The organism is Shewanella sp. GXUN23E (assembly GCF_050865035.1).
Classification (GTDB): domain Bacteria; phylum Pseudomonadota; class Gammaproteobacteria; order Enterobacterales; family Shewanellaceae; genus Shewanella.
The window spans coordinates 57,672-115,342 of the sequence record NZ_JBOZWP010000011.1 but is presented as its reverse complement, the minus strand read 5'-3'; the positions used below and the strand labels follow the sequence as shown (position 1 = coordinate 115,342).

General features: G+C 53.9%; 45 protein-coding genes (1 of these 45 only partly in view). 18 read left to right on the top strand and 27 right to left on the bottom strand.

Going from position 1 to position 57,671, the window contains the following annotated elements; genetic code table 11:
• The first annotated feature begins 323 nt into the window (after positions 1-323).
• Positions 324-2,189 carry a DEAD/DEAH box helicase gene (locus ACRRUX_RS11570; protein ID WP_432530402.1) on the top strand — a complete coding sequence of 622 codons (1,866 nt, stop codon included), beginning with the start codon at positions 324-326 and terminating at the stop codon, positions 2,187-2,189.
• A gap of 60 nt (positions 2,190-2,249) precedes the next feature.
• On the opposite strand, the gene ACRRUX_RS11565 is transcribed toward ACRRUX_RS11570, so the two are convergent.
• From ACRRUX_RS11565 to metB, 6 genes are all read right to left on the bottom strand, one after another.
• Positions 2,250-2,882 carry an HAD family hydrolase gene (locus ACRRUX_RS11565; protein WP_432530400.1) on the bottom strand — a complete coding sequence of 211 codons (633 nt, stop codon included), beginning with the start codon at positions 2,880-2,882 and terminating at the stop codon, positions 2,250-2,252.
• Between the two features lie 56 nt (positions 2,883-2,938).
• Complete coding sequence (locus tag ACRRUX_RS11560; protein ID WP_432530398.1) at positions 2,939-4,348, bottom strand: basic amino acid/polyamine antiporter; 1,410 nt, start codon at positions 4,346-4,348, stop codon at positions 2,939-2,941.
• 304 nt (positions 4,349-4,652) lie between these two features.
• Positions 4,653-5,237, bottom strand: a complete 585-nt coding sequence (locus ACRRUX_RS11555; RefSeq protein WP_432530396.1) for an HdeD family acid-resistance protein — start codon at positions 5,235-5,237, stop codon at positions 4,653-4,655.
• A 195-nt stretch (positions 5,238-5,432) separates the two neighbouring features.
• Positions 5,433-6,332, bottom strand: coding sequence for a methylenetetrahydrofolate reductase (gene metF, locus ACRRUX_RS11550; protein ID WP_432530393.1), 900 nt, complete (start codon positions 6,330-6,332; stop codon positions 5,433-5,435).
• A gap of 333 nt (positions 6,333-6,665) precedes the next feature.
• Positions 6,666-9,062 (bottom strand): bifunctional aspartate kinase/homoserine dehydrogenase II, encoded by a 2,397-nt coding sequence (locus ACRRUX_RS11545; protein ID WP_432530391.1) that lies wholly within the window; start codon positions 9,060-9,062, stop codon positions 6,666-6,668.
• A 2-nt stretch (positions 9,063-9,064) separates the two neighbouring features.
• Positions 9,065-10,225 (bottom strand): cystathionine gamma-synthase, encoded by a 1,161-nt coding sequence (metB, locus tag ACRRUX_RS11540; protein ID WP_432530389.1) that lies wholly within the window; start codon positions 10,223-10,225, stop codon positions 9,065-9,067.
• 198 nt (positions 10,226-10,423) lie between these two features.
• Here metB and metJ point away from each other — a divergent pair, with 198 nt between their 5' ends.
• Positions 10,424-10,738: a met regulon transcriptional regulator MetJ gene (gene metJ, locus ACRRUX_RS11535; protein ID WP_432530387.1), complete on the top strand. Its 315-nt coding sequence runs from the start codon at positions 10,424-10,426 to the stop codon at positions 10,736-10,738.
• A 73-nt stretch (positions 10,739-10,811) separates the two neighbouring features.
• Here the strand turns inward: metJ and ACRRUX_RS11530 are convergent, their stop codons facing one another.
• Positions 10,812-11,348, bottom strand: coding sequence for a response regulator transcription factor (locus ACRRUX_RS11530; protein ID WP_432530385.1), 537 nt, complete (start codon positions 11,346-11,348; stop codon positions 10,812-10,814).
• Positions 11,345-12,601, bottom strand: a complete 1,257-nt coding sequence (locus ACRRUX_RS11525; RefSeq protein WP_432530383.1) for a sensor histidine kinase — start codon at positions 12,599-12,601, stop codon at positions 11,345-11,347. Before ACRRUX_RS11525 ends, ACRRUX_RS11530 begins: the two co-directional genes overlap by 4 nt.
• A gap of 156 nt (positions 12,602-12,757) precedes the next feature.
• Between ACRRUX_RS11525 and ACRRUX_RS11520 the strand changes: the two genes are divergently transcribed.
• Positions 12,758-14,698 (top strand): alkaline phosphatase family protein, encoded by a 1,941-nt coding sequence (locus tag ACRRUX_RS11520; RefSeq protein WP_432530381.1) that lies wholly within the window; start codon positions 12,758-12,760, stop codon positions 14,696-14,698.
• Between the two features lie 35 nt (positions 14,699-14,733).
• Here ACRRUX_RS11520 and ACRRUX_RS11515 read toward each other — a convergent pair whose 3' ends face one another.
• The 3 genes from ACRRUX_RS11515 to ACRRUX_RS11505 form a co-directional block, all read right to left on the bottom strand.
• Positions 14,734-15,657 (bottom strand): pseudouridine synthase, encoded by a 924-nt coding sequence (locus ACRRUX_RS11515; RefSeq protein WP_432530379.1) that lies wholly within the window; start codon positions 15,655-15,657, stop codon positions 14,734-14,736.
• Between the two features lie 51 nt (positions 15,658-15,708).
• A complete protein-coding gene (locus ACRRUX_RS11510; protein WP_432530377.1) occupies positions 15,709-16,308 on the bottom strand; it encodes an LON peptidase substrate-binding domain-containing protein in 600 nt (199 codons plus the stop codon).
• Positions 16,309-16,453: 145 nt separating this feature from the next.
• Positions 16,454-17,512, bottom strand: a complete 1,059-nt coding sequence (locus tag ACRRUX_RS11505) for an alpha/beta hydrolase (protein ID WP_432530375.1) — start codon at positions 17,510-17,512, stop codon at positions 16,454-16,456.
• Positions 17,513-17,653: 141 nt separating this feature from the next.
• Between ACRRUX_RS11505 and ACRRUX_RS11500 the strand changes: the two genes are divergently transcribed.
• The 6 genes from ACRRUX_RS11500 (at position 17,654) to ACRRUX_RS11475 (ending at position 26,238) form a co-directional block, all read left to right on the top strand.
• Complete coding sequence (locus ACRRUX_RS11500; protein ID WP_432530373.1) at positions 17,654-18,115, top strand: YhcH/YjgK/YiaL family protein; 462 nt, start codon at positions 17,654-17,656, stop codon at positions 18,113-18,115.
• Between the two features lie 111 nt (positions 18,116-18,226).
• Positions 18,227-20,041 (top strand): DUF3413 domain-containing protein, encoded by a 1,815-nt coding sequence (locus tag ACRRUX_RS11495; protein ID WP_432530371.1) that lies wholly within the window; start codon positions 18,227-18,229, stop codon positions 20,039-20,041.
• Between the two features lie 205 nt (positions 20,042-20,246).
• On the top strand, positions 20,247-20,864 hold the full coding sequence (locus ACRRUX_RS11490; protein WP_432530369.1) for a DedA family protein: 618 nt from the start codon (positions 20,247-20,249) through the stop codon (positions 20,862-20,864).
• Between the two features lie 353 nt (positions 20,865-21,217).
• Positions 21,218-22,828 carry a glucan biosynthesis protein G gene (locus ACRRUX_RS11485; protein WP_432530367.1) on the top strand — a complete coding sequence of 537 codons (1,611 nt, stop codon included), beginning with the start codon at positions 21,218-21,220 and terminating at the stop codon, positions 22,826-22,828.
• Positions 22,825-24,993 carry a glucans biosynthesis glucosyltransferase MdoH gene (mdoH, locus tag ACRRUX_RS11480; protein ID WP_432530364.1) on the top strand — a complete coding sequence of 723 codons (2,169 nt, stop codon included), beginning with the start codon at positions 22,825-22,827 and terminating at the stop codon, positions 24,991-24,993. Before ACRRUX_RS11485 ends, mdoH begins: the two co-directional genes overlap by 4 nt.
• 195 nt (positions 24,994-25,188) lie before the next feature.
• Complete coding sequence (locus ACRRUX_RS11475) at positions 25,189-26,238, top strand: acyltransferase family protein (protein ID WP_432530362.1); 1,050 nt, start codon at positions 25,189-25,191, stop codon at positions 26,236-26,238.
• An 82-nt stretch (positions 26,239-26,320) separates the two neighbouring features.
• Here ACRRUX_RS11475 and ACRRUX_RS11470 read toward each other — a convergent pair whose 3' ends face one another.
• The 4 genes from ACRRUX_RS11470 to speFL all read right to left on the bottom strand — a co-directional run bounded on the left by ACRRUX_RS11470 (position 26,321) and on the right by speFL (position 31,714).
• Complete coding sequence (locus ACRRUX_RS11470) at positions 26,321-27,472, bottom strand: hypothetical protein (RefSeq protein WP_432530360.1); 1,152 nt, start codon at positions 27,470-27,472, stop codon at positions 26,321-26,323.
• Positions 27,473-27,817: 345 nt separating this feature from the next.
• Positions 27,818-29,152 (bottom strand): putrescine-ornithine antiporter, encoded by a 1,335-nt coding sequence (potE, locus tag ACRRUX_RS11465; protein WP_432530358.1) that lies wholly within the window; start codon positions 29,150-29,152, stop codon positions 27,818-27,820.
• Between the two features lie 65 nt (positions 29,153-29,217).
• Complete coding sequence (gene speF, locus ACRRUX_RS11460) at positions 29,218-31,380, bottom strand: ornithine decarboxylase SpeF (RefSeq protein ID WP_432530356.1); 2,163 nt, start codon at positions 31,378-31,380, stop codon at positions 29,218-29,220.
• A 238-nt stretch (positions 31,381-31,618) separates the two neighbouring features.
• Complete coding sequence (gene speFL / locus ACRRUX_RS11455) at positions 31,619-31,714, bottom strand: leader peptide SpeFL (RefSeq protein ID WP_432530354.1); 96 nt, start codon at positions 31,712-31,714, stop codon at positions 31,619-31,621.
• Between the two features lie 1,187 nt (positions 31,715-32,901).
• Between speFL and ACRRUX_RS11450 the strand changes: the two genes are divergently transcribed.
• The 6 genes from ACRRUX_RS11450 (at position 32,902) to ACRRUX_RS11425 (ending at position 38,605) form a co-directional block, all read left to right on the top strand.
• Positions 32,902-34,353, top strand: a complete 1,452-nt coding sequence (locus ACRRUX_RS11450) for a diguanylate cyclase domain-containing protein (protein ID WP_432530352.1) — start codon at positions 32,902-32,904, stop codon at positions 34,351-34,353.
• A 373-nt stretch (positions 34,354-34,726) separates the two neighbouring features.
• The gene (locus tag ACRRUX_RS11445; RefSeq protein WP_432530350.1) at positions 34,727-35,665 is read left to right on the top strand and encodes a porin; all 939 of its coding nucleotides are present in this window, start codon (positions 34,727-34,729) and stop codon (positions 35,663-35,665) included.
• A 308-nt stretch (positions 35,666-35,973) separates the two neighbouring features.
• Positions 35,974-36,174: a hypothetical protein gene (locus ACRRUX_RS11440; RefSeq protein ID WP_432530348.1), complete on the top strand. Its 201-nt coding sequence runs from the start codon at positions 35,974-35,976 to the stop codon at positions 36,172-36,174.
• 623 nt (positions 36,175-36,797) lie between these two features.
• The gene (locus ACRRUX_RS11435; RefSeq protein WP_432530346.1) at positions 36,798-37,235 is read left to right on the top strand and encodes a sulfatase-like hydrolase/transferase; all 438 of its coding nucleotides are present in this window, start codon (positions 36,798-36,800) and stop codon (positions 37,233-37,235) included.
• 183 nt (positions 37,236-37,418) lie between these two features.
• Entirely contained in the window at positions 37,419-38,033 is a 615-nt protein-coding gene (locus tag ACRRUX_RS11430; RefSeq protein ID WP_432530343.1) for a DedA family protein, read from the top strand.
• 128 nt (positions 38,034-38,161) lie between these two features.
• Complete coding sequence (locus ACRRUX_RS11425; protein ID WP_432530341.1) at positions 38,162-38,605, top strand: SMI1/KNR4 family protein; 444 nt, start codon at positions 38,162-38,164, stop codon at positions 38,603-38,605.
• Between the two features lie 53 nt (positions 38,606-38,658).
• Here ACRRUX_RS11425 and ACRRUX_RS11420 read toward each other — a convergent pair whose 3' ends face one another.
• From ACRRUX_RS11420 to ACRRUX_RS11375, 10 genes are all read right to left on the bottom strand, one after another.
• Positions 38,659-40,545: an ABC transporter ATP-binding protein gene (locus ACRRUX_RS11420; RefSeq protein ID WP_432530339.1), complete on the bottom strand. Its 1,887-nt coding sequence runs from the start codon at positions 40,543-40,545 to the stop codon at positions 38,659-38,661.
• The gene (locus tag ACRRUX_RS11415) at positions 40,532-41,731 is read right to left on the bottom strand and encodes a cytochrome P450 (protein WP_432530337.1); all 1,200 of its coding nucleotides are present in this window, start codon (positions 41,729-41,731) and stop codon (positions 40,532-40,534) included. Before ACRRUX_RS11415 ends, ACRRUX_RS11420 begins: the two co-directional genes overlap by 14 nt.
• Positions 41,728-43,047, bottom strand: coding sequence for a cytochrome P450 (locus tag ACRRUX_RS11410; protein ID WP_432530335.1), 1,320 nt, complete (start codon positions 43,045-43,047; stop codon positions 41,728-41,730). The genes ACRRUX_RS11415 and ACRRUX_RS11410 overlap by 4 nt, the downstream gene beginning before the upstream one ends.
• A 1,474-nt stretch (positions 43,048-44,521) precedes the next feature.
• A complete protein-coding gene (locus ACRRUX_RS11405) occupies positions 44,522-45,577 on the bottom strand; it encodes a hypothetical protein (protein ID WP_432530333.1) in 1,056 nt (351 codons plus the stop codon).
• Between the two features lie 1,144 nt (positions 45,578-46,721).
• A complete protein-coding gene (locus ACRRUX_RS11400; protein WP_432530331.1) occupies positions 46,722-49,862 on the bottom strand; it encodes an efflux RND transporter permease subunit in 3,141 nt (1,046 codons plus the stop codon).
• Between the two features lie 24 nt (positions 49,863-49,886).
• Complete coding sequence (locus ACRRUX_RS11395) at positions 49,887-51,074, bottom strand: efflux RND transporter periplasmic adaptor subunit (protein WP_432530329.1); 1,188 nt, start codon at positions 51,072-51,074, stop codon at positions 49,887-49,889.
• 11 nt (positions 51,075-51,085) lie between these two features.
• Positions 51,086-52,423: a TolC family protein gene (locus ACRRUX_RS11390; RefSeq protein WP_432530327.1), complete on the bottom strand. Its 1,338-nt coding sequence runs from the start codon at positions 52,421-52,423 to the stop codon at positions 51,086-51,088.
• Positions 52,424-52,542: 119 nt separating this feature from the next.
• On the bottom strand, positions 52,543-52,977 hold the full coding sequence (locus ACRRUX_RS11385) for a hypothetical protein (RefSeq protein ID WP_432530325.1): 435 nt from the start codon (positions 52,975-52,977) through the stop codon (positions 52,543-52,545).
• Positions 52,978-53,200: 223 nt separating this feature from the next.
• Positions 53,201-53,371: a DUF3012 domain-containing protein gene (locus ACRRUX_RS11380; protein WP_432530323.1), complete on the bottom strand. Its 171-nt coding sequence runs from the start codon at positions 53,369-53,371 to the stop codon at positions 53,201-53,203.
• 28 nt (positions 53,372-53,399) lie between these two features.
• Positions 53,400-53,768, bottom strand: coding sequence for an STAS/SEC14 domain-containing protein (locus tag ACRRUX_RS11375; RefSeq protein WP_432530321.1), 369 nt, complete (start codon positions 53,766-53,768; stop codon positions 53,400-53,402).
• Between the two features lie 82 nt (positions 53,769-53,850).
• On the opposite strand from ACRRUX_RS11375, the gene arfB reads away from it, so the two are divergent.
• Together arfB and aroQ are read left to right on the top strand one after the other, a co-directional pair.
• A complete protein-coding gene (gene arfB / locus ACRRUX_RS11370; protein ID WP_432530319.1) occupies positions 53,851-54,267 on the top strand; it encodes an alternative ribosome rescue aminoacyl-tRNA hydrolase ArfB in 417 nt (138 codons plus the stop codon).
• A gap of 496 nt (positions 54,268-54,763) precedes the next feature.
• Entirely contained in the window at positions 54,764-55,204 is a 441-nt protein-coding gene (gene aroQ, locus ACRRUX_RS11365; protein WP_432530317.1) for a type II 3-dehydroquinate dehydratase, read from the top strand.
• A 93-nt stretch (positions 55,205-55,297) separates the two neighbouring features.
• Here aroQ and glk read toward each other — a convergent pair whose 3' ends face one another.
• Entirely contained in the window at positions 55,298-56,269 is a 972-nt protein-coding gene (glk, locus tag ACRRUX_RS11360; RefSeq protein WP_432530315.1) for a glucokinase, read from the bottom strand.
• Between the two features lie 261 nt (positions 56,270-56,530).
• On the opposite strand from glk, the gene ACRRUX_RS11355 reads away from it, so the two are divergent.
• Positions 56,531-57,556, top strand: a complete 1,026-nt coding sequence (locus tag ACRRUX_RS11355) for a LacI family DNA-binding transcriptional regulator (RefSeq protein WP_432530313.1) — start codon at positions 56,531-56,533, stop codon at positions 57,554-57,556.
• A gap of 45 nt (positions 57,557-57,601) precedes the next feature.
• Here ACRRUX_RS11355 and ACRRUX_RS11350 read toward each other — a convergent pair whose 3' ends face one another.
• Positions 57,602-57,671: the 3' portion of an alpha-amylase family glycosyl hydrolase gene (locus ACRRUX_RS11350; RefSeq protein ID WP_432530311.1), read on the bottom strand. Its footprint extends 1,700 nt past the window's final position; only the last 70 of its 1,770 coding nucleotides appear in the window; the start codon falls outside the window, past its right edge; it ends in the stop codon at positions 57,602-57,604.

The window sequence follows — 57,671 nt, the reverse complement described above, 5'->3', positions numbered from 1 at the left end:
GGTATTGATAATCAGCCCATTTCCGGGGACAGGAAAAGCTCCCGGAACATCCCCCAAAGATAGCTGAAATGCCCGGTAAAACGGGCTTTTCAGACATTTCCTGTCACCACCTGAAAAATCGCGAATCCCCGGAAAACAACAGGGCTGCCGGTATTCACTGATGGGCGGAATTCACTGCCGGCAGGGGATTGGCATTGCCGACAGTTAGTCAATCCTGATATAATCCTTCGTTTTCGGTGCGGGAAATCGACACGGGGGTTGATTTTCTGTCTATGAAGTAACTCTAACGTGTTGCAATAACACGTCCATACAGGCAACAACCCATGTCATCCAATGAAAAAACTTTCCGCGAACTCGGTCTGTCCGAGCCGCTTCTGCGCGCGCTCGACGAGCTCGGCTATGAGAATCCAACCCCTATTCAGGCGGCCAGTATTGACCCTCTGATGGAAGGTCGCGATATTCTCGGCCAGGCGCAGACAGGTACCGGTAAAACCGGTGCGTTTGCATTGCCACTGCTCAATGCAATCGACCACTCCCAGAATACGCCACAAATCCTGGTGCTTGCGCCAACCCGTGAACTGGCCGTTCAGGTGGCAGAAGCATTCAGCAGTTATGCCAAATTTATGAAAGGTTTCCATGTTCTGCCTATCTATGGTGGTCAGAGCATGTATCAGCAACTTCAAGCGCTGCGCCGCGGTCCTCAGGTGATTGTTGGAACCCCGGGTCGTGTAATGGACCATATGCGTCGCGGCACTCTGAAACTGGACACCCTGCGCGCCCTGGTACTGGACGAAGCTGACGAAATGCTGAAGATGGGCTTCATCGATGATATCGAATGGATCCTGGAACACACCCCTGCAGAGCGCCAGCTGGCACTGTTCTCTGCCACCATGCCTGAGCAGATCAAGCGCGTTGCCAACAAGCACCTGCGTGACCCAGCCCAGATCAGCATCGCAGCCAGCCACACCACTGTGGACTCTATCGAGCAGCGCTTTGTGCAGGTGTCTCAGCACAACAAGCTGGAAGCCCTGGTGCGTGTACTGGAAGTGGAAAACACTGAAGGTATCATCATCTTCGTGCGTACCCGTAACTCCTGTGTGGAACTGGCTGAAAAGCTGGAAGCCCGTGGTTACGCGGCATCTCCACTGCACGGTGATATGAACCAGCAGGCCCGTGAGCGTGCTGTTGATCAGCTGAAATGTGGCAAGCTGGATATCCTGATCGCCACCGACGTTGCCGCCCGTGGTCTGGACGTTGAGCGTATCGGTCACGTAGTTAACTACGATATCCCTTACGACACTGAAGCTTACGTACACCGTATCGGTCGTACCGGTCGTGCCGGTCGTACCGGTATGGCAATCCTGTTTGTGACTCACCGTGAAATGCGCATGCTGCGCACCATCGAGCGCGCCACCAACAGCCGTATCTCTCCAATGAAGGTACCAAGCCCTGAGACTGTAGCAGAGCGTCGTCTGTCCCGTCTGGGTGAGCAGGTTGCTGAAGTGGTTGCCAACGAGTCACTGGACTTTATGGAAGCCGCCGTGGCTCAGCTGTGTCAGCAGCTGGAAGTGGATACCGACAAACTGGCGGCAGCCCTGCTGCAACTGGTTCAGAAAGAGCGTCCGCTGCAACTGCCTCCTATGCAGGAACGTGCCCGTGATAGCCGTGATGAGCGCGCCCCTCGTGAAGGCCGTGAGCCACGTGAGCGCCGTCCACGCCCAACCGCCGATATGCTGGGCAGCGCCGAAGCACTGAAGGACAATCCTGATGTGAAAATGTGCCGCTATGTGATTGATGTGGGTCGTGAGAATGGCGTAGGTGTAGGTAACATCGTGGGTGCTATCGCCAACGAAGCCAACATCGACAGCCGTTACATTGGTCAAATCCAGCTGTTCGACTCTGTCACCACAGTTGATCTGCCAGATGGCATGCCAAAAGACGTACTGCAGCACCTGAAGAAGGTTCGCGTATGTGGTCGTCCACTGAACATCCGTGAAGTGACCGAGAACATGACCTTTGAAGATTCAGGTTCTGGTGCACCACGCCGTCGTCGTCCTCAGGGCGGTGATCGTCGCGGTTTCGGTGGTGAGCGCGGCGAGCGTCGTTCTCACGGTGGTGACCGTGGTGATCGCGGTGACCGTCAGCACAAGAAGCCGCACCGCAAAGGTGGTTTCCAGCAGCGCGACTGATCGCACTGACTGAACAAGCTGACTAAAGGCGCCTCTGGGCGCCTTTTTGCTGTCTGATATTCAGCGGCAGCCAGGACCTTCCTGCTGCAGCAGCGACACCAGATCCAGATAGTTATCTGTCACCAGATCCGCCAGATGAGCATACTCAGGCATAGGATCAAGCTCGCAGTAAAGCAGGCTCATGGCACCGGCATTGCGGGCCGTTTGCAGATCAAACAGATAGTCTCCCACATACAGGCAGCGCGATGGCGCTATCCCCCACTGACGGCAGATACGCTCAAGCCCAACGGGTGAGGGTTTGGCGGGTGCATCCTCCCGGGTCATCACCAGCTGAATATCACATTGCAACCGAGTTAAGGTAAGCCGGGCCGCCTGACGAATATTGCGAGTCAGTATTGCGGTCGGCAGCCCCTGACGGTGCAGAAAGTTCAGCAACTCACGGGCGCCGGGGATCCACTCTGCGGTGGCGGAGCTTTGCAGTTCATGGCGGCGAATGATCATGCTGGCCTGAGCCTGCGCCTGCGTACAGGTGAGTGCACCATGCCACTGCAATATGTCCGTGCCCCTGGTGATGCCAAGCTCATGGCACAGGGCGTCGAAGTCTGGATTGGAGCTGGCGAGCGTACCATCGAGGTCAAATACCACCCCCTGCACACCCGCCAGATTGATATCGGATTGTCTGATAACAGCCATAGCATCCCTTCACAAAAGATTGATGCCATGACTATACCGGACTTAATTCAACAAACTCACCACAAAATTACCGAAGCGGCGGTCAGTGACAAGGCGGCTAACCCCAGAATAATCCAACGGTTATTTCCGGCGAACCAGCGCTCACCATTCTCGCGCTTGGCAATGATATAAAACGCCAGACCGGGGAAATACAACAGGCTGGTCATCAGCAAATGGTGCAAACCGGCCGCGTAAAGCAACCAGAAACCATAGACACTGGCCAGACCGCCAAACACCATCATACGGCGATTACCATCCTTACGGCCGGTCTTCAGGGCGTACAGCGCCACAAACAGATAGGGCACCAGAATCATCTCTGAGGCCACATTCAGCAGTGACTCATAGGTGCCACCTTCGATGGTCACCCAGATAAGCACAAACTGCACCACGGCATTGGAGATCAGCAGCACATTCTTGGGCGTTCCTTTGCTGTTCACCTTGCCAAATACCGCAGGGAACATCTTCTCCCGCGCGCCAATATAAGGCGTCTCATTGGCCAGCAGGGTCCAGCTCAGATAGGCTCCGCACACAGAGACAATCAGCCCCAGGCCGACAATCCACAGCCCCACAGGACCCAGAATATGTTCAAGCACCTGAGCAGCCGATGGATTCTGCATTTTCGCCAGCTCAGCATTGGTGATAACCCCCATGGACATGAGGCTGACCATCACATAAATGAACAGAGTGGTCAGCAACCCCAGAATGGTGGCTTTACCCACATCATGTCGATTACGGGCGCGGCTGGACACCACCACGGCGCCTTCAATACCGATAAAGACCCACACAGTGATCAGCATGGTTTCCTTCACCTGTGACAGCAAATCACTGCCCGGCAGGGTCTTGAGACCGGTAAAATCCCAGGTAAAAGTGCTCATCTTAAAGGCCATGGTGACCACCACGATGAACACAAACAGCGGGATCAATTTCGCCACTGTGGTCACCGCATTGATGATGGCCGCAGTCTGCACGCCACGCAGCACCAGCAGATGGATCATCCATACAAAGCCGGAAGCCAGCAACGCCGATACCAGGGTGTTCCCCTGGCCAAAGACCACGTGCTGGGGGGTATCAAAGAACAGCCCAAGGGTACTGAAGATGATCACCAGATAAGAGACATTGGCCAGTACCGCACTGAGCCAGTATCCCCAACAGGAAAAGAAGCCCACCAAATCGCCGAAGCCGGCCTTGGCATAGCCAAATACACCAGTGTTGATCTCTGGTTTATCCAGGCAAAGGCGTTGAAAGGTCAGAGCCAGGAAGATCATTCCTGTGCCCGTAATGGTCCAGCCTATCATCACTGCCAGGGGACTGGCGACGGATGCCATATTTTGTGGCAGGCTGAATACACCGGCACCAATAATGGAGCCAACGACGAGTGCGCACAGGGCACCCAATCCTAGTTTGTTGTCGGAAGTGTTTTTGGTCATGGTCTGTCGAGCCGGCCATCGCCGGATAGTAAAATCCTGCGTGTCGTTCACCCGCTCCCAATGGCTGAAGGGAGCAATTCAGGGCAAACGACCCCCATCGCCCAACCACCCTACACCAATCGCCACAAGCTATCGGTATGAGTATGGTATTTCCATTGGCCAAAGCCCCGAGGGCCTTAAACCGCACCACCCGGTACGGTAAAAAAAGGAAGGTGCTTCAGCCGCTGACAATGTCAGAGGCAGACCGGCAATGCTGTTTTCGCACGGAGCAGGCCTGCCTGGAAATGATCCCCGCCCTTCCGGATTAATCCTGTGGGTTGATCTCCTTCTCAGCAGGCTGTGAAGGCGCTGCGGCCAGTTGCTTTTCAGCAGACTTGGCCAGCGCCACCATAGTGGTTCCCAGAATCAACAGTTTGACACCGATAAGAATACCGATGACAAACTCGGAGGATACCGGCCACTGCACCAGAATAATCAATGCCAGGATCAGCGATGACACGCCGCCCATAGCGATATAGCCCCAACCATGGCGGGGTTTAAGCTGGAAGGCCGTCGCAATATTGGCGACACCATCCACCAGAAAATAACTGCCCAGAAACAGCGTCAGCGTTGCCAGACTGACAGTTGGGTTAATCAACATGTATAAACCGGCCACCAGCGTCAGAATCGCCCATACCAGACGGAAGCTCAGACCGCGGCCCTCACCCGGCCAGGCTGCCAGCAGCTGTACGACACCCACGGCAATCAGTGCCAGGGCGAACAGCGCGGCGACCGCCAGTCCCATGGCAAACGGCAGGGCAATCGCCAGAATTCCCAGTAAGATAGTGATATATCCCCAGTTTTTACTGGTCTTGTAGGCTTTGTGAAGCAGGCTGTCAGCGGTCATCATAATGGTTGCCTGAAAAATAGGTGAATAAGCGAGAGTCTACCGAAGAAAAACCTCCGTTTTCCAGCATTTTTATCCGGCAAAAATCAAAAGTTAAAACATATTAATCTGTTACCCGAGCAAATAAAACAAAAGGCCGACATCAGTCGGCCTTAAAGGGGAAAACAGGTATTTTCAATGGGCGAGGAGCAAGACTTTTCAGACGCCGGCAACCTGTGGCCGCACACCCAGAGTGTGGCAAATGGCATAGGTCAGCTCAGCCCGGTTGAGGGTATAAAAATGGAAGTCCTTCACCCCTTCCCGGGACAGCACCTTAACCATATCAATCGCCACATTGGCGCCCACCAGCTGGCGGGTAGCCAGGTCGTCATCCAGTCCGTCAAACTGACGGTGCAACCAGGAAGGCAGCGACACATTGGTCATGCCGGCAAACCGTTTGAGCTGATTAAAATTGGTCACGGGCAAAATGCCCGGCACGATTTCCACATCAATCCCGGCGGTGACACAGCGGTCGCGGAATCTCAGGTAGGACTCCACATCGAAGAAAAACTGAGTGATGGCGCGGTTGGCACCGGCATCAATTTTACGTTTAAGGTTGATCAGGTCCGCCTGGGCATTGGCAGCCTCTGGATGCACCTCTGGGTAGGCCGCCACCGAAATATCAAAGTCAGCCACTGACTTGAGCAAACGAACCAGATCTGCGGCAAAACGGGTAGGTTTGGAAGAGCCTTCCGGCAAATCACCGCGCAGCGCCACTATGTTACGCACGCCGTTTTGCCAGTATTGGCGGGCCAGTTCCAGCAGCTCTTCATCACTGGCATCGACCAGAGTCAAATGCGGCGCCGCAACCAGACTGGTTTCTTTCTGGATACGATCTATCACGCCGTGGGTGCGATCGCGCACGCCCGAATTGGCGCCATAGGTGACAGACACAAACTTGGGATTCAGCGGCTCCAGCCGACGAATGGAGTTCCACAACAGTTGCTCCATCTCCGGAGTCGCAGGGGGGAAGAATTCAAAAGACACATTAATGTCGCCATTGAGTTCGGCCAAACTCTGATTCAAAGACTGCGCGAATTGAGCGTGATGAAATGCCATGTAACTGTCCTCTGTCCTTCTGAATTCTCATTAGACGTTTAGGTGTTTAGACGTCTATATGTCCACATACTAGATAAAGCTGAGTTGAAGTCAAGTTAAAACTGCTCACACAGGTGAGCAATTTTGCTCACAATTCTGTTCGCAGTCCAAACTCAAATGCCGAATAAACGCCGAGAGACGGCAAAGCCGTGCATCGATAACACCAATAAACGCGCCAAGGCATTCAGAACCGGGCAACCGTAACGAAAAAGAGTGCCGAAGCACTCTTTTCATCATTGGCAGCAATGGACGGCTCAGTATGGCAGATGCTCGCTGAGCCATTCCCCTTATCGGTTACTGCTCCTGCAGCAGATCCCGGCAGATATGCGCCAGATCCGACTGCACAGCTGCCGCCGTCACTTCCCGTCCCGCACCCGGCCCTCGGATAATCAGGGGGTTGTTCTGATAAAAACCTGAGCGGATCACAAACACATTGTCACCCGGAGTCAGGTTGGCATAAGGATGGTCAGGCTCAACCTGCTCCAGCGCCACCCTGGCCTTGAGCTTGCCGCCCTGCTTATCCAGCTGCGCCACATAACGGATCACCTTGTCCTGCGCCCTGGCATCGGCCAGCGCCTCCGCCAGAGGTTCATTGAGTTCATCAATACGGCTCAGAAACTCTTCCAGCGACACTTGGGCCAACGCTTCAGGCACCAGGGACACCAGCGCAATATCTTCCAGCTCCAGTTCAAGGCCGATTTCCCGCGCCAGAATCAGCAACTTGCGCTGCATATCCCGGCCGGAAAGGTCGTCCCGCGGATCCGGCTCGGTGATGCCCAGCGCCCTGGCCTCCAGCACCAGCTCACCAAAGGGCTTGCTGCCATCGTATTGTTCAAACAGCCAGCACAGGGTGCCGGAGAAAATGCCACCAATGGCTTCCACCCGATCGCCACTGTTGTGCAGATCATTGAGCGCATGCTGCACCGGCAAACCCGCGCCACAGCTGGCGTTATAGCGCCAGTACAGACGGCGGAATCCCAACTGACGCTTGAGATCCCGATAGAAAGCCAGAGGACCGGAGCCCGCCAGCTTATTGGCACTGACCATGTGAATACCACGGGCAAAAAACTCTGGATAATGCAGAGTCAAACTGGCGCTGGCACTGATATCCAGCGTCACCAGCTCATCACATTTCAGCGCTGCCAGCTGTTCAAACAGCTGCGGGTAGCTCCAGCTTTCACCGGCGTTGTCGAAGTCCTGCTGCCAGTTGTCAAAACCGATCCCTTCCTCGCGGATCAGCGCCTTGCGGGAACTGACCAGCCCAAGCAGCTCGACTCTGGCCTCCAGCTCAGTATTGAGCTGTTTCACCGAGCGGCGGAACAGATCGATCCAGGCCTGACCGATATTGCCCGCCCCCAGCAGCACCACCCCGATACGCTTGCGCGGTCCGGCGCAGCGGCGATGTACTTTCTGAGTCAGCAGATTGACCTGGGGCGAAGGCACCAGAGTCACCAGACTCAAACCATCCTGATACACAGGCAAGGCATCACGGCTGAGCAAACGCGCAAAGCTGCGGCGATACAGGTGGGCGCCGCTGCTCACCAGTGCCACCAGGCCATAGTCGCGGCTCTGAGTCAGACTGCTGATGGCAAAATTGTCCGTTTGCCCCGCCAGCCAGCTGCTGACCTGCTCAGCCAGTTCATGGGTGTAAGCCAGAGACAGATGCGTCGGCCCCTGCTTCCAGCTGGCCAGCGCCGTCAGTCCCTGATTATTCAGCTCGGCTAGCAGCTCATCAGCACTCCCGGCCAGCTGCAATGACAGCAGCACTACCTCAGGCAAACTGGTCACCACGGGCGCGCTGGCCGAGGTGCTTTCGCGGGCGATCAGGGTGAAGTCGGTGTGCGAGGCATAGCTGGAGCGCACAGCCAGACTGACATCCACATCAAACAGCGGCTGCAGCGTGCGGCTGTGCAGCACAGGCGAGCCCAAACGCGCCAGCCGATCAGCCTCCAGCAATGACATACTGGAGAGCAAAGTGGCATCGTTGATCTTATTGGGATCGGCGTTGAACACCCCTTCCACATCGGTCCAGATGGTGCAGCGATCAATATCGGCCAGCGCGGCGATCAAGGTAGCGCTGAAGTCAGAGCCATTGCGGCCCAGCAGCAGGGTATCGCCATGTTCATTGGCACAGATAAAACCGGTGATCACCAGCCGCTCATTGGCATGATTGGCCAGACAGGCTTTGATACGGTTGCGGGATTCTTCGTGGCGGATGCGGGGCACAGCACCTTCATCGGCGATCAGCAAACTGGTGGCATCCACATGGCTGGCCGCTACCCCCTGCTCACGCAGCAATGCCGCCAGCAAACGGGCAGACCAGCGCTCGCCAAAGCTGACGGTCTGGTTTACCTGATACACATTGCGCTGCTCCAGGCTCAGCAGACTGACCAGCTGCGCCTTGTCGGTAGACAGGCGTTCACGCAGCACTCTGGCGGTGTCACTGGACAGCAGTTGCTCAATCAAGGTCTGCTGATAGCTGATCAACACCTGCAGCTCCTCCTGCCAGAGTTGTCCGGCATCGCTGAGGCTGAGCAGCTTATATAAGAAGTTGGTGGTCTTACCGGCGGCCGATACCACCACCAGATCACTGCTGTGACCATGGGTCAGCAGAATATGGGCAACCCGCCGGTAACAGTCAGCATCCGCCAGACTGGAGCCACCAAATTTATGAAGATGACAGGGGGCCATGCTTATCTCCTTGCAACCGCAGCCAACGCCGCACCAATATCTGCCAACAGATCCTCACCATCTTCTATGCCGACGGACAAGCGGATCAGGGTATCTTTCAGGCCAGCCTCCAGCCGCGCCTGAGGCTCCATCGCCCTGTGGGTCATGGTGGCAGGCACGGCCACCAGACTTTCCACGCCGCCCAGGCTTTCTGCCAGAGAAAACAGCGTAAGGGCGCTTAAGAAGGCTTCCACCTCTGCGGCGCCGCCTTTGAGCTCAAAGCTCACCATGGCGCCGAAGCCCTGTTGCTGGGCTTTGGCAATCTCATGGCCGGGATGGTCAGCCATTCCCGGATAATATACTTTGTCCACCACCTCACTGGCGCACAGTGCCGCAACGATTTTTTGGGCATTGCGCTGATGTTCGCGAATGCGCACCGCCAGAGTACGTACTCCCCTCAGTGTCAGATAGGCATCCAGCGCGCCGCCGGTCAGCCCCAGGGTATTGGCCCACCACAGCAGCTCTTCGCCCAGCAGCGGATCGCTGGCAATCACCGCGCCGCCGACTACATCACTGTGACCATTGATGTATTTGGTGGTGGAGTGCACCACGATATCCGCCCCCAGGGTCAGTGGCTGCTGCAGCACCGGCGACAGAAAGGTGTTATCCACGGCCACTTTGGCGCCCACGGCTTTGGCCTGCTGACACACAGATTTGATATCCACTACCCGCAGCAGTGGATTGGAAGGAGTTTCTACCCAGATAAGTGCAGGTTTGAGGGCGATAGCCTGCGCCAGCGCCGCAGCATCGGTCTGATCCACTACCTTGAGTTTGAACTGACCTTTGCGCGCCAGATTGGTAAACAGCCGGTAGCTGCCGCCGTAACAATCATGGGGCACGATCAGCAGATCATCCGGGCCCAGCAGATTGACCACCAGAGTGATGGCCGCCATGCCGGTGCTGGTGATGATGCCGGTGCTGCCCTGCTCCAGCCTGGCCAGAGTTTCCGCCAGCACATTGCGGGTCGGATTGCCCGAGCGACTGTAGTCATATTCCCGGGGCGATTGATAACCGTCAAAACTGTAGTTGGTCGACAGATAAATGGGCGGCACGACAGCCCCAAATTGGGTGTCGCTTTCAATTCCTTGCCTGACTGCCTCGGTGGCCACGCGCCTGTGGGTCATCACTCGCTCCTGCTGGGTAGATGTCTGGACGTCTAAATTAACTCATTTGTTACTTTCTGGTCAACAGACATAAAGACATTTAGACGTCCAAACATCAAGAATTCTATTTGCATTCGTCTCGTTTTCGCCGCAATAATTTGACTGTATAAAGTAAGTGTTTAAAATCGGCAGCGAATTCCAGAATCAACAGGTGAGTCAATGACTGAGTGGAACGGCGACTATATCAGCCCTTATGCAGAGCACGGCAAGAAGAATGAGCAGGTGAAAAAGATCACTGTATCCATTCCCCTGAAAGTGCTGAAGATATTGACTGATGAGCGTACCCGCCGCCAGGTGAACAACCTGCGTCATGCGACCAACAGTGAATTATTGTGTGAAGCTTTCCTGCATGCCTATACAGGTCAGCCGTTGCCCAATGATGAAGATCTGTCCAAGGACAGACCCGACAGCATTCCTTCTGAAGCCAAGGCGCTGATGACCGCCATGGGCATCGAGTGGGAAGAGCTGGAGTAAGCGTCAGCTTCTCTGTAAAACACACCCGGCCATGCCGGGTGTGGTCGTTTTAGCGCCAGTGAATTTGTACCAACTATTCCAGTACCGGCTTTTTCAGCAGCTTGCGTTGCAGCGTGCGCCTGTGCATGCCCAGCTGTCTGGCCGTGGCCGATACATTGCCCTGATTGGCCTGCAGCACCTGTTGCAGATGCTCCCACTCCAGCCGACGTGGATTCATCGGTGCCACTTCATCAAACACTTCCGCTTCTGCCACAGTCTGACCGGCCGGTAACAGCGCAGCCAGCAGAGTTTGGGTATCCACCGGCTTGGCCAGATAGTTATCGGCACCGGCGCGGATCGCCTCGACCGCAGTGGCAATACTGGCATAGCCGGTCAGCAGCACCATAGTCACTCTGGGCAGTAACTGGCGCAGCGGCGAAATCAGGCTCAGACCATTGCTCAGCTCCAGTTTCATATCCAGCAGAATATGGGAAGGCAGTATGCGTCTGGCCTGCAGCAGCGCATCGCTGGGATTGTCCACATGGGTGCAGTCAAAGCCGTGCTTGCCAAGACGCCGGCACAACACTGACGCCAGCGCGTGATCATCTTCCACGATGAGGATACGCTTCATGCCGCCAGCCCTCCGCACAACGGCAAACTGACTTCAGCCACACTGCCACATTCAGGGTGATTGCTCAGGGTCAGACTGGCGCCCAGCCGCTCAAAACTGGCGTGACTGAGCAGCAATGCCATACCCATGCCTTTTGGGCTGGAAATCAAGCTGGAGCCCAGTTGCCCCAGCACACGGGTGTCGATACCGGCACCAAAATCCCGCACCCGCACCTGCAGCGCGCTGTCCTGTACTTCCAGGGTCACGCTGACTTTACTGCTGGCGATTTGCTCCTGACTGGCACCGGCAGCATTCTCTACCAGCGCCATCAACGCCGGGATCAGATTCATGTCGGCCTGCACTCTGGCGGCGGGATCCACCTGCGCCAGCCGCTCCTGCCAATCCAGCTCTGTTGCGGGCATCAGCAGCAATATTTTTTGTCGCAGCTGATGCGCCAGCTGCTCAGGGGACGCCTGGTACTGGTGGCCTTCACGGATGGAACGGGTCGTGTCCCTCAGCTCGCTCAGGGTGGATTCACAGCGCTTGAGGGCGATATCCATCTCGTTAAGCGCCACCGGACAGTTGGCTTCCTGCACTTCTTCCAGCAGCAGTCGCATGCTGGACAGTGGCGTCGCCAGCTGGTGGGCCATTTGCGCCGACGCGGTACCCAGCGCCAGCAATTGTTCCTGCCGCAACTGGGACTCCCGCAGCAGCGCCATCTGCGCATCCTGGCGGCGAATACGGCGGATAAGCAGCGCCACTGTAGTGGTGATCACCAGGGCAGTGATCACAAAGTTCAGCCACATTCCCAGGTAATGAGAGGTCATATCCATGCCATGACCATGGTGCATCATGGCTTCGGCCGGCAGCATTTTCATCATCAGGCTGTAAGCCAGCGTCGCCGCCACCGCCAGAACCCAGGGTGCCCACAGCGGCAAAGTCACAGCCGCCAGCACGATGGGAATAAGCAGCAGGGTGACAAAGGCATTGGTGGCACCGCCGGAGAATCCCAGCCACAATCCCCAGAACAGGATATCCATCAACAGGGTAGCAAACAGGGTCAGCTCGCTGCGCACCAGACGCTGACGCTGCCAGGTGATCAGCGCCAGATAGACGCCTTCAATCGACATCACCCAGGTCAGGGCGGCAATTTGCAGGCTCAGACCAAAGGTGTCGGCGCCAAACAGCACCAATAACAGTTGCAGGCCAAATCCCAGCAAACGCAGCAGGGTAATCTGATCAGCCTGATTAAGCAGTGGATACTTTGTTGTCATGATTTTTTCTGCTTTCCATTCCACCGGCAGCGGCATAATCACACCCACAAATTTCACAAAGTGCTTAATTCCGCCGCCAACAATCCCAGTCTTGAGTGTAAAAACTTTTCTTCGTGAAAGCACTTGTTTACCCTTGGCTTATCTGTCATCTCCAACATGGATCACCAATTGAACATCGCTTCGCTTCCTCTGGTGCTGGCCGGTCCGATCCTGCGTCACTGCGATACTCATCACTTCACCCTCTGGTTCGTTACCTCAGCCCCGCTGGCAGAGCTCACCCTGACACTGGGCAAGCGCCATATTGTCCTTGGCAGCGACAGCCTGCACCGTATCCAACTGGGCGCCAAAGCCTGGCAATATCTGGTGCAGGTCAATGAAACCGATCTGCTGCCAGCAGACCAGGTCATCCCATATCGTCTGACCGACAGCGAGCAGGGCGATCTGTTTCGCGGCATTGAAGCGCTTTGTTATCAGGGCGCGCAGACCCCGAATCTGGTACTGCATCCGGAAATCCACACACTGATGCACGGTTCCTGCCGCAATCCCCACCACCACAGTGCTGATGCCCTGGTGGCCGCCGATACCCGGCTCAGCCAGACCGCCGCACTGGAGCGTCCATCCCTGCTGATTATGAGCGGCGATCAGGTGTATGTGGATGACATTGGCGGTCCACTGCTGTATGCCATTGGCAAAGTGATCCAGGCGCTGGGACTGCCGACCGAAGGTTTTGAAGGCGCTGCGCTGAACAATTCCAATCAAATCAGCTATCACCCGGCGGCCCTGTATCAGCGCCACAAACGTCTGCTGCCCAGAACCGAATACCCGGCCAAAACGCCCCTGTGGCACTGGTACATCAATCACCCGATCTTCACCACCGCCATGGGGGAAAACCATCTGGTGAGCCTGAGTGAAATCATCGCCCTGTACCTGCTGGTCTGGTCACCTGAGCTGTGGGATCGAATTGATATTCCGCGCAATGTCAGCGGCCTGAGCCGGGCCAATCAGGCCAGATGGCAACAGGAGTGGCAACATCTGCTGGCATTCAAGGCCGGACTTGGGCAGGTGCGCCGTCTGCTGGCCCATATTCCGACCTATATGATCTTCGATGATCACGACATCACAGATGACTGGAACCTCACCGCCAAATGGGAAGAAGCGGCTTATGGTCATCGTTTTTCACGGCGCATTATAGGCAACGCGCTGATCGGCTACACCCTGTTTCAGGCGCTGGGCAATCAGCCACAACGATTTACCGCTGTCCGGCCGCAACTGGATGCCCTGCTCAACGATCAGGGGCATGCGCTGGACAAGCAAAAGCACAATGATCTTATCGATACCCTGCTGCAGTTTGAGCAGTGGCATTACAGCCTCAATACCAGCCCCAAGATTGTGGTGCTGGATACCCGTACCCGCCGCTGGCGCAGCGAGTCCAATCTGGCCAAACCCTCTGGTTTGATGGATTGGGAAGCGCTGATGGATCTGCAGCAGGAACTGATCAATCTGGATAAAGTGATTATCGTCTCGCCAGCGCCGATGTTTGGCGTCAAGCTGATAGAAACGGTGCAGCGCACCGCCACGTTCCTGGGCGCATCTTTGATGGTCGATGCGGAGAACTGGATGGCACATCCTGGGGCGGCGGGGTCGCTGCTGAGCATCTTCACTCACAGAAAGACCCCGCAGGAATTTGTGATCCTCTCAGGCGATGTGCACTACTCCTTTGCCTATGACGTCAGCGTGCGTTTTCGCAGCCAGAGTCCGAACATCTATCAAATCACAGCGTCCGGATTCAAAAATCAGTTCCCGGAGAAGCTGCTGCCCTGGTTTGATAAGTTCAATGGCTGGCTGTACGGCTACTTCTCACCGCTGAACCTGCTGACCAAACGCAAGCGCATGCTGATCCGCGGTCGCCGCCCCAACGGGGATATCCGCAAACGTCTGGTCAACCAAAGCGGTGTCGGCATCGTCAGCTTTGCTGCCAATGGCGCGCCGCAGCGCATTTGCATACTGCACGGTGACGGCAGCCAGACCTGTTTCGAGCCGCCGGGTCATACCTTCAGCCGTCACGAGCTGCCGACGCTGGCCAATCGTGGCAAATAACCTTAGCCCCGGGGAAACTCAGACTTGGGGAAAATTCAGACTTGGGGAAAATTCAGCCCATCCACCTGCCAGTCATGTTGCCTGCCGGTCACAGGATCGGTGAAGCGTAATCGATAAGCCAGCAGTTGCAGGGGCTTATCGAAATTATCGGCGGTTTTGGGCGACAGCTCAGGGTAAAACCTGTCATTCAGCAAAGGCATGCCCAGGGACAACATATGCACCCGCAACTGATGGGTTTTGCCTGTGATCGGGCTGAGTTCAAACAGTCCGATATTCCCCTGCACCGCCACCAGCGCAATTTCAGAATGGGTGTTGGGTTCGCCTTCCACCACCTGCATCAAAAAGCTGGGGTAAGCCGGTTTCATGCGGTTTTTCACGCGCCAGCGAAGTGGCAACTGCAGCGCGCCCTTATCAGCCTGCTGTTGCAGTTCAGGCGTCAGCCGGGCCAGCGCCTGGTACTCCTTGGTGATGGTTTTGGATTTGAACAGCTCATGGTAATGATGACGGGTTGCCGGATTCAGGCTCATCAGCATGATACCGGCGGTTTCCCGATCCAGCCGGTGCGCCGGTGACACGGTCTCAATACCGGTGCGCAGCCGCAGACGATGCACCAGGCACTCGTTGACATAGTTGCCGCTGGGCGTCACCGGCAAAAAGTGTGGCTTGTGGGCAATGAGAATTTCCTCATCCTGATACAGGATCTGCTCCTGAAAAGGGATAACAGTTTCTGCCGTCACTTCACGGTAGTAATACACCCTGGCCGTCGGTCGATATGGCGTGGTTGCATCAATCAGCGTGCCGTCCTGCCAGTGCACCTTGCCATCCGCCACCCGCTGACGCCATACCGCTTCGCCGATGCGGGCAAAGTGACTGATGAGAAAACTCAGTACTGTGGGTTTGTCTGTCACCTCGCGGGGCAAAATAATGTAGGAAGGCTGGGCGGCGCGAACGGTCGTCATGGCAAAAAAAGGCAGTAGAAAATCAGAGAGGTATTGTACCCCTCATCCCCATCAGGTGTCAGCCAAACCGGCGTCATCGCTAACATGAGACTTTATCAGCCGCAGCACGAACGCCATGGTCTGATAACAGTCAGGCTGACTGAGCAACTTGATCTTGTCCCGGTTATACATGGGCAACACCTCCAGCCAGCGCTGACTGACCCAGCAGGCATCATCCAGATTCACCTGCGAATAGAGTTCAGCCAAATCCGGATTTACTTCATAGAATTGCTCCAGCGCCTGACTGATCAGCGCAAACTCCCCTTCGATCGGCATGGGTAACCAGTTGGGGCAATGCAGGGTGCGCACCAGCCAGCGCCGATCAGGCAACTGACTGCCGGAGAGGATTTTTACCCTCTGGCGCCCTTCCAGCACGATCGACAGCGAATCATCTTCCAGTTGATTGAAGTCGATGATGTCGCACTGGGTCGCAATGGGATAACAAGGGGGCTGGCCGGAGGACTTCAACATGCCTACAGCCAATGGACGGTGGTTTTTGAACACGTCGGCTACTACGCGAAGATTGGAAGGATCAATCACGCGGACTTCAAGCCTTCCCTGTGGCAGTAAGAGGGCGTCATGGGTCAATAACGCCATTTCCCTGGTACGCATAGCAACCTCCTTAGCAAGAGGTACTGAACATTTTTAAACCAGACTTTAATGAGTCTAGCACTGCTGGAATGGCTTTGTAAGCAGGTAAAAAGACTCTGTTAATAAGACAGAGAGTCATACGTATTTATGACACACCAGGTTTAGATTATTCCAGTTGTGTGCGATAGCGCCCGCTGTGCAGCAGTTCGTGAAAGTCCTCAGCCAAACGTTCACTCATGGCCGCAGCGCGCCACCAGTAAGCCTGACGGCTGGCGGTATCCAGGGTTTTAAAATCATCCCGATCGGGAATTTTGCCATAGGGTAATGAGGCAATAAATTCGTCGCTGGGAGCCAGGATCAGCGCATTGTCATAGTGACGGCTTTGATGGCTGGCGCGCCTGTGTTTCAACCCTTTATCAAACCAGCCCGGCGCCATATGCGGATAAAAGTGCGGATACAGGGTCAGGCCAGGAGCCTGGCTCAGATCCAAATCAAAATGGTAGTCAGTAATGCCGCCATCATAATACTGTCCGGGAGGCGCCCCTTGGATATCACTGACAGGCGGCAGCAACAGCGGAATACTGCCACTGGCCTGCAGCACAGCGGCCAGATTGGCGTCACTGAGCGTCACATAATCACCGGGCAGATCGCTCAGTGCAGCAAAGGGCGAACCGATATCGGCGGTTCCAAATACCAGCCGTTCAAAATACCAGCCCAGGGTCTGACGACTCAACAAGTTGGTGAAAGCCGACACCCCCAGCCCGGCCGCCAGTACCGGCCTTGCTGGAACAGTGTTGAGATGACGGGCGCGACAGGCAATAAAATGACTGCGCACCCTGGGATGATCCAGAATTTCAGCGCCCCCCTGCTCCGCCAGAATATGGCGGATAATGCCCTGCACCTGTCGCGCCACCTCCTGCCTGCTGGGTTTGCTGTCATATCGCTGGCCAATGTAGGCCTGCTGCAGCCGCGCATACGCCGCCAGCGGATCACGCTGCGCCAGACAGGCCAGTCGCCAGGCTCCGGATGAAGCCCCCAGGGTATAAAGTGGACGTGAAGATTGGGGTAAAAACTCACTGAACAGGTACTTATCCAGCCCGGCAATGCTCAGCCATTTGGGGCCGCCGGATGCGGCCAGCAGCTGAGTAAACAGCCCGGCGTCAAGCCCCTGCTCCAGAATCATCTGCCTCGCCCGCTTGCCGGCCAACAGTCTGATTGAATTCACATTAATCCCCTTTCCCAGTGGTTGGCTGCCGACTATAACAGAAATTGTTGTCGTGACAGGGCAAACCAGCAACCGATGTTTTTACAGGCATCTTTGGCAGGCGTATACTGCCGCCGGATTCTTCAAACAGAGGTAACACACATGATTCTGGACACAGTGGCAAACCGTGAGCAATACGCCAATCTGCATCCGGGTATTGCGCTGGCGCTTGAGCATCTGGCCAGCACGGATTACAGCCAGGCGCCACTTGGGCGTCACAACATTGATGGCGACCGGGTGTTTGCCATTGTCAATGACTACGCCCCGCGCGACAGAACCACAGCACCGTTTGAAATCCATCGGGAATATATCGACGTTCAGTTTGTGGTACGTGGCGAAGAAGCCTGTGGCTGCCTGCCTTTGGCCGGCCGCACTCCGGACACCCAGTACAACAGTGAGCGCGATTTTGCTGAATTCACCAGCACGCCTCTGCTGGAAGAAGCCAACTTTGTCACCCTGAAAGCCGGCATGTTTGCCATCTTCTTCCCGGAAGATATCCACATGCCGGGCGCAGCCCCCGGCAGCGAGCAGGTACGCAAAGTGGTGGTTAAGGTCAAACGCTGATCTTTAACCACCGGCATCGCAGCGTCCAAAAACTGCGATGCCGACGTCAGTATCACCACGGGAAGGCAGGCTCAGTCTGCTTCCCTTCATTTCAACTCAACTAATCTGAACATGCGCAACAGAATACTGAACCATGGTGTGATGCTGGTCATCACCTCGTTGTTGGCCAGTGTTATCGCCGGTCTTTACTTTCAATATCTTCCCGCCGGGCAATCAACCGGCAGCCAGCTGTATCTGCTGGTCGCAACTCTGGGCCAGATGGGGCTGCTTATCAGCGTCTGGGCCTTACTGTGCCTGCCGCTGGTCTTGATTAAGCCACCGCGCCAGCGCGCCCTGCTGACAGGTATCGCCTTTGCCCTGCCGCTGCTGGCGCTGTACACAGATACCCAGGTCTTTGCCCAGTATCGCTTTCATATCCAGTGGGTGCTGGTCGAGATGATCCTTTCCGGCGGTATGGTTGAACCGACCACAGGCAACGTACTCACCATCGGCAGCATACTGCTGCTCAGTTTCGCCGCCATGACGGGACTGTATCTGCTGATTGACCGCTGGCACAGCTGGCGCAATCTGCCTGTTAACAAGGTTTTTTTCAGCCTGCTGCTGGTGTTCCTGCTGGCCACCCATGCCACCCATATCTGGGCAGCAGCCAATGCAGTGCAGAGCATCACTACCAAGAACAGCTACCTGCCGCTGTTTTATCCTGCCACCGCCAACCGGCTGATGCGCAAATGGGGCTGGCTGGATGAGGAGCGTATTGCTCAGCAAAGCCAGATGCAGCTTAAAAATGGTGGCTCACTGAATTATCCGCTGACGCCGCTGGACGTGACCCCGCCGGTCAAACCGGTGAATATCGTGTTGATCGTAGTGGACTCCTGGCGCTGGGATGCCCTGACCCGCACTTACTCGCCCAATATCTGGCAATTCGCCCAGAAGGCGCGTCAGTATGACAACCATCTGTCCACCGGCAATGCCACCCGCGCCGGCATTTTCGGGCTGTTTTACGGTATTCCGGCCACTTACTGGCAGAGTTTCTATGCCAACCGTCAAAGCCCAGTGCTGATGGATGTACTGCAGCAACAGGATTACCAATTGGGGATCTTTGCCTCGGCACATTTGAAAAAGCCTGAGTTTAATCAGACGGTATTTAACAATGTGCCGGATCTGCGGGATCACTCAGAAGCCGCCACCTCCACCGGACGCGACGAAGAAATCACGGAACTGTGGCTGAACTGGAACGCCCGCAGGGATATGAGCAAGCCTGCCTTCTCATTCCTGTTTTATGATGCGCCCCATATGTACAGCTTCCCGCCTGACTATCCGGTGCAGTTCAAGCCCATGACGGGCGCCATCGACTATATGGCACTGGACAACGACTATGACGCCAATCTGCTGCGCAACCGCTATATGACCAGCGCGCATTTTGTCGATTCTCTGGTAGGCCAGGTGCTGCACGCCATTGAAACCAGTCCCGACAAAGACAACACCCTGGTGATCATTACCGGCGATCACGGTCAGGAACTGAACGACAACCACCAGAACTTCTGGGGCCACAACTCCAACTTCACCGATGCGCAAATCAAGGTGCCTTTGGTGATCGCAGGACCCGGAATTACGCCCGGCGTGGAAACCCTGACCACCAGCCATGTGGACATCGCCCCGACGGTGCTGAGTCACTATTTGGGTGTCACCAATCCGCTGTCGGATTACAGCACCGGCAGCGATTTGCTGGCTCCCCAACCTCGGCCTTATCAGTTGCTGGCCAGCTACACAGACTATGCCCTGGTGTCGTCCGGCAATATCCTCACCGTCAGCGGCAAAAACGGCGGTTACCAGATGCTGGATAAACACTACCAGCCGATAGCGGGCGATCCCGACTTTGCCCAGTTGCAGCAGGCCATGGGCCAGATGCGCCGGTTTTTGAAGTAATCGATCCGCCACCGGACCACACAGAGCGCATCGGCAGTGACGTTGCTCTCTGTGCGGCCCGTTTCCCGCGGCGTGTTATCGCCGTATCGACACAGGTATGAACAAAAGATAATACCGGCGATCAAGTTGAGATCTGACCCGGCTGGATTACACTCTCTCCCTGTTTTATCTTTGAATCCCAGACCTTTATTCCCGGGGCCAAACCATGCTCGACACCCTGCAACACATCATCGCTGAGCTCAGCCCCTACCTGCACCATTACGGCCTGTTTATTCTCGCTCTGGCGGTGGCCGTGGAAGGCTTTGGCATTCCCGCGCCGGGACAGTCATTTCTGATCGTCTCAGGGATGCTCGCCGCCAACGGCGAGATGTCATTACCTGCCGTGCTGGCCACCGGCGCACTGGCCGCCTTTACCGGCAACTGTATCGGTTACCTGATTGGTCTGAAGTTCGGCAAGGTGCTGCTGGCCAAGGGCTGGGTAAAGGCAGAAACCGAGCAAAAGCTGCATGCATTTATCGGCAAATACGGCATCGCTGCGCTCTTGATGAGCCGTTTTGTGGAAGGGCTGAAACAAACTCTGTGTATCGGTTGTGGCATTGCCAAACTGCCGCTGAGCACCTTTCTGCTGGGCAATGCGCTGGCAACCTCGGTGTGGGTGCTGATTTTCGGGCTTGGACCGGCGGTACTCACCCGTGAAATGGGGCCTCTGCTGGCTTTTTATCATGACCACCGGATGCAATTGTGGGGCGCAGGCACAGCACTGATCGCCATGGGCGTTATCGCACTGTGGCTGAATCAGCGTCGCAGGCAGCAGAATCACTAACTCGATCCGGCGGCTCCCGGTCAATTTTCCAGGCACCTCACTCGAGGTGCTCAGCCCAACAAACTATGTAAATCCATCGGATTTAGTCACGCCATCATTGCCCGAAATGCGATGCAAAAGGTAACCCGATCCCTTCAGCCTCTCCCCTGAAACACAACCTGCTTCAGCTCCCCAAAATCAACCAAAACCCAACACGTTCAACAAGAACATTTTTTACTCAACAGCGATACTACATTTCATTCATTTGTGTTACTTTACGCGCAGTTAAGTCACCTCAAATACGCCTGATACAGGTCGCCCTGAGGCTACTGTGCATCGGCATTGTCTATTAACCTTTTAGGGTCGTTATCAACATGGACTGTTCTCGCCTTTTTGCGGCGTCAGGCTTCCCCATTTTGGGGAGCGTGAGCCTGGGTGTTTGTCTGTTGTTTTCTGTTGCTGTCAATTCTGCGGAAGTTGAACCGGTAAAGCCCAAAGTGAATGTGCCACCCAAAGCCGTCACCGCCAGCCCACCGGTTCGATTTGCCAAAACCGGCAATTTCGATGCCGATACTGTGGTGCGACTGGCACGTCAACTTGCCGCCAAACCCTATGCTCCGCGTAAAGATCCATTGCCGGCAAGCCTGGCCAACATCAACTATGACGAATATCGGGACATTCGGTTTAAGGCAGATGCGGCAATTTGGAAGCCGGAATCCCTGCCCTACCAAATGCAGCTGTTTCATCGTGGTTTCTATTTCCAGGACCTGATCGAAATAGCCATTGTTGAAGGCAACAAAGCGCAGCACCTGAGCTATAACCCCGAGCTGTTCAGCGCCGGTGAAGTGCTGCAACAAAAGTTGCCGACAGAGGATATTGGCTACAGTGGTCTGCGCCTGCATTACCCTCTCAATACCGATAAATACTTTGATGAACTGCTGGTGTTCCAGGGTGCGAGTTACTTCCGCGGTCTGGGCAAGGGCAATGCCTATGGCCTGTCTGCCCGAGGGCTGGCGATCAACACCGCTGAGCAGGTTGGAGAAGAGTTCCCGATTTTCCGCGCCTTCTGGGTTGAAAAACCCAGTCCGGACACCAAGCTGCTGGTGGTGCATGCCCTGCTGGACAGCCCCAGCGTAGCCGGTGCCTATCGCTTCTCTGTCCGTCCCGGAGACAATACCCGCATGGACGTTGAAGCCGTGCTGTTTCCCCGGGTAGAACTGGCAAAAGTGGGCCTTGCGCCCAGCACCAGTATGTATATGCACTCCCCCAATGGCCGTCACCTGACCGATGACTTCCGTCCCTCAGTACACGATTCTGATGGACTGCTGATCATCAATGGTCAGGGTGAGCGGCTGTGGCGGCCGCTGGCCAATCCCGGTGAGCTGCAGATCAGCGCCTTTATGGATAACTCTCCCCAGGGATTTGGGTTGATGCAGCGCGAGCGTGATTTTGCCAGTTATCAGGATCTGGAAGCCCATTACGAGCGCCGTCCCAGCCTGTGGGTGGAACCTGTTGGTCACTGGGGCCCAGGCGCCGTGGTGCTGACAGAGATCCCGACCCAGTCTGAAATTCATGACAATATTGTGGCCTTCTGGAAGCCGCGCCAGCCGCTGGCGGCGGGCAGCGAGTTCCGCTTCGCCTATCACCTGGCGTGGGGTGCCAACCCGGCACCAAGCGATAATGTCATCACCATAGCGCGCACCTCCAGCGGCCGCGCAGACATTGCCAAACCAACCGCCAAACGCCTGTTTGTGCTGGATTATAAAGTTGCAGGCGAACGCCCGGCTGCCATGCCCAAAGCCAAAGTGGAGACCAGTGCCGGTGAAGTCCTCAATGTGGTGATCCGCGACAACCCGCTGTCCAACGGATATCGCCTGTCATTTGAATTCGATCCGGGTGAATTTCGCATGGCTGAGCTTCGCGCCGAGCTGAAGTTTGAACAGCCACAAAATGCTGAAGTTTGGCTGTATCGCTGGACACAGTGAGCACGCAGATGAGCAATATTCTTGATGCCGGTACTGTTACCCTGGCAGGTGACAGTGCCATGCCGCCGGAGCAGCCAACAGACATGCCGGCGCAGTCACTCACTGCGCTGACGGCTGGATTTCCACGCACACCTGTGGATGCGCGCAATCTGAAATCCAGTGCGCTCAAACGCCTGAGCGTCATCGGCCCGGCGCTGCTGCTGTCAGTGTTTGCCATTCACGAAATGCGCGCCGTGTTTCTGGTGGGCGGCCTGACACCGCTGGAATACGCGGTGCTGCTGCTGTTTGCCATCAACTTTTGCTGGATAGCCCTGTCCTTCTGCTCCGCCGTGGCCGGTTTTATTAAACTGCTGCGAAATGGCCGCAGTGAGAGTATCAGTGACTCGCTGACTGCCAGAACCGCGATTTTAATGCCCACCTACAATGAATCCCCTGACAGGGTGTTTGCCGCCGTGGAAACCATGGCGTTGTCGCTCAGTGAGCGGCCTCAGGGCGAGGCATTTGACTGGTTCATCTTAAGTGACACCACAGATCCCGACATCGCACTGGCGGAAGAGCATGCCTTCTGGCTGCTACGCCAGGCCACTGCCGGCAAGGCGCAGGTCTATTACCGGCGCCGGCGCAAGAACATTGACCGCAAGGCGGGCAATGTCGCCGACTTTTGCCGTCGCTGGGGCGCCCATTATGATCACCTGCTGGTTCTGGATGCCGACAGCGTGATGGAAACCCACACCATCATCTCGCTGGCCAGCCGCATGGAAGCAGACCCGGATGTGGGGCTTATTCAAACCATTCCGGCACTGATCAGTGGTACCACCCTGATGGCACGGGTGCAGCAATTTGCCGCGCGCTTCTATGGCCCGGTGATCGGCGCCGGTTTGTCCTGGTGGGTGCAAAAAGAAGGTAACTTCTGGGGCCATAACGCCATTATCCGCACTGAGGCCTTTATGAAGGCGGCGGGCTTACCTCACCTGTCCGGCAAGCCACCTTTTGGTGGCCACATCATGAGCCATGACTTTGTGGAGGCCGCGCTCATCCGCCGTGCGGGCTGGAGCGTGAAAATCGCCGCCGATCTGCACGGTTCATACGAGGAGTGTCCGCCGTCAATCATTGATATGGCAGTGCGCGACCGCCGCTGGTGTCAGGGCAATCTGCAGCACAGCCGGGTACTGGGCGCCAAGGGCCTGCACTGGGTCAGTCGCATGCACCTGCTGACCGGCATTATGTCTTACCTCGCTTCGCCCTTCTGGCTGCTGCTGATCCTGTCCGGTTTGCTGCTGGCGCTGCAGGCACACTTTATTCGCCCCGAGTATTTTACCGATCAGTTTTCACTGTTCCCCACCTGGCCGGTGATGGACTCAGACCGCGCACTGCGGCTGTTTTATATCACCATGGGTGTGCTGCTGGGGCCAAAACTGCTCGGTCTGCTGCTGTATCTGTCCCGCAGCAACGTCAAGGCACTGGGAGGACGGCTACGCATCCTGCTCAGCACCCTGACTGAGGTGATCCTGTCGGCGCTGATCGCCCCCATCATGATGTTTATTCACTGCGGTGCGGTGCTCTCCATTCTGCTGGGCCGTGACAGCGGCTGGTCACCGCAGCGGCGGGATGATGGCAGTGTGCCATGGAAAGATCTGATCCACCGCCATCGCTGGCATATGCTGGCCGGCGTACTGCTGGGCTATGCCGCCCTGCTCGACTCCCTGTCGCTGCTGGCCTGGATGTCACCGGCATTGATTGGTCTGTGGCTGGCCGTTCCCCTGTCGGCCGCAACCGCATCCATGCCCATAGGCCAGTGGTTCAAGGCAAGAAGAATTCTGGCAACACCGGAAGAGGTACTGCAGCCGGCTATCGTGACTGCCACGGCGCTGCGCCGGGAAGCCTATATCGACGCCCTGTCACACAGCTGGAGCCTGCAGCTGCTGTTTGCCAGACCCGAGCTGATGGAGCTGCATATCAGCATCATCGACAAGTTGCAGGTAAAGGCCAGTCTGACCGCCATAGAGCCGGTGGAGGCCACAGCCAGGATCAAGGTGCATGAGGCACATTCTCAGGCAGGCTTGCTGGCGCTGTTAAGCCTTAAGGAACAGAGCTACCTGCTGAGTAACTCAATGCTGCTGAGAAAAATACAACTTATGCCAGCCACCCATGCAGACAGCGACTGAGTCTGCCGCTGCCAGTGACAGGCGGGCAACCACGGCCCGCCTGATGGTTGAATCATTCAGGGACATCCGAGCGCAATATGACAGTGCTTACCCCCCGCCATAGCGACCACCCGCACTTACCATGGCCAGACCCGGGCTGGCGCCTTGCCTTTGTTACCAACAACTTTATCCATCCGTTTCTGAGCCAAAAAATTTATGCGTAAACAGCAGCTTGAATTTGTCTATATGCGCGCCATCGCCATTTTATGGATTGTCGCCGGGCACAGTATCTATAACTCAGGCGAGGGATTTCCGCTGGCGCTGGAGAATGTGCTGCGGGGCGGGACAGCGCTGTTTGTGTTTATTTCAGGCTATTTTTATCACCGTATTTTCTATCCACGGATGGTATACAAAGAGTTTATGGTCACCAAAATCCGCAATGTGCTGGTGCCGTTTTTATGGGTGTCACTGGTTGGCCTTATCATGCTGGCCACCCAGTGGAGCCTGATGTACGACAGATCGCTGACTGAGGTGGCAAAAGGCGTCTATTACACAGTCCGCAATGGCTATGTGCTCTACCCCCACTGGTACATTCCCTTCATCCTGGCGGTGTTTGCCATTTCGCCGGTATTCTCAGCTTACATTCGCCTGAGCGCCGGCGTCCGCTGGCTGATCCTGGTCATCATGTGCCTGGTGTCTGTGTTCATTCATCGCCCCATAGGCAACATCAATGTGCTGCACTCACTGGTGTATTTCACCCCCTTCTACCTGATGGGCATCCTCTATTCCCAGCATGAGGCAGAGCTGCGTCGCTATGCCACGCCGTTGCTGGTGCTGGCCGTGCTGGGCACAGTACTGAGTCTGTACATGCAGACTTACGTTGATGTGCATGTGGGTAATTACCACAAGGCGGCGCTGACCCTGAGCGGTGTGGACTGGCAGTTTGTGCAGAAATTCAGCCTGTGTATTCTGGCGGTGGGCCTGTGTCTGTGGATGTCACAACAGGATTTATCAGCCAGGACGACCGGCATGATGGCCGTACTGGCAGAAATGAGTTTTGCCATCTTCTTCCTGCATCCGCTGTTTTCCATCATCTTTGGGGTGTTCACCGGGCTTGCGCGCTTCAAACTGGCGCCCGGCAATGTCTGGACGACATTGGGCCTGTCGCTGTGCATCTTTGCGTTTTTGCTGACAGGCAGCGTACTGACGGCCAAAGCTATCAAACGCAGATGGGGCGATCGCTCCCGCAGCTACATCGGCTGGTAAACCGGGCGACATGACAGCCGGGTTAACTGAGGGACAGGTGAGCAGGCCGTCTGCTCACCCCACAGCCACAATACCCTGGCCGTTACTCCTGCATCCCGCGCTGGCTGCTCTTTAAGCGGACTTCCTTCATAAAATCAGACTCTTTCGGTGCAGTGAATTGTGCCAGTGACGCCAATACCTGCTCCTTTACATGTTTGCCGGGGAAATTTGCGCGGATTTTGATGAACTTGTCCTCCTTTAAAAACAGGAAGGTCGAGGTATATTCGGGCAAGTCCAAATCCACTGTGTAGCTGCCATCGAAATACACCCCCGCCAGGCCACCGGCGTTTATCGGCACTATCTCCTCCAGCTCCAGCGCCTGCCACTTGTTTTGTTTGGCCACATACTCAATTTCCCGCTGCACATTGCGGGCTTCCTTGGCCAGCACTTCGGGCACATCGACCAAATCCACAAATCTGGCTGGATAAACAAATACATCCAGCACCTCATTACGCAGCTCAGGTTCAACGTAGCGCACCGCGGCCCCGAGAAACGGGTCGTTGTAAATCATATGCTCTGCGTATTCAAACCCCGCCAGTTGCTCGGGATACACCAGTTCTTTTTCATAGTCACTGGTGTGGAAGTTGTCCACCATAAAGCGATGGGAGAAAATATCGTCCTGTTGCATATCCGCAATCACATGGGACACCAGTGCCTCGGCGTAATCCTTCTGCCCCTGCATGGGATCGGTAAATAACTGCATGGTATGCACAAACGGCAGTTCATAGTGGTAGACCTTCAGCGGCCAGTCGCGCCAGTACACGGTCACCTCGGCCTTGGTGTGTTGCTTCATGTCCACCGGAACCAGCAGCAAAGTCGCCCCGGCCAGTGCGCCTTTGGCAATATCCCCGGCATCCTCATCGGAGAAATGAACAGTGCTGATGGCCAGGTTATAGTCCGAGGTCTCATCCCCGAGAGTCACCTTTTCAAACACCTGGGACGCCATAAAGCTGCGGTAAAACAGATTCACGTCCACCAGATTTTCATTGCACATTTTCATGACTGAGCTGGCGGCAAATGCCTGACACTCCTGCTGCAGCGAAGCAGAAGGCCGCCCCCAGAACACCGCCAGCGGCGGATACTTGTTGGCGAGATTGGTATCGAAGGTTTTGAGGTTTTCATTTTTGGTACTGGCACAGCCGCCCAGCAGGGCAACGCCGATCAGCGCCAGACAAACCAGGGTGATTCTTTTCATTGTTATATCCCTTTCACCTTTGGCCGGAGGCCAAATTCCATAGCAGAGACAGCATCATATTGAATATTTACCCATCAGACCATCGGCTGAAGGGGGAATATCACGGCACCGGCTCAGGAAAAGTTATTAGGGAGACAATAAAGTCAGGGCTGAGAGGCGTTCAGCCCTGGATGAAACACTGAAATGGCAGCCAAACAGCTGCAGCAGAAGTAACTGTGGCCGACCCAGACCTGCTGATTGGACTGAGCCGGCCAAAGCCACGGTTTACGGCGGGCAAGCCCTGAAAATACAAGGCATTGGGCCTGCCAGCCAACTGACCGGGAACATTGCCGCTCCCCGCCAATATCAGGTACGGGGTTGAGGATTTTCCCCGCTGATTTTCTTGCTGGTACGGCAGGCGACCATACCGAACAGGATCCAGCCAAAGAAAGTCGCAATAGAACCGTATTCCACCGCTACCTGACCAGAGCTGTACAGTGCATAGAAGCTGTAAGCCGCCCCCAGCATGGCAATCACGTTGGCAACACGGGCCTTGGCAACCGGCACATTCTCAGTTTTCTGAATCACCGCCAGTGCCCCCATGGACAGAATGTAAGGGATAAGGTTGGTGACCACGGCCAGCATCACCAGCGCCTGGAACTGCTTGTTCAGGCTTGGGCTGATGGTCATCAGCGCCAGCAGGGTCTGCACCACAGTCAGGATAATCATGCCAATCACAGGCGCATCAGCCTTGGTGACTTTGGAAAAGACTTTGGGGAAATAACCTTCGTCAGCAGATGATTTGAATACCTGAGCGATGGTGAACTGCCATCCGAGCAGCGAACCGGTACAGGCGATAACCGCCAGCGCCATCACCACTTTACCGACAAATGGGCTGAACATCTGGGCGAACGCCAGACCAAAAGGCGCATTGGAATGAGCCAGATCCGCATTGGGCACGATACCGGCAATCACGTTGGTGGAGATAATGTAGATGACCGCTGCCCCTATGGTACCGCCCATCACGGCGATAGGGACGTTCTTCTCTGGATTTTCTACCGCATCTGAGTTGGCACAGGCAGATTCCAGTCCGAGGAACGCCCACAGTGTCATGGCAATTGAGCCACCCAGCGCAGAGAAGAAAGGCATATCGTGGGGGTTCCAGGCTTCAACGTACAGTGTTGGGTCAAACCAGAACCAGCCGATAATGGACAGGCCCACCACCGGCAGAATAATGCCCCACACAGTTACCGCTGACACCCGGCCGGTAATATGGGCACCACCGAAGTTGGCCACTGTGGTCAGCCACAGTACACCTATGGTGGCAAAACAGGTCATCAATGGGCTTAAATGCACGTCAAATAGCACGGCAGCATAACCGACAGCGGAAATGGCAATCGCCACGTTGGCAATCACCAGAGATACTGAATAGGTGTAGTTGGCCATAAAGTTGCCTGAGCGGCCAAAGGCATATTCAGCGTAGCCGCCCATACCACCGGACTTTTTACTGAACATACCGCACTTGGCAAAAGCATAAGCCAGACAGGTTGAGCCCACGGCGGTCACCAGCCAGGACAGGATGGAAATAGTGCCGACCTGTGCCAGCTGAGTCGGCAGCATGATAATTCCCGACCCCATCATATTGACTATGGTCAGAATGGTTAGCTGCACCACGCCAATTTTATTCTTTGATTTACTCATATCGTTCACCTGACATTGGTTTGGATGAGAGGGGCAGGCACCGCTGCCCCTGTGGTCGGTAATGATTAGTCTTTGATTACATAACCCAGAGCTTCGATGCGGCCCTGCTCGTTTTGCTGCAGATACACGCCCTGCAGCTCAGGTGCGAAGCCGGGCAGCAGATTGATGCCCTCTTCCAGTGCCAGGAAGTATTGCTGCACCGCGCCGCCCCAGATTTCACCGGGAACCACACACAGCACCCCTGGTGGATAAGGCAGGGCACCTTCGGCGGCAATGCGGCCTTCGATGTTTGCCAGCGGTACCAGCTCAACCTTGCCGCGGATAAAGGCGGTATGGGCGTCCTGTGGCTCCATGGCCTTGGTGGGGAAGCAGGCTTTGCGGAACATCTCTTTCTGCAGCTGTTTGACGTTGCGGCTGACATACAGGTCATGCATTTCCTGACACAACTGACGAATGCTGTAGCCGCGGTAACGCTCTTCGTTGGCGGCGTAGACAGAAGGCAGAACTTCGGCCAGTGGCGCATCTTCATCAATCAGGCGCTCGAAGCGGGCGATCTGGCTGACCAGGTGGGTCATCTTGGCGTGGTCTTCTGCCGGGGTCATCAGGAACAGAATGGAGTTCAGGTCGCACTTCTCGGGAATGATGTTATTTTCCCGCAGGAAGTTGGCCAGAATGGTGGCCGGAATACCGAACTCTTCATAGCGGCCGGTTTCGGCGTTAATGCCGGGGGTGGTCAGCATGAACTTGCAGGGATCCACAAAGTACTGGCCTTTGCCATAACCTTCAAAGGCATGCCACTTCTGGCCTGGTTCAAATTCAAAGAAACGCAGATCCTCGGCAATCAGATCTGTGTCGTAGTCCTGCCATGGACGACCTTCGATGCTGGTTGGAATAAAAGGCTTGATGTATTTACAGGTCTTGAGCAGCAGTTTACGGGCATCAATCACCACTTTCACCGCTTCGCGCCACAGGTAACGGCCACTTTCACCATCATGCATTTTGGCGTTCACATCCAGCGCCGCAAACAGTGGGTAGAATGGGCTGGTAGAGGCATGCATCATAAAGGCGTTGTTAAACCGCTTGTGGTTGCAATAGCGCTCCTGACCTTTGATATGACTGTCTTTTTTGTGGATCTGCGAAGTCTGGGAGAAACCGGCCTGCTGTTTGTGCACCGACTGGGTGACGATAATGCCGGGATCTTCCTCGGTCAGTTCCAGCAACATAGGCGAGCAGTCGCGCATCATGGGAATAAACTGTTCATAGCCCACCCAGGCGGAGTCAAACAGGATGTAGTCACACAGATGACCTATCTTGTCCACCACCTGACGGGCGTTATAAATGGTGCCGTCATAGGTTCCCAGCTGAATGATTGCCAGGCGGAATGGGCGTTTTTCCTCTGCCCGTTCAGGGGCAACTTCACGCACCTGCTCGCGCAGATACGCTTCACTGAAGCAGTGGGAATCGATACCGCCGATAAAACCAAAGGGGTTACGGGCAGTTTCCAGATATACGGGGATCGCACCGGCCTGCAGCAGGGCGCCATGGTGGTTGGACTTATGGTTGTTGCGGTCAAACAGCACCAAATCACCTTTGGCCAGCAGCGCATTGGTGACGACCTTGTTGGACGATGAGGTGCCATTAAGTACAAAGTAGGTTTTGTCAGCGTTGAATACCTTGGCGGCGTGCTGCTGTGCGTCACAGGGAGCACCTTCATGGATCAGCAAGTCACCGAGCTTTACGTCCGCGTTACACATATCTGAGCGGAACACGGTTTCACCGAAAAACTCGAAGAATTGATGACCCACAGGGTGCTTGCGATAAAACTGACCACCCTGATGCCCAGGACAGTCGAAGGCGGTGTTGCCCATCTCGACATATTTTTTCAGGGTGCCAAAGAAAGGTGGCAGCAGATTATCCTGATAGCGCTGCAATGCAGTTTCCACTTTCTTACCGTAGAAATCGGCTTTGGCGGCGGTTAATTCAAATACCCCGGCCACTCTATTACAGATATCATCAGGGAACGTTTCACCGTTATCGACCACAATAAATACCGGTAATTTCAGTCCTCTGGATTCAATTTTATGAAACACACCATTATTCACATCATCGACAGTTAATACCACCGCGCCAATATCACAAAAATCTGTGTTATATATATCAACAATTTTTCTATCGGTTTTAAAACACATCAGCGTGGCAGGACTCGCTGCAATTTTTAATGATTTCATATCAACCTTCTTTGGATATAAGAACGCCCTACCAAGATTTAAACTCAGTATCATTTAATACAAATCTGGGCAGAGCAAAGCGCCATGACAGCTCACGCCACCGACAACAGCTTGCAGACGGCCACAGCCAGTCAAGACAGTAATATTGTCAGTAGAAAATGAACAGTTAAGCGTTGTTTATAAAAACGGATTACTTTGCTTGGGGATGAATAAACAGTCGGCTGAGGCCAACTATTTATTAGAGAGATTGTGTCGACAGGAATACAAATGAATGGTCAAAATAGTCACGATGAGCAGGCATCATAATATGTCTGGTGCGTCTGATATGCGCCATTATTCTTGCTGCTTTCCTCATAACCTGTCTCCACAAGAAATAAAAGAAATGGACTAACTTGGTGTTTTTATCATATGCCTGAACTTAACCCGAAAATTTGCACCATGTCATAGTTTATTCCTCTGCAATTTAAAACTTTTGTTGCAGTTTTATGCTACCATAACCAACTGTTACACAATGTAACAGCTTGCAGTTAGAGTGTTTTCGTGGCTGTTCCCGCCAGGGGCTTAAGGAAGCAGTCAGCTTGTTAACTGGCCACAGGGCGCAGCGTCCTGTCGGGGACAGGGTGCCCATTATCAAGCCCAGCCACCGACCACTGCCGCCCAACGCAGCGCCCGCCAGCCCGCTGATAACACCCATTTCAACAAATGCCGGGCGCCGTGAAGGGATGAACAATATGGCCGGACAACAGCTAAGTGCAACTCGAAGACACAGGCGGGCAGCTCAAATGTGAATTGCGGCTCCCGACAAATTGCAGCCTGAGTCACAGACACATAAGCGGCCAAAACTTGTCAGGCCAACGCCTGAGCGACTGAAACCCGAATTAATGGATGCCGGAATGACGAATGGCGAAGTCACTGAAACACTGGTTGATAAAAACCCGGAATCCGCAGCGCCGGTGATGGAAAAGCGCACCAAGCAACACTCTGCTCGCACCACTCAGTAAGTACTACTCTCGGCATGCACAAAATCAACCCGGTACAGGCGAAGAAATCAGCGATGGATAACGCGCAAACAGCGAACATCAATCACTCATGATTCCCGAACTTAAAAACCATTTGCCGAAAAGTCCTTTAACCGCAGAGCACAACTGCGCCGTCAAGGTGATTAATGCATCACCATAAGCCCGCCTGGTATTTTATTTAGCCAGTTCGATATAACGAAACGTAACCAGCAGAATGCTGATGGCTTATTGGCAGATCCATATCACTTAATCGCACTTCCCATAAAAAACTGCCATAACTTAACTTTATGTTGCCTCGCGAACAGTGCAAAATAGCACCAACCGGCGAATAACAATCAGACCCAATCAGTTTAGTCTGCTCGTTAACGGCAATAATAAAAGATAAAACACTGATGACGGCACACCATATATGAATCACCGAACAGGCAAAGCAAGACGTTATAATTTTCTGATAAAACTGCTGCTATTGTCTGTTGTGTTGATTTTATTATTCAGTCTTGTGATGTCATTCAACAGCTATCATCAACGGGCCAACAAATATCTGACAAGGCAACAGCAGGCGCTGACGTCGATGGCCGATATTTTATTGAGGCAACATATTATCTACAGTGAGCGCCAACTGAATAATCTGGAAGTGCTGCTGAATGAACACGCCATATCAAAGGGTGAAAGCGTGCTGGACGATGGTTGGCCGATTGTCCATCAGTTCCGGCTGGACAGCAGTCACCACATCTATTTTTACAATGCCATCAAACAGGTGCTTGAAGTCTACCCGGACTGGACCATGCCAGCCAATTTCCAGGTGGAGCAGCGCCCCTGGTATCGGCTGATCAGTCAGCCGGATCATGATGCGCACTGGATTGGCCCTTATATCGAATCTGATGGCGCAACTGAAGTCATCACCCTGGGGAAGAGTCAGTTTGACCGCAATGGCAACGTGATGGGCGCTCTGCTAGTCGACATTCCTCTGGCCAGCATTCATGAGGTCGTCAGCAGCAGAACAGCTGACAAAACTGTCGCCCTGATCCTCAGCAACAGTCTCACCGGCAAGCCTATTGTTGAGTTCAACACTGACAAGGTACAACCGCTGTCGGCAGCCAATACTTCGCCACTGCAAGCACTGCGGCACGGCATGTCACTGACGGCCAAACTGGACTATGTGCCCTGGGAAATCGCGGTGCATACGCCGCCGCACCACTTCCGGGAAATGCTCACCCGCGACTTCCGCTTCGCGCTGATGCCCATCAGCGCCATCATGTTTATCGCATTGGCCGGGATCTATGCCTTGTACATTTTGCTTAAAAGAGAGCTGGTCAATTTAAGTACCGAAATCATCGGGCAGGACGATATCCCGTCCTCCAAAATCGCGCCGCTGTGGTTATTTAAAAAAGAAATCGCCACCATCAAATCACACATCAAGTTGCAAAACCGCCATATTCGTCTGGATGGTCTCACCAATATATTGAACCGCAAGGCATTTGAGGATGATATCCAGAAGCTGACAGCAACCAGCCAGGCCTGTGTGCTGATGCTGCTGGATGTGGACAACTTCAAAACCATCAATGACAGGTGGGGGCATCAGTTCGGCGACTGTGTGTTGAGATCCGTCGCCGCCATGCTGGCCGGGGAGATAGGCGCAGAGCAGGTGTACCGGTTCGGTGGCGACGAATTCGCCGCCCTGTTTCCTGCCAAAGAACAGGACATAGCGTGCCTGTGTGACACCCTGCTGGAAAAGTGCCGCCACCACGACTGGCCGATAGCCGACTGCCAGGTCAGCCTCAGCATAGGTGTTGCCATAGGGACCGCCAGTGTCAGTCGCAGCGCCCTGCTATTTGGTGCCGACAGCGCCCTGTATCGCAGCAAACACGCGGGCAGAAACTGCTGGCACATCAATCAGGGCTCCCCTGAGCAGACCTTTGATGACTCAGAGGACTGCCGGCAACATGCCTCCTGACCTTAGTCGCTGATTTACATAAGCCTTAGCAATCAGCGGCCACCAATGGCTGCCGCCAGGCCCTTTGATAACGGAAAGCCCGGCAGGCAGCCCTGCTCTGAAAACCGCCACAGTATCATCCTGCCGCCAGGAGCTCGCCTGCCATCCAGGCAGGTTTTTGATATTTAACCGCTATCCGGCGCAGGCAAGATATCTTCCTGATAAATCCCCATTACGCAGAATTGTTTTTTTCTTTCTACACTTTGATTGGACTTTGTATCTGATACGAAAGACTTTTTGTATCGCACGATGCGTTCAGCCCGAATAAATAAGCTGAACTGACCCAAATCATGGGCAGTGACAGCAAAGGAATGTTTTCGGCAAGAAGGGAAAAATGATGAACAAGTTATTGTGTACAGTGTTGATGACGAGTTGCGTATCTGCGGTCGCCGATGAGTCAGTCATGGATAAATTAACGATTTCCGGCTACCTGGATGCGTCGGCAACCCAGGTGAAGGAAACCGACCAAAAGGCCGACGATAAGCTGCAACTCGATACCCTAGAGCTGAGGTTTGACTATCAGGTCACCGACCGGCTTACCGTCAATACCCATATACGTGGCAGTGGTGTCGATGAAAATGTCATCCTGGAACAAGCACACCTGAACTATCTGGTGGCCGAAGGCGTGACCTTGACGGCAGGTAAATTCCTGAGTGTTCAGGGCTTTGAGGCTTACCACTCACCGGATCTATACCAGTATTCAACCTCGGCCACCCTGGTGTATCCGGGCATGATGAATGGCGTCTCCATGCGCTATGACAACGATCTGGTATCCGTTTACGGGGCAATCGTCTCCAGTGCATGGGACAGCGAAGATGGCGATGTGGGCGACAACGGTTATGAGGCGGCCATTAAACTGCGTCCGATCAGTGGCCTGAGTGTGCACCTGGGCTACACCAGTGAAGACAGAGGCAACGACACCACCCGCGCCCTGTTTAACGGCTGGGCCAGTTATCAGGTGGGACAACTGTTAATGGCAGCGGAATATAACCACATTGAAGACTGGATCCAGCCCAATGACAAAGGCGATGGCTGGCTGGTGATGGGAAACTACCACTTTAACGATAGCTGGGGCCTGACACTGCGTACCAGTGCGCTCAAAGTAAAATCCGCCGGTGGTGACGACCTGGAAGATATCAGCAAATGGACCGTCGCCCCGCTGTACAGCGTCAATGAAAACTGGGAGATGATTTTCGAATACAACAGGCTGAAGAATCACCTCACGGGAACCGATACTGACACCTTCGCCATCGAGGCGATTGTGGTGTTCTGATCCAACGCAGTCATCAGGCCAGCATGCAGTCGGCCTGACGGCTGATTTTATCTCCCCCCAGCGGTGCTTACCCACCCGGACAGCCAGCGCTTTCGCACATATTGGCGCTCCCCGGCATCAGCGCAAACACCTTGTCCCCTGAGCTGCCCAGCGGGCGCGCTTTCCACACCAGCCAATGCCGATGTTTCGGATTACCGGCAAGCTCATCCCCACGCCTCAAATTACCCGTAAAATTCACTCGCCGTTTATGACAGGTGATATATATTAAGCAGTTATCGTGCTGACTCATCCCACGTCAGGAGGCCAAGATGAAACAAGAACTGATGCAAAAGCGACAACAGCTAGTTGAGCGGGTCGAAGCCATTCGCGCTGACTATCGCCGCGGCCTGAATACCGATTCTGAAGAGCGCGCCCAGCAACTTGAGAACCGCGATACCCTGTATGAACTCGAGCGGATCAGCCTTGAGGAAATCGCCAGAATTGATGAACAGTTGAAGGGTTTGGATTAAGCCTGAAATCCCATCAGGGTTCACCCCACAGTTGCCTTCGGCGCTTTATAGCCAAGTTGCGCTTGGCAGAATTGCCTTTGTCCCTGCGGGACAGCTAGTTATCGCCTTTCAGGCGATGCAAAGTCGTGGGTCTCCAACTCCACAGTTGCCTTCGGCGCTTTATGGTCAAGCTTCGCTTGGCAGAATTGCCTTTGTCCCTGCGGGACATGCCGCTTTCCAGCGGCCAACGTCGTGGGTCTCCAACCCACACCCGGGGAGGGGCTTTGCTCGCCCAAAGTCCCCTCCCCCCCAAAAGGCGCCCCAACCAACGCTGACAACTCCTCAGGCTTATGCTGAAAATTGGCTATCGCGACAGACGCTCGATTTACATCCCTGTAAATCCCTCCAGCTCGACTATCCAGCCTCACGCTCGTAAGCACATCGCTACGCGATACTAGCCCCTGATTCGACAGAGCCTGCGAGGAATCTGCCGGACAGGATGTCCAAATGCCATGTAAGGCAGGGATGCCTGAGAATGGCCATGCCTCGCCTCGCTACGCCATTTTCAACAACACCATCGGCAGCGTCGGACGGGGACTCAGTGTATCCCTCAGCAAAAGTGTTTTGGATGTCCCCACTTTCCAGTGATTATCACCGGAGATCACGGTCAGGAGTTGAACGACAATCACCTAAACTTCTGGGGCCACAACTCCAACTTCACCGATGCTCAGATTAAGGTGCCACTGATCATTGCCGGGCCGGGCGTCACCCCCGGTATGGAAACTGAGACCACAGGCCATGCCGATATCGCCCCTACGCTACTGAGCCGCTATCTGGGCGTGACCAACCCTGTCTCGGATTACAGCTCAGGCAGTGATCTGCTGAACCCGCAGCCTCGGCCATATCAGCTGTTGGCCAGCTATACCGATTACGCGCTGGTCTCCAACCACAACATTCTGGCGGTCAGTGGCACCAACGGCGGTTATCAGTTGTTGGATAAACAAAACCACGCCGTCCCGGGCGAACCCGACTTTAATCAGTTGCAACAGGCAATGGGGCAGATGCGCCAATTCCTGAAATAACGATGCCCCAAAAGCCACGAAGCGAGATCAAATGACCGCTTCGTGGCTTAGCCTCTGTCGCTGTGCACCCTGTTGCGGTAGCTCAATGAACAAAAGATCATCCCCAGGAAAGTCCGGCTGGATTACACTTCATCCCTGCCCTATCTTAGGCATTGACCCACTCCCTTCAGGCCCACATCAGTCATGCTCGATACCCTGCACCATATCATCAATGATCTCAGCCCTTATCTGCACCACTACGGCCTGTTTATTCTGGCACTGGCAGTCGCCGTCGAAGGCTTCGGCATTCCCGCGCCCGGGCAGTCTTTTCTGATTGTCTCAGGTATGCTCGCCGCCAATGGCGAAATGTCGCTGCCAGGCGTATTAAGCGTTGGTGCCCTCGCCGCTTTCGGGGGCAACTGCATTGGCTATTTAATCGGCATGAAGTTTGGCAATGTACTACTGGAGAAAGGCTGGATTAAAGCAGAAACCGAGCAGAAGCTGCATGCCTTTATCGGCAAATACGGCATTGCGGCACTGCTGATGAGCCGCTTTGTGGAAGGCCTGAAACAGACACTGTGTATCGGCTGTGGCATCGCCAAACTGCCACTGCGCACCTTTCTGCTGGGTAATGCTTTGGCCCCTCTGGTGTTGGTAATTATCTTCGGCTTAGGACCTGCCCAGCTAACCCATGAAGTGGGGCCTCTAGTCACCTTCTATCATAGTCACAGAATGTTGATGTGGGGGATTGGTTCTGCAGTAGTCGCCACCGCAGTTGTAGCCATATTGATGTGGCAACGTCGTCGCCAAACTGCATAAGATCTTCTCCCCCGACTGCCAGTGAACAGGCTTCATCTGCTTCAGCTGCGGCACCCTGCATTTTTGACTCTAATCCGCCATGATGTTTAGCTTTCTTTCACTGAGACAGTGATTCAGGAAAAGAAGGAATGCCGCAAGATATTGCCAGATTGGCCACTATAGAAGCCTTTATGGGCACCAATCTGCCGGAAGACTACAAATGGTTTATGACCCATGTTGGCCGCAGATCTCTGACTGATAAACAGGTAAATATCCAGATTGATGGTGTTTGGATGGAGTTTCTGGACTGGTTCAGGGACGCCATTGATGTGCTTACTTTTACCCAAATGGCCTGTGACGTCGACGATGATGGCGACTCAAAAATCCCTCCCCATCTGCTGGTGATTACCAACTCTATTTCCCACGACAAATTGCTACTGGATCTGACAAAAAAGAACTATGGCAAGATCTTGTATCTATCGTGTAGTATTCGCGAGAGAGATTGGCGCAATCACAATTATGAAGGACTGGTGTTGCTGGCGAATTCCTTTACTTATTTATTGGAGCAAATCATCAACAGCGACGCCATGTAGTTACAATCAGTACGAAATCACCCCAAACAGCTAGTAATAAATCCGTTAATCACTCATTGATATGCCTGTGCTTGCAATTGAAACATTCGCGAGTAGTGTCCCTGTAGTTCTATCAGCTGTTGATGGTCTCCCTTCTCGATGATTTCTCCCTCCTCTATCACCAGAATCAAATCGGCATGTCGCACAGTTGAAAATCTATGTGAAATCAGAACCAACATTTTGTTTTCTACTGTGCTTCGCAAATAGTCAAACAACTCAGCTTCGGCAACACTATCCATTGCTGCAGTTGGCTCATCCAATACCAGAATATCCGCACTTTCACGCATAAAAGCTCTTGATAAAGCTATCTTTTGCCATTGCCCTCCAGAGAGCTCTACGCCATCTTCAAACATTCTGCCCAGCTGAGTCTGATATTTACCCGGAAGCCTCTGAATAAAGTCATTAGCCAATCCATCCTTAGCTGCTTGTTGCACACGTTTTTGTTGTTCGGTATCTGGCTCTGTCATCGCAGCCAAAGACCAAACCATAGGGTCTCCGAGGCCAATATTGTCAAAAATAGGAAGCTGATAACGGTTAAAATCTTGAAAAATAACACCTAACCTACGATAAAGAGCTTCCTGCTGCCAATCATGTAATGGGGTTCCATCAAGCAGGATCTGGCCACTTTCAGGCTGGTAGAATCGAGTGAGCAATTTAATCAAGGTAGATTTTCCAGCGCCGTTCTCCCCCACCAATGCAAGTGTTTTACCTGGTTTCAAAGTAAAACTAACCTGCTTTAGGCTGTATTTCTGTTGCCCCGGATAACAAAAGCTGACATTGATAAACTCAATGCCACTTCCTGGCGACGCTCCCTGTTCTAGATGACCTTCCATTCCTGGTTCCGGAGTATCAAAGAAATCAACCAAAGTTGAAATATAAAGATTATCTTCATACAGGCCACTGAGTGTCAGCAGCATTGCCGTCAATGACGCCTGCCCCTGACGAAATAGCATAACGAACATAGTGAGCTGGCCCAGCGTCAATTCACCACGAATAGTTTGTAAAATTACCCAGAGATAAGACCCATAAAATAGCAATGCTCCCAACCAACCTAGCACTACACCCCAACTTTCTCTTTTTGTGGTCAAGGCACGATCAGCGCCGTAAAGCTTCTCAAATATGGCCTGGTGCTGTTTAGCCATTAAAGAACCAAGTTGAAATAGACGAACTTCACGCACATGGTCATCACGAGTCAGCACAGTCTCGAGATAAGATTGACGTCGGGTATCTGGCGACTGCCAGTTAAACAAACGAAAGGCGCTACCTGAAAACCATGTTTCAGCAATAAACCCAGGAACGGCACCACATATAAGCAAAAGAATCAGCCAGGGAGAGAATTGCCACATCACACCGGCCAAGCCCAGTAGAGATACCAAATGCTGTAAATACTGGAATAAGCGTAAAACCAGTTGGACAGGTCTTTCAAAGGCTTCTGTTCGAATTCGATTTAATTTGTTGTAAAACTCCGCGTCTTCCAATTGAGCAACCGATAGACGCGTACTCTTGGCCAATACTTGCTGCAATACATGCTGAGTAAGCTGTGCCTTTAACAGCTCTCCACTGAATGAAATGCCTCGCTGCGCGGCTAACATCAGGCAAAATAGACCGCCCTCTAGCGCCAGATACATTGCAGCCCCTTGCCAATGCCCTCCACTTTGATGCTGTTGGACTATTTCATCCACCAGCAATTGACCTATCCAAGCCATTCCCACAGGTGCCAACCCTGCAATCAAACTGGCAATAGTGAGTAGTACCAATAAAGGCTTGGAAGTCTGCCAAACCAGCAAGAGTGCGAACTTACTGTGGCGAAATTGCCTAATCTGCCGCCAAAGTTTGTATAACCTTTGGGGAGTTTTTATTCCGGTCAAATCTGATTGTTCCAGATTTTCACTGCTTTGCATCAGACTCTCCGGGTATAAAAGATAAAATGAAGCGAGGAGGAGCCAGAGCAGCTTCAGGCAGCGGGCGAAGTGTCAGCAACTGAATCGTTGGACTGGCAGGACGTATATGATCCAGTATCAAGGCCACTAATCTTACAGATAAAGATGCAGCTACACATTTATGAGTCCCCCAGCCAAAGGCTAAAAATGGCGTGTCTTTGTTCGCATCTGCCCAACGTTGTGGCATAAATTGATCTGCATCAGGCCAGAACTTCGGATTCCGATGTGCGGTATAGGGGCACACGACCAATGACGATAACGACTGTCCGGCTATCTCTATTGGCGTTGTACTGCTGCGGGTGAGGTTCCATGCAATTGGCCACAACCTCAATGACTCCCGAACAATATCGCTGGAGTCGATCTGTTCCCAACAGTTGGGTAATGTCTGTCCCAACTGGTACAAACTCCAGCCCAACGTAAAGCCCAACGAGCCGGTAAGAGCAAACAAACATGACAGGTAAACTTCTGTCAGTTGAGTATTGTCCAGATCTGACCCCGCTTCACGAACCAATAGACTCAACAAGTCGTTGGCATCCTTGAATTGCCCATCTCGACGTTGGTCAATAGCTTGCGCCATTCGCCAGTAAAATCTGATCTGAAATAGCTTTCTCCGCCAGGTTGGGCGCCGTGATTTCGCTCCCGAAAAGACAACCCGAGGAATAGTCTTGTCTAATAGACTCCTCAGAGTCGCAGAGTCTCCACCGTCTAACAAAAGCCCTTTAAAGTAACTGTAAAACAATAAATTGCCTTCATCAGGCCAACAGGTTTGCTTATTCCTCAAGCCTTGTGCCAAGGTCGTCAGTTCAGCAGTATCCAGGCAATACTCCTGAAGTTGCTTAAGCAATACGCGCCCCAGTTTCTGCTGCAAAGTGCTATCCCCAATCAACCCTGCCCCACCAAAAAAGAAATCAGAATGCTGATGGAAGAGCCCCTCTTTATTTGCCAGAACTTGTTTCATTTGGTTCGGATCTGAGAGATACCACTCCGTCCCTGGCAATTCGATATAATCAGCGCCACTTTGCAGTTGAAGATCCAGATAAGCAAAAGGGTCGGCACTTATTTCTTCACTACTCTGCGACAGGGAAGCGATTTTCTCAACGCCATGAAAAGGACACCCTGAAGTTGAAGTAAGCTTTTCTTCATTCACGATTGCTCCCCCTCCTCCAATTTTGTCTCAGAAAAGGGGCATTGTGGCCCTTGGGACAAGATATCTGGCCTCGTTAGCTGCGCACTCGCCGACGTGCGAACCATTAACTCTACGTCAAAAGCGACAGGTTGAGGTAAGGCAGTCATAGTGATATCCAGACGATCCGGCTCTAATAATTTCCACTGGAACCGGGTAGCGAACAGGTGCAGTAACAGTAGAAGTTGAGTCGAGCCCAACATAGCGCCAACGCATGACTTAGGTGCCCAGCCAAAAGGCACATAGGTATGTGGACACTGACTTGCGTACGGGCTATCTGCAAGCCAGCGTTCAGGGTTAAACTCATCAGGCTGCGGCCAGTATTCAGGATTACGATGGACAAAAAATGGACTGAACATCAGCACGCTGTCTTTTTGTATTTGCTCCCCTTGCCATTGCAGATCGGTACGAACCTGTCGAACCAGCATGGGGACATTCCAAAGTCTCAATGCTTCTTTGATAAACCTTCGACTCAATGGCGCTTGACGCAGCGGGTCTGCACATATTTGGTGGACAGTTATCTGCTGTAACTCTTCGCAAACCTTCTCAAACCAATCGGATTGCTGCTGACACTCATAAAGCAAACAGGCCGCGGCAGCTCCCGGGGGTCCATTAACAGCAGTCAAAGCCATCACGACAGAATCGACTGCTCTGCCAATCCCCAGCTCAGGTAGCAATTCGATCAAACTGTCAGTCATATCTTGTTGACGACTGGCTTTACCTGCCGCTCTTTGTCTTAAGGTTTTTCGAACGATATTCCCAACCTGAATACTTCGCCAATGCCTTCGCCAACGCTGAATTCGAGTTTCCTGACTGGCTGACTCTTCAAGAAGGAAAGCGAGGCTCGCGGCCTGATTACGGCGTAAAACTGAAGAGTCGCGCCCAGATAAACCAGACAGTACTATGTCTGTATTTTGCTCAGCGAAAACCCTATGTATCAATCGAACCAAGTCAACAGCTTGACCACTAGCCAGCATCAACTCGCGGCCAACCTTCTGGTACCAACTTTCCAAAGCAGGGCCAGCCACTGCATCTTTAAGCTGACCGAGCCATAGCTGTCTGATTTGTTGCCAGGAAACGGTCGGGGAAGAACGGTGTAACAGTATATCTGACACTCTTGGAGGCATAGTCAAATCAGCGTAATTGGCCTGATTAAGTCCCCGTGCAGCATCGGCATCAAAAGCCCCATACTGCTGGTCAGAAAAACGTATGTTGCGTTCGCCTGCACGGATGCGAGCCAGCAATGCCTGAATATGAGGTGGTAGAGCTGATAAACTCATGAGAATCCCTTCATGAGAGGTGAGGAGTATATCCTCATTGGAGAGGTAAAATAGAAACAAAAAGACAGATCAACAATTCTGTTGATCTGTCTTGTTTGGCTTACATAGAGTGGTAAAGGTACCAACGCCACATAACGTCACCACGTCCACCACAACCCCAACTTGAAACTCCATCTGAAGCTGAAGCACGCATGCCAATGGCATTTTTCACAGAAACCATTAAGTTTTTCATTTTACAATATCCTTATTTAAATTGATGCCCAATTCAGGGCTTTGTTACTAGGTCAGTTACTCACTTAAAACGACCATAACAACTACAACTATGAATAAGTTTTGCAACGTTCTCTAGTGGAGCCATGTTATGAAAGATGGTTAGTGGATTCAAGTCAAAAAATCATAAAAGAGAGACTCAAAAGAACACCTTTAAAAATTAGATTTTCATACTAGTAATAAAAACTGACACATTGCTTAATTAAAAATAAAAATACGGAGAAAAAATATAGCTCACACCTTCACCAACCCAACCTAATCGACACAAAAAACAACAGCTAACATCTCAAATCAACTACAAAACAATTAACTGCAAAACAAGCTTTAAGACAGCGTTTAACCCTAAACCAAAAAATTCAAATATAATACCCAACCATCAACCCAGATAATATAAACCAAAGTATTACGAAGATATAAAAAACACATCAATTGGATTGAAATCAATCAACCAATAGTGACAGCCACAACCCAAAAATACAGTACTTTCCTATAACCAAATTCAGTCTGCAATTAAAGAAAGCGTCGGTCATTTTAAAAATAACACTAAAGGATTAGTTAGTAGATATATTGTCGACATATCTGAGGTAAGACTGACATGAGACATGAAAAAGTATTAGCTAAAGAACGTACTGATTTGTCCCAGAGAGCACCTCCCAGCGCTCTACACTAAGTCCAACCGGGCTAATAGCAGAATCGGCACAGCATCATAGGTCCCCAAATTAATGGCTACTAACATTCATAATGAAAGAGTATTATCAACGAAAAATAGGACAAGCATGGCCATTCTCAGGCATCCCTGCCTTACATGGCATTTGGACATCCTGTCCGGCAGATTCCTCGCAGGCTCTGTCGAATCAGGGGCGAGTATTGCGAAGCAATATGCTGACGAGCGCGAGACAGGATAGTCGAGCTGGAGGGATTTACGGCAAAAGAAAGGACAGGCATGACTTTTACTCGGGGCTAACGGGATACTCCAGATCCCCGTCGGAGCCGCCGAAAGCCTTGCGTGAGCGAGGTAGGGTGAGCATGCCGAAGGCATTTGTTGCGCCGAGAGATAGGACAGGCATAATCTCCTGCCCCATGCATTCAACTGCGGTATCAATGGGGTTGGTATTTTCCTCGGAAGAGTGTTTTGGGTGTCCCCACTTTATTACGGCTGTTGCGTTTCAGCGAGTGATTTGATCAACTACGCTAAAGATCCTGTCTATGTACAACGACCTAGTAGTCGAAATACGTAAAGTAACCTACCACTTTGGTAGAAATATATAGTGCAAGTTTCAATAGAGCCACCACCTTCAGGTTGCTGATTATGATCATCTGGGAATTGGGTTGGTCCACCTTGTGAATTTTTAAACTCTCCAGTTAAACCTAATTGTTCAAGCTTATCTACTATACAGGGATCTTCAAACTGCACTGGACCATATTTTCCCTTTAGATGTGATATAGTATAGTCACCTGCCACCCTAGACAGATCGTTGAGGGTAATGTCTAGTATAATGGGTTCAGAGCCCAAATCATTTCTTAACTTCTTGATATCAAAAAGTAAGAAGTCAGACAAAAACTCACCACCCTCAGACTCTCTAAACCCCCAGTGAATTCGTGTTATGGGGTCAGTTTTGGAATTATTCACTAATATTTGACCAAATCCGTTTCCTACGGTAATGCCTAAATCAGAGATTGAACCAAATGCGTCATTTCTATTGAGTTCAGTTTGTATATTTCCCATTGCGACCGAATTGCCCATTAGTTGGGCTCGAATTTGGTTTTCAAGTGCAACCATTTTGTTCGGATCAACCAATGCTGCAAGGGCTGTGTTGTCTGGACAAGTGTTCGAACGGCTAGTTTGAGTGTTCCCACTTATTTCATTTAGCCTGGATTGGTTAACCCCATCTACAGCCACTTTGAAGTTTTTGTATATTATGCCAGCAGCAGAAAATAAATTTCTATCATTGTCGGAAATAGAATGATTAAAAAGATGGGGCTGGTTATTAGCCGCTAAGTGGCCAACACTAAATGTAAATACTTGTCCGCTGTTTGGATTTACAAGGGCAATCTTATTTGGTGTCGAACCACAAACCAGTTTTCCGCCAAGTTCCAACTCAAAATCTGGATTCGGGTTCACACAAATTAACTTAGGGACATGATCTCGAAGTGCAACTGATTGAGCAGCAGTTTGACTTGTACAATCACTACATAGGTAGCCGTCCGTGGCAATTGCCGATAATGGCAAAATAGCCAGTGAAAGAAAAAACTTCTTCATATTAACCTCTCACCAACACGCTCCTCATTGAGCGCAAACAGACTTACCACATTTGTACAAAAAGGAAAAGATAGTGATAGTAAGGTTGCTGCAAATAGCAAACACAATACATCAATGGTGTTGCATTTTTGCGGTATTAAATTACTTATTTACAGAACTGACTGTTGTACAAGGATGTATTTACCCACGACTTTCACCGCTGATAAGCGGTATGTCCCGCAAGGACAAATCCAATCCAAAAGCGAAAAATAGGACAGGCATAACTTTTACTCAGTGCTGGCAGATTGCACCGTTGCTCCCTCGAAGCGGCCGCAGAGTATGGATTCAAATGCCGTGGGCGAGTATTGCGAAGCAATATGCTGACGAGCGCGAGACAGGGTGAGCATGCCGAAGGCATATGTCGCGAACGAGAGTCATGGATGACGAACTGGCTTTTGTATAGGGATATATTTAGTCGAGCTGGAGGGATTTACAGGGATGTAAATCGAGCGTCTGAAGCGGTAGTCAATTTCATCCATAAGCCCGAGGGGCTTTCGTCTCCGTCTGGGGCGGCAAGGGAGATGCAAAGGGCGAATGCTTGCCGATGGCAAGCGAGCTAATGAGCGCGAAACAGGGATGTTGAGCTGGCTGTTAGACAAGGATGTTGTTAGCCGCTGTTGATCCCCTCTTGCCCGGGTGTGGGTTTGGGCGAATGCTTGCCGGTAGCAAGCGCGCTTATGAGCGAGAAGCATGGATGCCGAACTGGCTTTGTATATGGATGTACATACCCACGACTTTCTGTCGCCTGAAAGGCGACTTCTACGACCCACTGTAAGTGCAAAACACCAACCAGCCTCACTGGTGACAAATCCCTTCCAAACGTAGCTTGGCAAACCTTTGCCAACGGCAAAATCCAGCATGGATTTCAATACTGAGGACTGACAGACAACTCTGCAGCAGAAAGAAAAAGAGGAAACTGCAGACGACGCTGCAAAAGAAAAAGGCGCTAAAACTTAGCGCCTTACCCAATACCACAGAAGGTTAGGCAGTTCCTGTGGTCTGCAGGATGAAGGTGTTATGTCTTAAGGCAAGACATAACCGAAAAAGTTCTCCCGTCCCTGGGTGAAAATGTCTTTAGAAATCCAAAACTGTGCTGTGCATCGCCTTACCGGCTTTGCCCGGAGCTCGGCTCGGCAGCCTGCTTACCTTCAAGCAGGTTATACAGCGCCGGCAGCACCAAAAGCGTCAGGGCGGTGGAGCTCAGCAGACCGCCGATCACTACCACTGCCAAAGGCTTTTGAATTTCCGAGCCGATACCGGAAGACATCAGGATAGGGATCAACCCCAGCGCTGAGGTCAGGGCGGTCATCAATACCGGACGCAGACGCCCGGCGGTGCCTTCAAATACCGCTTCATAGGTGGCTTGCCCGGCGTGACGGCGCTGGTTGATGGCATCCACCAGTACCACACCATTAAGCACGGCTACCCCAAACAGGGTGATAAAGCCGATGGAGCTGGGCACCGACAGATAGGTGCCGCTGATGTACAGGGCGAACACCCCGCCGATCAGCGCCAGTGGCACGTTGGCCATGATCAGCGCCACCTGGCGTGCACTGCCGAAAGAGAAGTACAGCAGCAATGCGATCAGCGCGATCGACACAGGCACCACCAACATCAGCTTTTGCTGGGCCCGCTGCTGGTTCTCATACTGACCACCCACCATCACGGTATAGCCCGCTGGCAGTTCGGCCTTGGGCACTATGGCATAGATATCGGCCACCACTGAGCCCATATCCCGGCCGGAGACGTTGGCCTGCACCACCACGCGGCGCTGCACATCGTCACGGCGGATGTTGGGCGGCGCCATTTCCACGACTACATCGGCCACTTCCGCCAGACGCACGGTCGCGCCGTTAACACCGGTCAGCAGCAGATCTTCGATGGCATCCGGGGTACTGCGGAAGCGCTCGGCCAGTCGCACCTGAATGTCGTAACGGGCGTTACCGTCGATCACCTGTCCAGCTTCAGTGCCGCCAATCCCGGTGCTGACCAGGCTCATCACCTGATCGACACTAATGCCATAGCGCGCCAGCATGTCGCGCTTGGGACGCACCACCAGCTGAGCCTCGCCGGTCACCTGCTCCAGCGACACATCGGCGGTACCGGGAATGGTGCCCACCAGCTCAGCCAGTTGCTGACCTTTACTGGACAGCACATCCAGATCCGGGCCAAACAGCTTAATCGCCAGCTGGGCTTTTACCCCGGAGAGCAGCTCATCCACCCGGGTCGCGATTGGTTGGGAGAAGGTAAACAGCAGGCCAGGATAGACATTCAGGCGCTCCTGCATCAGATGCTGCAGCTCCTGCCGGGTAGCAGCCGAGGTCCACTCTTCCATCGGCTTAAGACCGATATAGATTTCGATGTTGGAAACCGGCTCAGGATCGCCGCCCAGCTCGGCCGCGCCAATGCGGCTTAAGGCATAGTCCACCTCAGGAAATTCCATCAGCATGGCTTCCAGATGCGGCGCCACATCCAGAGCGGTCTGCAGACTGGCGGTAGGTGCCAGCGTCACCCGCAGGTTGATGGTGCCTTCTTCCAGCTCAGGCACAAACTCGGTACCCAGGCGTGGCAGCACCGCCATACTCAGGGCAAACATCACCACAGCACTGCCCAGCACCAGCTTGGGCCTGGCCATGGCACCTTTGAGCAGTTTGCGATAGCCGGCATCCAGTGGTTCCAGCAAAGGGCTGCGACGCACGGTCACACCACGGCTGAACAGGTAAACCGCCAACGCAGGCACGGCGATCAGCGCCACCAGCAGCGCCGAAATCATCGCCAGAATGATGCTCACTGCCATCGGCTGGAACATCTTGCCTTCCACCCCTTCCAGCGCAAACAGCGGCGCGAATACCACGATAATGATGGCGGTGGCGAAGAACACCGGGCTGCACACCTCACGGGCAGCCGCCAGCACTTTTTGCGGCACTGAAAGGTGACTCTCCTGACGGGACAGGTGCTTGAAGATGTTTTCCACCATCACCACAGAGCCATCCACCAGCATACCGATAGCCACCGCCAGACCGCCCAGCGACATCAGGTTGGCCGACATGCCGTAGTAACTCATCACCATCAGCGCCAGTGCAATGGACACAGGGATGGACAGCAGCACCAGTACAGTGGCGCGCAGGTTCACCAGAAACAGCGCCAGCACCACCAGAATGAACACAAACGCCATCAGCAGCGCATCCACCACAGTGGTGACCGCGGTTTTCACCAGATCCGACTGATCGTAGAACACCTCAAAATGCACCCCCTGTGGCAGGGATTGCTGGATAAGCGCGACCCGCTTGGCGATATCATCGATGGTGGCCTTGGTGTTGGCCCCCATACGTTTGAGCACCACACCGGCGACCACCTCACCCAGATACTCAGCGTCACCCGCCTCATCCTTGCGGGTCATGGTGACGGCGCCGACACGAATTTCCGAGCCGTAATCCACAGTGGCGATATCGGCGACCCGCACCGGGGTACCGGCAGATTCTGTCAGGGGGATCTGACCAATAGCCGCCAGCCCTTCATCACCGGATGGCAGCAGGCCATAGCCACGCACCACCAGCTGCTCCTGGCCCTGGTCCATAAACCAGCCACCGGCGTTGCGGTTGTTGCTCTCCAGTGCCGCGGTCACATCATCCATGGCAAGGCCGTAACTGAGCAGCCGGTTGGGATCCACCTGCACCTGATACTGGCGCACATGGCCGCCGAAGGAGAGCACATCGGTCACCCCGCCCACCGGCATCAAAATCAGTTTCACCAGATAATCGTTCAGACTGCGCAGCTCATCGGCACTGACGCCCGAATCTTTATCGGCCCGCAGTATGTACTGGTACACCTGCCCCAGCCCCGAGGTATTGGGGCCAATTTCCGGCACACCCACACCGGCAGGAATGGTTTCCTTGGCCGCCTGCAGCTGTTCAAATACCTGCTGCCGGGCAAAGTAGATATCCGTGCCTTCGGCAAATACCACAGTCACAATCGACAGCCCGGTACGGGACAAAGAACGCACTTCGGTCACTTCCGGCAGCGCGTACATGGCCGACTCCACCGGATAGGTAATGAGTTTTTCCACTTCTTCCGCCGCCAGACCTTCGGCGGCAGTATTCACTGTTACCTGCACGTTGGTCACATCAGGGAAGGCGTCCAGATTCAGTCTGGGCAGCACAAACACACTGGCTACCAGCGCTGATACCAGTGCCAGCAGCACCAGCAAACGGTGACGCACCGCCACTTCAATCAAGTTATTCAGCATAGTCTTATTGCCTCAGGGCGCGCCTCAGTGGTTGTGAATATCAAAGCCGGACTTGGCCAGCTCAGATGCCAGGAAGAAGGCGCCGGAGATCACCACCTGATCGTCATGATGCAGCCCCTGCACCAGATTCATGCCGCGCTGACGTTCAACCACCTTTACTTCTTTGGCTTCAAAACCATCACCTTCTGCCACAAATACCTGCCAGTCACCGTCACCGCCGCGGGTCAGTGCCGCATCCGGCAGCACCACACCTTCACTGCCGGTATCACTCAGGTAGAGTTCGGCAAACTGACCGGCATGCAGCACATGCCCCGGATTATGCAGGCGCGCCAGCACCTGCTCGGTACGGGTCACGGCGTTGAGTTCATGGGAGCGGCCAATGATTTGCGCGGCCAGCAACTTGTCCCCCACCCGCACCATGGCGTTGGCACCCACTTCGATGTTTTGTGCCTGCGCCGGGGTGATCTGCGCTTCCACCCACAGATAAGACTCATTGGTCAGCTGCATCAGCGCGGTGCCGGCAGCAAATACCTGGCCGCGCTGGGCCACATCCTGTTGTACCCGGCCATCAATGGGCGACAGCAGCTGGTACTGACCGATGGACTCGGGGCGACTTTCCAGCGCCCTGATCTGCGCCGGAGTCATTTTCAATGCTTCCAGAATGGCGCGTTTCAGCTCGGCATCCACCTGCGCCTGCAGGCGGCGGCTGGCACTGACGGCGCTTTTATCCATACGGCTGACCCGCTGCCATTCGGCGGCAGCATTGATGTAATCCGCCTGCGCCTGCGCCACGGCCGCGCCGCCCAGGGTCAGCAGCGGCTCACCGGCACGCACTTCCTGACCTGGCACCACATGACGGGCCAGTACCCGCACATCCAGCTGGGGCGCCAGGGTCACGGTTTTGTCCCGGTCGACGCTTAAGGTGGCGGTAGCGACAGCGCTCAGGCTGAATGCCTGCTCAGATACCGCCATCACTTCGATGGAGGCCAGCTTCAGCTGCTCGGCACTCAGGTGCAGGCCGTGATCATCTTCAGCCTCTGCGCCTTCAGTTACTTTTGCGTCAGAGCGCGGCAGGCTGGCTTCTTCTTCACTGTGGTCATGGCCGGGACCGGCTGTCACACCCGGCACGAAGGAGCATGACAGCGCCAGCGCCAGCGCCACTGCCGACAATTTAATTGGGTTTGAATCTTGTGTTTTAACTGATTTTTTCATGGGGCAATTCCTTATTGTGCGGCGGTGGCTGACTGGCCGGCCAGCGAGCGAACAAACGCTTCCAGCTGACCCGAAGCGGCCAGCCATTCAATCCAGCTTTGATAGATAGCCGATTCCAGCTGCAATCCCACCAGATAGTTGGCAGACAGCTGACGACGGCTTTGCAGATAATCGCTGGTACTGATATCCCCCAGCTGCCATTGCTGGCCCAGGGAATTGGCAGCCTGACTGCCGGCGGTATACGCCAGCTGTTGCCAGTCGCGATAGCGCTCCATTAATCGGGGCACACTCATCAGGAATTGTTTATGTTGTTGTTTCAGTTGACGTTCGTTGGCCAGGTAAGCCTGCTCGGCGACGGTGATAGCTTCATCGGCGGCGGCATTGACCTCTCGGTAACTGTTACGCACCTGCAGCGGCAGCGACAGCCCCACGCCAAACTTGTTATCACCACCATCGCGCTCGGCGCTCAGGCTGATGGTGGGGTCTATGCTGTTGTCACTGCGGGCAGCAGCTGCTGCCGCCCTGGCCAGCTGCACCTGCTTGTATGCCAGCGACAGCGCAGGCAACTGCATGTCCACCGGGGCAAAACCGTCGGCAGAGATCAACCCCAGCAGATCGGCAAACAGCGGCTGTTCGTCAGTCAGATTGCCGGTATCCAGTCCCAGCAGGGACATAACGCGGATATCGGCAGCCAGCGCCGCCTGCTCCGCCATGGCGTAATCGGCACTGTTACCGGCCAGCTCCATGGATATCAGCTCCAGCTCGGCGCGGGAAATATCCCCGGCGGCCACCCGCTGACGGGCGATTTCCAGCTGAGTCCCGGCGTATTCCAGCTGCTGACGGGCAAACGCCAGCTCCTTATTGCGGGCCTGCTGTTCAACCAACGCCAGCAGGCTGTCACCCAGAATACGGCTGCGCTCCAGCCCCATTTCCAATTGGGCGATTTGCTGTGCCAGTAACGCCTGGCTGCGACTGTTGCCGGACTTGTCGCCCCAGTCGATAGTCTGACTCAGCTCGATGCCATAGGTATCTTCCGGGCCGCTGACATAACTCAGCCCCAGCTCAGGGTTGTATACCGCTTGTGAGGCGGCTTCCAGTTCATACCCCAGTTGGCGGGCACGGGCACGCTGCGCTGCCATCTCGGGTAAGGTATCTATCTGCTCAAGCAGGGACGCTGCCCAGCCGGCAGCCGCCAGCCGCGACTGCAACTCGTCTGCGCGCTGATTTTGCCACTGACTTTGTGGCTGATTTACGGCTGTGTTCAGCCCGGCCGACAACAAGGGGTCGGCATTTGCCATCGCGCCCAGGGAGGTTCCCAGCAGCGCCATAGCCAAAAGGGATTTGTTCATAACCAATCCTGTATCAACATCTCAATCTGCCGCACTGCAGACGTGACTGGCCCGGCCCGGTGAATAGGGGCGCGATCAGACCGCCGCAAACTGCGGATTATTTATCAATGGGATAAGGATTAAGCGATCGGGGGGCGATAGTCCGGCTGCACCAGTGGCGGCAGATACGGAGTATCACTGAAAGGGGAAATAAAATCAGGCTGGCTGTCGGGCAGTGCCGACATATAGGACAACATACTGACCACACCACCGTGACACTGACAGTCCAGGCAGAGATCCACCTGTTTCAGCTCAGTCACCAGATGCTGATGCTCGCTTTGACTCTGGGTATCCAGCGTGTCCGACTCGCACACACAATCAATACACTGCGCCAGGGTTTCCACCTTGGCCACGTATTGCAGGTGGGCATGCTCACTTTCTTCTTCAGCACTGTTACCGGCATGCAGCTGATGACCACCCAAATTCGCCGCAGCAAACTGCAACAGCACAAGGGCAATCAATGCCTGTGCCAGTTTGTGCATGCTTTTGGTGATCCAATTGCGCAATTCAGCCATCCTGAAAAATAAAGCGTGTTGAATAAGTTAACAGATACGTTAACAGACAGGCATTCTATTGTTTAGTTCACTGTAAACAAGTCTTTTGATGCATTTTTAGCACTCTAAAAAGCAGTATGTGAACTGGATCAGCTCTCAGGCGTGAAAAAATACCCTGTAAAAACAGGGTATTCCATATCAATATTGAACCTGCAGCCAGTGAAGCTCGATAACACGCTCAAACTCAGTTAAATACACAGTGTTTGGCGTAATCGGCCGCCTCGTTGGCAGTCCAGTCACCCTTGGGTTTTTCCTTCATCTCTTTACACCAGGCCTCACTGCCCACTTCCGGGGCACAGGCTGATAACAGAGTCACCACCGACAGGGCGGCCAGCAGAGCTTTCATTGATTTCATCTTGCTTTCCTTTTCTTCTACAAATAGATCAGCAGTAGGCAGAGCGCTCACTTATCCAATCCCTCGCCATGTGCTTTTGCTCCAGCGGGAACCAGGCGATATCGCCTTTAAGGAACGGGCCCAGCAGATGCACCGCATTGCCCACCCAATCCGGGCCGCCGACAAAGACCAGGGCGTCCAGCTCAGGCAATGGCTGCAACATGCCCCCCGAGGCAATCAGATCTTCCCAGCCTTCCAGCAGCACATCTGCCTCAATATAGAGACAAACCCTGCCCCGCTCCTCCCTCGCCTGACTCATTAAAGGCAAGAGACATTGAATATAATCCTGACTGGAAATCCGGCCGCTGACAAACAGGCTGATTACACCGGGTTTGATATCCGGGATCTGGCATAACATAGGGCGTTTCCCCAAAAGAGACTGCGAAACTGGTATGCTTGGGCCGACCGACCGCAAGCCGATAGAGAAAGCTAGCATATTCATGATCAAAATCTCAAACCGTGTGTTCCTGCCGGAATCCGAAATCCAGTGGCAATTTATCCGCGCCAGCGGTGCCGGCGGCCAGCATATCAACAAGGTGTCGACCGCCGCTCAGCTGATATTCGAGATCAGAGGTTCATCCCTGCCTGAGCTGTATCAGGAAAAACTGCTGGCCAAAAGCGATCATCGCATCACCCAAAGCGGCAAGATCATCATCAAATGCCAGCTGTCCCGCAGCCAGGAAGCCAACCGCGAGGAAGCACTGGCGCAGTTTATCGCACTGGTCGCCAGCGTCGGCGTGATCCAGAAAAAACGCATTGCTACCAAGGCCACCAAAGCCAGCCAACGACGGCGGGTCGATGCCAAAAAGCAACGCGGCAATGTCAAAGCCCTGCGCCAGCAGAAGTCATACGATTGACCCTTCCCCGGCCCCAAAAATCAAGGGGGCCTACCCACGAAACTCTCACTGCGTGCGCTGCACAGAGGACACCAAGGGAAAGACCAAGACGAGCTTAACATCAGCTGCTTTTTGCCTTTCTTCGTGTTCTTCGTGTCCTTCGTGGTGAGATGCTTTTGCTTTTCTCTGTGTGCCTCTGTGACCTCTGTGTCCTTCGTGGTTCAGGCTTTTGTCTTTGAAAACCATCTACCACAGAGCGCTTCGCAGAGAGCACTGAGGAAGAGCAGTAAGCACTAACGCTTTGGCCTTTCTCGGTAACCTCTGTGTTCTCTGTGGTGACATGCTTTTGCTTTTATGTGTGTCTCGGTGACCGCTGTGGTGTATTGCCAGCTTGCCACCACCCAGAGTCCGTTTCACTCAAATCGGGCGGCTTTAGTAACTTTCATTGGGAAATCATCGACAAAGCCCGGGGCTTTTGGTTTGATTGACAGACTGCGACTACCAAGGAAAGCGTTACATGACACCCAGCCACAAAATCCTGCTGCTCAATGGCCCCAACCTCAATCTGCTTGGCCGTCGGGAGCCCGACAAATACGGGCATCAGACGTTGGCTCAGGTGGTTGAACAGGCTCAGTCTGTGGCAAGCTCGCTGAATGTCTCGCTGGAGCACCTGCAGTCCAACGCCGAACATGAACTGATAAACGCCATCCACAACACAGATGCCGACTTTATCATCATCAACCCGGCCGCCTTTACCCACACCAGTATTGCCCTGCGCGATGCCCTGCTGGGGGTCGCCATTCCCTTTATTGAGCTGCATATCAGCAATGTTCACGCCCGCGAACCTTTCCGTCAGCACTCCTATTTATCGGACGTGGCGGTCGGCGTGATCTGTGGCCTGGGCACCCAGGGCTATGAACTGGCCCTGCGGGCGGCAGTCAACCAGCTCAATAGTTAACACCAAATAAAAAAGAGTCCTGCAAACTCAGGGAACTGACAACAGGCCGGGCATTGCCCGGCCTGTTGCTGCTTTTTAGGATGTCTGTCTCTGTCAGGCGTTATGACACCACCAGGCGGCGGCACCGGTCAGGGCGGTGTCGCTTTTCATGGCCAGTGATACAGGCACCGACTGCAGATACGCCGACATACGGCCTTTATCCAGCATACCCTCAATAAATTCCGACGCCTTGAGAAAGTCCAGCATACGGGGCAGAATGCCGCCGCCCAGCACCACGCCACCCAGAGCGCCATGGGCCATGACCAGATCGCCCACGGTTTGCCCAAGCCAGCGGCAGAACAGAGAAAGTGTCTCATCGGCCAGCGGATTGCTGCCATCCAGTGCGGCGCAGCTGATATCGGCGGCGCAGTCAAATACTGGGATTTGCTGCTTTACAGCCGCCAGCGCACGATAAAGGTTCACCAACCCGGGACCACAAAGAATGGTCTCAACACTGACAAAACCATGTACCTTACGCAGCTCCCGCACTACCGCATCCTGCAATTCGTTGCAGGCCGCCAGTGCCATATGACCACCTTCACAGGCCACAGGCCGGTAGCCATTGCCCTGAGGTTGCAGCGACGAGATACCAAAGCCGGTGCCAGGCCCCAGCACCAGCACCGGCGCGGAAGTTTGCGGCTCTCCGGCCTTTATCTGCCGGATATCCGCATCGGCCAGCAGCGGCACGCTGTTGGCATAGGCGGCAAAATCATTGAGCAGTAACAGTCTGGGCAACTCAAGCTCAGCCTGCATTTGCGCGATCACCACATCCCATCCCAGATTGGTCAATCTGGCTCCCTGCTCATTCACCGGCCCGGCCACTGCAAGACAGGCGCCGCTCAGACTCAGCGCTGGCGGCAACTGCCCGAGATATTGCCGGGTCAAGGTCAACAGCGAGTCGGCACCACTGCTGGGCAAGGTCGCCTGATGGCTCAGGACAATGTCATTGCCTGGACGACCGGCAACGGCGAACCTGCCGTTGGTGCCGCCTATGTCTGCGACCAAAATAAATTGATTCTGCTCCATATTTTCTTGATATTCCTGTCGGGGAAATGCCTAATTGTTACTAATATTGTCGGTACAAAGCGGCTTGCATTGCCGGGCAGTATCCCTGAATGAACGGCCTGTTGAAACGACTCTGTTTATGGTTTCACGTCATCAGGGGGGCGAACAAAACGCTTCCAGCATAGCAATGCCCATCAGCAAGTCGAGCCCTGACCCTATCAGTCGCATACAGGAAGACGGCACTTGTGGCCAGCTTCCGGATAATTACAGCGGAAAAAAACAGTGACGACCAAAGGTAAAGCCACTTCCATCGATATCGCCTATCTGGCGGGTGTTTCCCAGTCCACCGTCTCCCGGGCCCTGCGCAACAGCCCGCTGGTCAAGCCGGAAACCGTGGCCCGCATTCAGCAAATCGCCAAGGAGCTGAATTATAAAGTCGATAAACATGCCAGTAGTTTGCGCACTCAGCAAAGTACCACGCTGGCGCTGCTGTTGTTTGAAGACCCGACTTCGGACGACAGCCTGATCAACCCGTTTTTTCTGTCCATGCTGGGCTCCATCACCCGAGCCTGTGCCATCAAGGGTTACGACCTGCTGGTATCGTTTCAGCAGCTGTCTGACGACTGGCACGCCGACTATGAAGACAGTCACAAGGCCGATGGCATTATTCTGCTGGGCTATGGTGACGATGTGGACTATCGCCCCAAGATGCAGCAGCTGGATGCCCAGGGTACCCGTTATGTGCGCTGGGGCGCTGATTCAGGCACCTTATGCGTTAACAGTGATAATCGTCAGGGTGGCCGCCTGGCTACCGATCATCTGATTAAACTCGGCCACCGACGTATCGCCTTTATCGGCGATGCCTCCAATCACTATCCAGAGCTGTTTGCCCGCTATCAGGGCTATGCCGCCTCGCTGTTGTCAGCCGGCCTGCCACTGGAGCCGGGGCTGCAAATCGATGCCATCACTACCGAGCAGTCCGGTTATCTGGCCACCAAAGCCCTGCTGGAGAGCAAGTCTGCCGGTCAGGTCAGCGCCATTTTTGCCGCCAGCGATCTGATTGCCATCGGCGCCATGCAGGCGCTGACTGAGCGAGGCCTGACACCGGGCGAGGATATCGCCATTGTCGGCTTTGATGATCTGCCGCTGGCGCGTTTTACCAGCCCGGCGCTGACGACTATCCGCCAGGACACCAGACTGGCCGGTGAAACCCTGGTGGATAAGCTGATCAGCCGTATTCGCGGTGAGCAGGTGGAGGCAGTGACCATTCCCACCCAGCTTATCGTCAGAGCCAGTTGCGGCAGCTAAGCGGCCAGCCACTGTGCCCGGTAATGCCCAAGGCGCTGTGTAAACTTATGGGTTGCCAAACTGACGAGCCGCCAGCTGTGCAGCGACATCATCCGGCAACTGCTCACCGTGTCGC

Excerpts from the sequence above, each read along its gene's own strand:
- metF (WP_432530393.1), bottom strand. The coding sequence starts at position 6,332 with ATGGCATTTCATCACGCTCAATTCGCGCAGTCTTTGAATCAGAGTTTG.
- ACRRUX_RS11475 (WP_432530362.1), top strand. The coding sequence starts at position 25,189 with ATGCGTAAACAGCAGCTTGAATTTGTCTATATGCGCGCCATCGCCATT.
- glk (WP_432530315.1), bottom strand. The coding sequence starts at position 56,269 with ATGGAGCAGAATCAATTTATTTTGGTCGCAGACATAGGCGGCACCAAC.
- ACRRUX_RS11375 (WP_432530321.1), bottom strand. The coding sequence starts at position 53,768 with ATGTTATGCCAGATCCCGGATATCAAACCCGGTGTAATCAGCCTGTTT.
- ACRRUX_RS11400 (WP_432530331.1), bottom strand. The coding sequence starts at position 49,862 with ATGCTGAATAACTTGATTGAAGTGGCGGTGCGTCACCGTTTGCTGGTG.
- ACRRUX_RS11560 (WP_432530398.1), bottom strand. The coding sequence starts at position 4,348 with ATGACCAAAAACACTTCCGACAACAAACTAGGATTGGGTGCCCTGTGC.
- ACRRUX_RS11565 (WP_432530400.1), bottom strand. The coding sequence starts at position 2,882 with ATGGCTGTTATCAGACAATCCGATATCAATCTGGCGGGTGTGCAGGGG.
- speF (WP_432530356.1), bottom strand. The coding sequence starts at position 31,380 with ATGAAATCATTAAAAATTGCAGCGAGTCCTGCCACGCTGATGTGTTTT.
- ACRRUX_RS11385 (WP_432530325.1), bottom strand. The coding sequence starts at position 52,977 with ATGGCTGAATTGCGCAATTGGATCACCAAAAGCATGCACAAACTGGCA.
- ACRRUX_RS11410 (WP_432530335.1), bottom strand. The coding sequence starts at position 43,047 with ATGAGTTTATCAGCTCTACCACCTCATATTCAGGCATTGCTGGCTCGC.
- ACRRUX_RS11440 (WP_432530348.1), top strand. The coding sequence starts at position 35,974 with ATGAAACAAGAACTGATGCAAAAGCGACAACAGCTAGTTGAGCGGGTC.
- ACRRUX_RS11425 (WP_432530341.1), top strand. The coding sequence starts at position 38,162 with ATGCCGCAAGATATTGCCAGATTGGCCACTATAGAAGCCTTTATGGGC.
- ACRRUX_RS11395 (WP_432530329.1), bottom strand. The coding sequence starts at position 51,074 with ATGAAAAAATCAGTTAAAACACAAGATTCAAACCCAATTAAATTGTCG.
- ACRRUX_RS11420 (WP_432530339.1), bottom strand. The coding sequence starts at position 40,545 with ATGCAAAGCAGTGAAAATCTGGAACAATCAGATTTGACCGGAATAAAA.
- ACRRUX_RS11470 (WP_432530360.1), bottom strand. The coding sequence starts at position 27,472 with ATGAAAAGAATCACCCTGGTTTGTCTGGCGCTGATCGGCGTTGCCCTG.
- potE (WP_432530358.1), bottom strand. The coding sequence starts at position 29,152 with ATGAGTAAATCAAAGAATAAAATTGGCGTGGTGCAGCTAACCATTCTG.
- ACRRUX_RS11445 (WP_432530350.1), top strand. The coding sequence starts at position 34,727 with ATGATGAACAAGTTATTGTGTACAGTGTTGATGACGAGTTGCGTATCT.
- metJ (WP_432530387.1), top strand. The coding sequence starts at position 10,424 with ATGACTGAGTGGAACGGCGACTATATCAGCCCTTATGCAGAGCACGGC.
- ACRRUX_RS11520 (WP_432530381.1), top strand. The coding sequence starts at position 12,758 with ATGGATCACCAATTGAACATCGCTTCGCTTCCTCTGGTGCTGGCCGGT.
- ACRRUX_RS11485 (WP_432530367.1), top strand. The coding sequence starts at position 21,218 with ATGGACTGTTCTCGCCTTTTTGCGGCGTCAGGCTTCCCCATTTTGGGG.
- ACRRUX_RS11490 (WP_432530369.1), top strand. The coding sequence starts at position 20,247 with ATGCTCGACACCCTGCAACACATCATCGCTGAGCTCAGCCCCTACCTG.
- metB (WP_432530389.1), bottom strand. The coding sequence starts at position 10,225 with ATGACCCACAGGCGCGTGGCCACCGAGGCAGTCAGGCAAGGAATTGAA.
- ACRRUX_RS11525 (WP_432530383.1), bottom strand. The coding sequence starts at position 12,601 with ATGACAACAAAGTATCCACTGCTTAATCAGGCTGATCAGATTACCCTG.
- ACRRUX_RS11430 (WP_432530343.1), top strand. The coding sequence starts at position 37,419 with ATGCTCGATACCCTGCACCATATCATCAATGATCTCAGCCCTTATCTG.
- ACRRUX_RS11390 (WP_432530327.1), bottom strand. The coding sequence starts at position 52,423 with ATGAACAAATCCCTTTTGGCTATGGCGCTGCTGGGAACCTCCCTGGGC.
- ACRRUX_RS11555 (WP_432530396.1), bottom strand. The coding sequence starts at position 5,237 with ATGATGACCGCTGACAGCCTGCTTCACAAAGCCTACAAGACCAGTAAA.
- ACRRUX_RS11500 (WP_432530373.1), top strand. The coding sequence starts at position 17,654 with ATGATTCTGGACACAGTGGCAAACCGTGAGCAATACGCCAATCTGCAT.
- ACRRUX_RS11530 (WP_432530385.1), bottom strand. The coding sequence starts at position 11,348 with ATGAAGCGTATCCTCATCGTGGAAGATGATCACGCGCTGGCGTCAGTG.
- ACRRUX_RS11570 (WP_432530402.1), top strand. The coding sequence starts at position 324 with ATGTCATCCAATGAAAAAACTTTCCGCGAACTCGGTCTGTCCGAGCCG.
- aroQ (WP_432530317.1), top strand. The coding sequence starts at position 54,764 with ATGACACCCAGCCACAAAATCCTGCTGCTCAATGGCCCCAACCTCAAT.
- ACRRUX_RS11515 (WP_432530379.1), bottom strand. The coding sequence starts at position 15,657 with ATGACGACCGTTCGCGCCGCCCAGCCTTCCTACATTATTTTGCCCCGC.
- ACRRUX_RS11510 (WP_432530377.1), bottom strand. The coding sequence starts at position 16,308 with ATGCGTACCAGGGAAATGGCGTTATTGACCCATGACGCCCTCTTACTG.
- ACRRUX_RS11495 (WP_432530371.1), top strand. The coding sequence starts at position 18,227 with ATGCGCAACAGAATACTGAACCATGGTGTGATGCTGGTCATCACCTCG.
- ACRRUX_RS11450 (WP_432530352.1), top strand. The coding sequence starts at position 32,902 with ATGTCATTCAACAGCTATCATCAACGGGCCAACAAATATCTGACAAGG.
- ACRRUX_RS11545 (WP_432530391.1), bottom strand. The coding sequence starts at position 9,062 with ATGGCCCCCTGTCATCTTCATAAATTTGGTGGCTCCAGTCTGGCGGAT.
- arfB (WP_432530319.1), top strand. The coding sequence starts at position 53,851 with ATGATCAAAATCTCAAACCGTGTGTTCCTGCCGGAATCCGAAATCCAG.
- ACRRUX_RS11380 (WP_432530323.1), bottom strand. The coding sequence starts at position 53,371 with ATGAAATCAATGAAAGCTCTGCTGGCCGCCCTGTCGGTGGTGACTCTG.
- speFL (WP_432530354.1), bottom strand. The coding sequence starts at position 31,714 with ATGGCGCATATCAGACGCACCAGACATATTATGATGCCTGCTCATCGT.
- ACRRUX_RS11405 (WP_432530333.1), bottom strand. The coding sequence starts at position 45,577 with ATGAAGAAGTTTTTTCTTTCACTGGCTATTTTGCCATTATCGGCAATT.